This is a genomic window from Rhizobium sp. 25PS6 (genome assembly GCF_032464655.1).
GTDB classification, from domain to species: domain Bacteria; phylum Pseudomonadota; class Alphaproteobacteria; order Rhizobiales; family Rhizobiaceae; genus Rhizobium; species Rhizobium laguerreae.
Genome location: NZ_JAWDIV010000019.1, coordinates 55575 through 111505 on the forward strand (window position 1 = coordinate 55575; position 55931 = coordinate 111505).

The following is a 55931-nucleotide window of genomic DNA, read 5'->3' on the forward strand; positions in this document are numbered from 1 at the left end:
GGTCCGTTCGGGATCGTCGTCGAATTCATAGGCGTGCTCGACTTCGCTTGCTTCCTCGGCGGTCGCCTTGCGCAAGCTCAGGGCCGCTTTGCGGTCCCAAAGAGGCTTGCCTTCGGATTCCAGGACGGTCAGATCGTCGCGAAAGTCTTCCGCCTCGAAGAAATGCGTCGCTTCCTCGTGATTTTCCGAGCGAAAACTGGCAACGGCGCGGCCGGCGATTTCAACGGTAAAGTAATCCATCCATCTCTCTCATTTTCATGCGGGCGACAGTGCTGCCGCACGGTATTGGCGTTCCGCACCTGGCCGGTGGCCGATGCGGCGTGAGGAAACTGGGCATTTTGGAATGTCCAGGGTGACGTATTCTAACAGATCTCTCATCCGGGCAATGGGCGAAAAGATGCCAATGCGGGAGGGCGGTTTCGTTCGGAGACACGGCAACAAAAAGCGGCCCGGTTTCCCGGGCCGCTTGCATGTCGATGCCTCAAGAGCGCTCAGATGAGCTTGGCGAAAGCGACTGCCGTGTCGGACATGCGGCTGGAGAAGCCCCACTCGTTGTCGTACCAGGACAGGACGCGCACGAAGTTGCCTTCCATGACCTTGGTCTGATCGGTTGCGAGGATCGAGGAGTGGCTGTCATGGTTGAAGTCACGGGAGACGAGCGGCTCGTCGGTGTAGCCGAGGATGCCCTTCAGCTTGCCGTTTGCAGCAGCCATGATGGCTTCGTTGATTTCGCCAACGCTGGTCGCCTTCTTGGAGACGAACTTGAAGTCGACGACCGAAACGTTCGGGGTCGGAACGCGGATCGAGGTGCCGTCGAGCTTGCCTTTCAGATGCGGCAGAACGAGGCCGACTGCCTTGGCTGCACCCGTCGAGGTCGGGATCATGGAAAGGGCGGCCGCGCGGGCGCGATACAGGTCCTTGTGCATCGTGTCGAGCGTCGGCTGATCGCCGGTGTAGGAGTGGATGGTCGTCATGAAGCCGTGGTCGATGCCGACGGCGTCGTCGAGAACCTTCACGACCGGCACCAGGCAGTTGGTGGTGCAGGACGCGTTGGAGATGACCAAGTGCTCCTTGGTGAGCTGATCATGGTTGACGCCGAAGACGACCGTCAGATCGGCACCATCGGCAGGCGCCGAGACGATGACGCGCTTGGCGCCGGCGGTCAGGTGAGCGGCAGCCTTGTCGCGGGCGGTGAAGATGCCGGTGCATTCCATCGCGATGTCGACGCCGAGTTCACGGTGCGGGAGCGTTGCCGGATCCTTGATCGCCGTGACCTTGATCGGCTTGCCGTTGCCGACGATGATCGTGTCGCCCTCGACCTTCACCGTTGCCGGGAAGCGGCCGTGGATCGAGTCGTAGCGCAGCAGGTGGGCGTTGGTTTCAACCGGGCCGAGATCGTTGATGGCGACGACTTCGATGTCGGTGCGGCCGGATTCGACGATGGCGCGAAGGACGTTGCGGCCGATGCGGCCGAAACCGTTGATGGCAACCTTGACTGTCATGTTCATTCACTCCCGATAGAGTAGGGCCCGATAGCGAGGGCCTGGAATTGAGGAGATGGAGAGCGCCTCAAGGCGCCCTCATTAAAGCTTTGCTTCGGCGGCCGCAACGACGGCGTCGGCGGTGATGCCGAAATGCTTGTAAACTTCCTTGACCGGGCCGGAAGCGCCGAAGCTCTTCATGCCGATGAAGGTACCTTCCGGTCCAATGAACGCATCCCAGCCTTCGCGAACGGCGGCTTCGACGGCGATCTTGACCGGCGAGTTGCCGAGAATTTCCTTGCGATAGGCTTCCGGCTGCTCGAAGAACAGTTCCGTGCAGGGAACCGATACGACGCGGACGGTGACGCCCTTGGCTTCGAGTGCCGTACGCGCCGCAACGGCGATTTCGACTTCCGAGCCAGAGGCGAAGATCGTCACCTTGGCGTCGGCATTGCCGGCCAGCGTGTAGGCGCCCTGTTCGCAGAGGTTCTTTTCGCTGTATTCGGTGCGGGACGGCGTGAGGTTCTGGCGCGTCAGAGCAAGGCCCGAGGGACGGTTGTGCGTCTTGATGGCGATCTGCCAGCATTCCGCCGTTTCCGTGGCGTCGGCCGGACGGAAGACCATCAGGTTCGGGATGGCGCGCAGACCGGCGAGCTGCTCGACCGGCTGGTGCGTCGGGCCGTCTTCGCCGACGCCGATCGAGTCATGCGTCAGGACGTGAATGACGCGGATGCCCATCAGCGAAGCAAGGCGGATGGGCGGGCGGCAATAATCCGAGAAGATCAGGAAGCCGCCGCTATAGGGGATGAGGCCGCCATGCAGCGCAATGCCGTTCATAGCAGACGCCATGCCATGCTCGCGGATGCCCCAATGCATGTAACGACCGGCGAAATCCGTCGGGGTGATCGAATGCATCTGGCTGGTCTTGGTGTTGTTCGACGGCGTCAAGTCGGCGGAGCCGCCGAGCGTTTCCGGCAGGAAGCCGTTGATGACCTCGAGCGCGTCTTCCGAAGCCTTGCGGGTCGCAACCGTCGGTTTGGTCTCGGCGAGCTTCTTCTTGTATGCGCTGATCGCGGCGTCGAAGCCTTCCGGCAGATCGCCTGCCATGCGGCGGGTGAACTCGGCCCTGGCCGGAGCCTTGGCAAGACCGTCTTCCCAGGACTTGACGAGGTCGGCCGAGCGAGCGCCGGCTGCACGCCAGCTGTCGAGCACATCAGACGGGATGACGAAGGCTTCGGATTCCCAGTTCAGCGCCTTGCGGGTGGCGGCGATTTCCTCGGCGCCGAGCGGGTTGCCATGAACCTTGTGGGTGCCCTGCTTGTTCGGGGCGCCAAAGCCGATGATCGTCTTGCAGGCGATGAAGGTCGGGCGGTCGGACTTGTGGGCCGCTTCGATCGCGTCGGCGATGGCGGCCTGATCGTGACCGTCGATCTCGATCGTGTTCCAGTGTACCGCCTTGAAGCGGGCGACCTGGTCGGTGGAATCCGACAGCGAGACGGCGCCGTCGATTGTGATCGAGTTGTTATCCCAGAACAGGACGAGCTTGTTGAGCTTCAGGTGGCCGGCGAGCGCGATGGCTTCGTGGCTGATGCCTTCCATCAGGCAGCCGTCGCCGCAGATCGCATAGGTATAGTGATCCTGGAGATCGGAGCCGAACTCCTCGCGCAGCTTGCGTTCGGCAATCGCCATGCCGACGGAATTGGCGATACCCTGGCCGAGCGGACCGGTCGTCGTTTCGATGCCTGTGGCATGACCGTATTCCGGATGGCCGGCGGTTTTCGAGCCGAGCTGACGGAACTGCTTCAGATCCTCGATCGTCATATCGGGATAGCCGGTCAGATACAGCAGCGAATAGAGCAGCATCGAGCCATGGCCGGCCGACAGCACGAAGCGATCGCGGTTCGGCCAGTGCGGCTTCTTCGGATCGAACCTCAGATATTTGGTGAACAGGACCGTCGCCACGTCAGCCATGCCCATCGGCATGCCCGGGTGGCCGGAGTTCGCCTTTTCAACGGCGTCCATGGCGAGAAAACGGATCGCATTCGCCATCCGGTCGTGTTGTTCGGGAGAGGTCATGGCTTTTCCGCAAGTTCCGGGTGTCGGGGGATGGCCTCGAGCCTCCAAGACCATCGAGTGAAAGCGGCAGAGACATAGCAGTTGGGACGGGCAAGTCAATAAATGGCAGGCCAAATCCGGGCGTGCAGCGGCGATTTTTGACATTTGATCGCGCGATTGTACAAATGACGAATCTGATGTGGCGGACATGTGTAAAACGCTCATCCACAGGATAGGCCGGTGGGCAAGTGACAGGATTTATTGACGGGCCGTTTACGAGCGGCATATCCTTTTGAAAACGCAGGATCGGCGCGGCGTGCCGATTCGCGGATCCTGCGCGGGAATCGGAAAGACATGATGCCCACAGGCAAAACCATGGAAGCAGCGCTCAACGAATTGAGACAGGCGATATCGAGCCTCGAAAACGCCGTCGACATGCGCGTCGAGCGCCAGCGCGAGCAGGGCGAGATCGAGGGCGAGGTGCGGCGCGTGCATGCCGATCGCTCCCGGCTGGCGCAGGAGCTCGACCAGGCCGAATTCCGCGCCAACCGGCTGGAAGAGGTCAATCGCGAGGTCTCGCGGCGGCTGGTGACGGCCATGGAAACGATCCGCGCGGTTCTGGATCGCTGATGAGAGAGAGTTTCGCATGGCGCAGGTGACGGTTACTATCGACGGCAAGGCCTATCGCATGGCCTGCGAAGAAGGGCAGGAGGATCACCTGACCGATCTCGCCAACCGCTTCGACGGGTATGTCGGCCATCTCAAGGATCAGTTCGGGGAAATCGGCGATCTCAGGATCACCGTCATGGCCGGCATCATGGTTGTGGATGAAATTTCCGAACTGACGCGCCGCGTCGCCGGATTGGAATCCGAGCTCGAGACGCTGCGCGGCAACCGCGATACGGTGCTTGCAGCGACCGCCCGCACCGAGGAAAACCTAGCCGCGGCGCTCAGTGAGGTTTCGAGCCGCATCCGCGGCATCACCGACAAGCTGAACGGCCGGTCCGCCCCCGAACTCAATTGATCTCAATTAAATAAGGACGGCTTGCTGCTGCCACTGGCGCGTCGGCGCAAACGACCTTATATATCGGCATGCGGTCTGCGCCTCTCGACAGGAACCACAATCCCTGGGGCCATACTCGATCCAAAGGGAGCTGTCCCTGGCCAGGCCCGTGGGCCTGGACACACGGCGCCCACCTACGTTTGTAGGCACCCAGGATCGTAAACATCCATCGGTGGTCGTGGATCGCACCCTTTTCTTCTATTTTCAGCGAAGACGCCGGATCGACAGCGAGCATCAGGAAGGTTCTTGTCGGAAAGAGCAACGATTTCGCTCTCAGCGGCGATCGACGTCTTGTCCTTGGCATACCGGGTACGGCCCTTCGGCGAAGACCTCGTCGTGATAGCCCTTGGAGCCGACATTCAGCGCCAAAGGGCTTCGCCATTCCTTGTTGTCGCGCAGGCAATCGAGCACGAAACGGAAATCATATCGCGGCTGCCAGCCGAGCTCCCGCCTTGCGCGTTCGTTGACGTAGACGCGGTCGAGTGTCGGGAACATTTTCCAGCCGCGTGATGCGTAAAGGGCGCCTGCACCTGGGAACAGTCGTTCGACGACGTGAGGCGCATCGCGCCGGATCGCGGCGAGATCACTTGCCGAAAACGGCGTCGTGGCGGAGGCGATGTAGCGGCCGAAGCCGATCGACGGCGCCTTTTCGAGCGCCAGCAGATGAGCGCCGACCACGTCGCTGATATCGACGCGGCGGTGAAGAAGCTCGTTGGCCTGGGCATTCTCTGCCGAATAGCGGTTGCGAATGTCAGGATCGTCGTCGTTTTCGGGGAAGAAGCGCGACGTTCTGAGAATGACCACCGGCAGGCCGGATTTGCGGGCGAAGAGTTCGCACAGACCTTCGGCGGCAAGTTTCGTCACGCCGTAGATGTTTTTCGCGACGGGAAGCACGTCCTCGGTCACCCATGCCGCCGGTTTGCCGGCAGCCGGGGTCAGTGCTGCACCGAAGGTACTGGTGGTGCTGGTGAAGACGAAGCTGACAACGTCTGCGGCGACGGCTTCTTCGAGCAGGTTCAGTGTGCCGGCGATATTGGTCTCGAGGAAATCGTAATTGTCGTGGGTTGCCACATGCGGCTTGTGCAGCGTCGCGGCATGGATGACGTGGCTGATGCCTAACATCGTCTGCTGGACGAAGGCGCGATCATTGATCGAGCCGACCATGTCGGTAAAAGCCGAGGGCTTGATATCGATACCGCGCACCCAGCAGCTTTCCGCCCTCAAAGTTCGCATCAGCGCCTCGCCGAGATGGCCGGCACTTCCCGTTACCAATATCGTCATCACTTCGTCCCCTGACCGTTCGGCGGCGGACGCTATAAAGACTGACGTCTCCGGACAACGCATAAATTATGCATGGGCGTGGAGGAAAGCTTGAGGCTTAGCCGATGGTCGTAACAAGGCGGCCGGCGCTGCCATCGGAAAGCATGATCCGTTCCCAGGTCACGCGGCCGGCTGCGATCGGCAGCAGCGCATTGCCGTTGGCGCCGGTATCGAGGGTCAGCGACGAGAGCCTGCCCTCATGCCAGCCGCGCTCCTTCAGCGACTGCTCGGCGGCGGCGATTTCGGCGGAGGCATAAGAGAACAGAGAACGGCCGAGAAAGGCGCCGAGCGGCGCCCGCCACTCCGCCTGTCGTGGGCGAGAGGCGGAGAGCAGCCGGTGGGTGCGGTCGCAGATCAGATGCGCCGGCCGGACGGAATCCTCGACCAGCCGCTTCAGCGCCGCGTCGACTGCTGCATGTTGCGGGGAGGCGAAAATCCGTTCCAGCTTGATGGCCTGTTCGGGCGAGAGAGCGAGCTGATTACGCTCCCAGCGTGAGACCGTCGCCTGGTTGACGCCGAGGAGTTCGGCGAGGTGCCCCTGCTTCATGCTGCGCAGCAGCCGCATGCGGCGTATGCCGGCTCCCGATATCGTCATCTGCCTGATCCCGTGCCGTTTTCGCCAGCATAAGTCTTCGGCTGACCGACCGGCAAGCTGTGGGGCGGCTGGATCATCATTCGGACTGCCCCTCGAGGTCGCCCTTCAGCCGGTCGAGAATCGACAGGGAATGGCCGGCATAGGCGCTGATCCAACGGTCATAGATGTGTTTGATCGGCAGGCTGTTCAGATGGTTCCAGCGCTCGCGGCCTTCCTTCCTGGCAATGAGCAGGTCAGCCTCTTCCAGTACCTTCAGATGCTGCATCACCGTACAGCGATCCATCTCCGGAAACATCTCGCAAAGGGCCCCTGTGGTTCGAGGGCCGTCCTTGAGCAGATCGAGGATTTCGCGGCGGCGATGATGCGCCAGCGCCTTGAAAACGGGGTCGTCAGTTGATTCGCTTGACATGTTATGTTTTTATAACATAATGGCGCCAAACACAATGGAACAGACCCACTGGAGAAGAGGAGAAGTGTCATGTCTCTTGGAATCCGCGTTTCCGGCCGTATCGGCCGCCCCGTCGCCGAGGTTTTCGACGCCGTCGTCAACCCGAAGAAACTCAGCAGCTATTTCACCACGATCGGCGGAGCGAGCGCGCCGCTTGTGAAGGGCACGACGGTGACCTGGTGGAAGGATGCGCCGGTCGAGGTCGTCGATCTGGTGCCGGAAAGCCGCATCGTGCTGCGCTGGGATGGCGGCACTGGCGAAGACAAGGCGACGTACAAGACGCTGGTGGAGATGGACTTCAAGGCGCTGGAGGATGGTGGCACGCTGGTGACGATTGCGGAGAGCGGCTGGCGCGAGGACGAGGCCGGCCGGCGCGGCACCTATCTCAACTGCGAAGGCTGGACGCAGATGCTCTGCAGCATGAAGGCCTTCGTCGAATATGGCATCAATCTGCGCGAGGGCATGTTCCTCAGCGAAATGAAGGGCGAGCCGGCCAGCGCGCCGGACGTTTGAGGAGAAAGCTCATGACGGAACTTCTTTATGGCGGCGTCGATATTGCGATGAAGGTGCCGCCGCACCAGTATCAGGCGACGGTCGACTTCTATCGCGATGTCATCGGCCTCAAGCAGATCGGCGAAGGGGATGCGGCGCTGTTCGCTCTCGGGCCGATCCGGCTCTGGATCGACGAGGTGCCGGCGATGAGCCAGGCCGAGCTCTGGCTGGAGTTGATGACACCGGATCTCGAGAGGGCTGCCGCGCATCTCGAAAGGGCCGGTGTCATTCGCTGCGATCCGATCGAGGCGTTGCCGGAGGATCTGCGCGGCGCCTGGATCGTCAATCCGGCTGGTATCGTGCATCTGGTGCGCGAGGCGCAATAGTCGCATTCGTCAATATGACCGAGACTTCGCTTGCCTGTCACACCGCGGGTGCTAATTTCCGGATTCGATACTTCATTTCGGTTTCCAGGAGATTCATTATGCAGCTTGGCATGGTTGGTTTGGGCCGCATGGGCAATTATATGGTCCAGCGCTTGATGCGAGGCGGTCACGAATGCGTTGTCTACGACGCAAGGCCGGAAAGCGTTGCCGAGCTCGCAGGCCTCGGCGCGACCGGCAGTGCTTCGCTCGCGGAATTCGTCTCGAAGCTCGCCCATCCGCGCGCGATCTGGCTGATGCTGCCGGCGGCGATCGTCGACAAGGTACTGGCGAGCCTGGTGCCGTTGCTTGAGAATGGCGATATCGTCATCGACGGCGGCAACTCCTATTATCATGACGATATCCGCCGCGGCGCCGACCTCATCACCAAGGGCATCCACTATGTCGATGTCGGCACCAGCGGTGGCGTCTTCGGCCTTGAGCGCGGTTATTGCCTGATGATCGGCGGCGAGAAGGGCGTCGTCGAACATCTTTCCCCAATCTTCGCGACGCTGGCGCCCGGCGTCGGCAAGACCGAAGCCTCGCCGAACCGGAGCCCCGAAGCGGCCGCGGTCAGCACCGCGGAACAGGGTTACCTGCATTGTGGCCCGCATGGTGCCGGTCATTTCGTCAAGATGGTGCATAACGGCATCGAATACGGCCTGATGGCTGCCTATGCCGAAGGTATCAATATTCTGAAACATGCCAATATCGGCGCTGCCTCGCACGAGGCGGATGCGGAAACCGCGCCGCTCGCCCATCCGGAACATTTCCAATACGACTTCAACCTGCAGGATGTCGCCGAAGTCTGGCGCCGCGGCAGCGTCATCACCTCCTGGCTGCTCGATCTCACAGCCGATGCGCTGCATGCCGATCCGGCACTGGCCAAATATGCAGGCCGGGTTTCGGACAGCGGCGAAGGCCGCTGGACCATCATGGCGGCAATTGACGAAAGCGTGCCGACGCCGGTGCTGAGTGCTGCGCTCTACGGCCGTTTCTCCTCGCGCGACAATGACGAATTCGCCAATAAGGTGCTGTCGGCGATGCGCGCGGGCTTCGGCGGCCATGTGGAAAAGCCGGCCGCGAAATCCTGAAACAATGAAGTGCTGCAGCGCCCTGCGGCTCTCGAAAAGACGCGTGGCGCTGTAGAGCGCCCGCCATCATAGCCGAGCCGACGGTGCAGGTGGCGGGCGATCGCGACGCGGAGGTGGATGCTGCCGTCGCGCGCTACGCCGCGCATGTGCGGGCGGGCGCGCCGAGCCGGCGGCATGAACCGCCTTACATCGCGCCGGCGGCTGCGATCAGCAGGCCGCCGATGATCGCCAGGTTGGTTTTCCAGCTATTGATCGCGCTGTCGCGCGCCGTTCCCTGCATGTCCCAGAAATTCAGCAGCATGACGGTGGCCGCCAGCGTGAAGATGATGAGACCGAATGCCGCTGCCGTCACGAAGAGGCCGAGCATCAGCAGGATGCCGGCGACGATCTGGAACATGCTGCCGAAGACCAGCACTCCTTTCGCAAAAGGGACGCCGCGGGCTTCGATCGCGTCGGTCAGCGGCACGATGACGAAAAAATGATGAACGCCGCCAGCGACATAGAGGCCGCCGAGCAGCAGGCGGCCGAGGGCAAGCATCACGAAGGCCGAACCATCCTGCATATCGAATTTTTCTCCCGCCTCTCAACTCTCGATCGAGCGCAAGGCTCTGCCGAAGCTTACGAAAATGCAATGTGCCGCGACGCCCGCCTGCGCAAATTCGCCCCAATTGAGGATGATTGAGGCGCAGGCGGCGGGGCTGGGGTAGCGGCGGCATGGCTTCATAGAGCTTATATGCCTCTCATGTTACGTCATCTGAAATGGTTCCCGCCAAGCTGGCAGTTACAGCAGGTACGAGAATGTCGGGGCACGGCAATTTGGAAGAGACTGAAGAAACGGACGGGTTTTCTTTCGGCGGGCTATTCAGACGGTACAGAACGCCGCTGTTGGCAGCCGCGTCACTCGTGGTCTTCTGCCTCGTCGGTTACGCGATCATGCAGCTCACCAACGAGGTGCGCTATGACGACGTCGTCGGTGCGCTGGCCGCCACCAGGCCGAGCGCGATCCTGCTTGCGTTGTTCTTCACGGCGCTCAGTTTCCTCGCGCTGATCTTCTACGATCTCAACGCCATCGAGTACATCGGCAAGAAGCTGCCCTTTCCGCATGTGGCGCTGACGGCGTTCAGTGCCTATGCCGTCGGCAATACCGCCGGTTTCGGCGCGCTTTCGGGTGGTGCGATCCGCTACCGCGCCTATACCCGCCTCGGGCTCTCGCCGGAGGATATCGGCCGCATCATCGCCTTCGTCACGCTGTCCTTCGGTCTCGGGCTCGCGGGCGTTGCGGCGATCGCCCTCATCGTCATCGCCGACGAGATCGGTCCGCTGATCGGGGTCAGCGCCTTCCTCCTGCGGTTGATCGCCGGTTCGATCGTCGCCATTCTGGGCGCGGTGATGATTATCGGCCGTGACGGGCGCGTGCTCGATCTTGGGCCTGTGGCAATCCGCCTGCCGGATTCGCGTACCTGGTCGCGGCAGTTCCTCGTCACCGCTTTCGATATCGCCGCCTCGGCGTCGGTACTGTATGTGCTGCTGCCGCAGACGGCCATCGGCTGGCCGGTCTTTCTCGCCGTCTATGCGATCGCCGTCGGTCTCGGCGTGCTCAGTCACGTTCCGGCCGGGCTCGGCGTGTTCGAGACCGTGATCATCGCCTCGCTCGGCAGCGCGGTGAACATCGATGCCGTGCTCGGATCGCTGGTGCTCTACCGGCTGGTCTACCATGTGCTGCCGCTGCTGATCGCCGTGCTCGCGGTCTCGGCGGCGGAGCTGCGGCGCTTCGTCGACCATCCGGCCGCCTCCAGCATGCGGCGCATCGGCGGGCGGCTGATGCCGCAGCTGCTGTCGGCTCTCGCACTGCTGCTCGGCGTCATGCTGGTGTTTTCAAGCGTCACGCCGACGCCGGACCAGAACCTCGAATTCCTCTCCAACTATCTGCCACTGCCGATGGTCGAAGGAGCGCATTTTCTCTCCAGCCTGCTGGGGCTGGCCCTCGTTGTCGCCGCGCGCGGCCTCGGCCAACGGCTCGATGGCGCCTGGTGGGTGGCCGTGTTCTCGGCGCTTGCCGCGCTGACTTTGTCGCTGCTGAAGGCGGTCGCGCTCGTCGAAGCCGCTTTTCTCGCCTTCCTCATCTTCGGGCTCTTCGTCAGCCGCCGGCTCTTTACCCGCCAGGCCTCGCTGCTCAACCAGGCGCTGACGGCGTCCTGGCTGATGGCGATCGCCGTGATCGTCGTCGGCGCCGTCGTCATCCTGCTCTTCGTCTATCGCGACGTCGAATACAGCAACCAGCTCTGGTGGCAGTTCGAATTCACCGCCGAGGCGCCGCGCGGGCTGCGCGCCGTGCTCGGCATCACCATCATCTCGTCGGCGATCGCCGTCTTCAGCCTGCTCCGGCCGGCCGCCTTCCGACCGGAGCAGGCGACGGACGAGGCGCTGGCGCGTGCCGTCGAGATCGTCATGAAGCAGGGCAATGCCGACGCCAATCTGGTGCGCATGGGCGACAAGAGCATCATGTTCTCCGAAAACGGCGATGCCTTCATCATGTATGGCCGACAGGGCCGCTCCTGGATCGCGCTGTTCGATCCGGTCGGCGACCATCGCGCCGTGCAGGAACTCGTCTGGCGTTTCGTCGAAGCGGCGCGTGCCGCCGGCTGCCGGGCCGTGTTCTACCAGATATCGCCGGCGCTGCTGTCCCATTGCGCCGATGCCGGCCTTCGCGCCTTCAAGCTCGGCGAACTGGCGGTGGCCGATCTCAGGACCTTCGAGATGAAGGGCGGCAAATGGGCGAACCTTCGCCAGACCGCAAGCCGCGCCCAGCGCGACGGGCTGGAATTCGCTGTCGTCGAACCGCAGGACGTGCCGTCGGTCATCGATGATCTGGCCGCCGTTTCGACGGCCTGGCTCGAGCATCACAACGCCAAGGAAAAGGGTTTCTCGCTCGGCGCCTTCGATTCCGATTACGTCTCCTCGCAGCCGGTCGGCATCCTGAAAAAGGACGGCAGGATTGTCGCCTTCGCCAATATCCTCGTGACCGAATCCAGACAGGAGGGCACGATCGATCTCATGCGCTTCTCGCCGGACGCGCCGAAGGGCTCGATGGACTTTCTCTTCGTGCAGATCATGGAATATCTGCGCGGGCAGGGTTTCACCCACTTCAATCTCGGCATGGCACCGCTCTCCGGCATGTCGAAACGCGAGGCGGCGCCCGTCTGGGACCGCATCGGCAGCACCGTCTTCGAACACGGCGAGCGCTTTTATAACTTCAAAGGCCTTCGGGCATTCAAATCCAAGTTTCATCCGCACTGGCAACCGCGCTATCTTGCGGTCTCCGGAGGAGGCAATCCGATGATCGCGTTGATGGACGCGACATTTCTGATTGGGGGCGGATTGAAAGGGGTAGTGAGAAAATGATCAGGACAATCCTTCTTGCCACGGCATGCGCCTGCATGCTCGCGGCCGCACCGGCTGATGCCGCCGAGGAGACCACGCAGAGCTTCGAAACCGGGCTCATCCCGTCGCCGCACATCTTCCTGCCGGAAGGGGAGGTGAAGGGCACGGTAATGCTGATCTCGGATGCCGCTGGCTGGGGCGACTATGAGAAGGGCGAAGCCGACAGGTTGGTCGCCGAAGGCGCCGTCGTCATCGGCGTCGACTTTCCATCCTATATCCAGGCGCTCAGCCGCTACGACGTCAGCCTCAACGACGGCTGCGTCTATATGGTGTCGGACATCGAATCGCTGAGCCAGCAGGTGCAGCGCGCGACCGGCAACAGCGCCTATCACCTGCCGATCGTCGCCGGCATCGGCGAGGGTGGGGCCTTGGCGCTGGCGATCGCCGCGCAAACACCGGATGCGACCATCGGCCAGACACTTGCCGTTAATCCGGTCGCCGGCATTCCGCTTGCCAAGGAGCTTTGCACGCCGGCGTCCAAGCAGGTGGTCGGCGAACGCACGGTCTATGGTCTTAGCGACGGCATCCTGCCGGACCCGATCATTACCGTCTTTACGCCTGATGCAAACAAGGATGGCCGGGCGCACGCCGAGGCGCTGAAGAACGCCCATGACGAGATCGAGATCCGCGATTCCACCGACGATGCGCAGACGGCGTTTGCCGACACGCTCGACGATCTCGTCACCGCCTCCGGCGCTTTCGGCAATCCGCTTGGCCTGCCGCTGGCGGTGCTCGAGGCAACGCCGGCCTTCGATACGATGGCGGTGATCTATTCCGGCGACGGCGGCTGGCGCGACATCGACAAGGAGGTCGGCGGCACGCTGCAGAAGGAAGGTATTCCGGTCGTCGGCGTCGATTCGCTCCACTATTTCTGGTCCGAGCGCAAGCCGGAGGAGACCGCTGCCGATCTTTCGAAGATCATCGATTTCTATCGCAAGCAGTGGAAGGTGAAGCACGTGCTGCTCGTCGGTTATTCCTTCGGTGCCGATGTCGTGCCCGCCACCTATCAGCTCCTCAAACCAGCGGAAAAGTCGGCGGTGGCGCAATTGTCGCTGCTGTCGCTTTCGCACCAAGTGGACTACGTCATCTCCGTTCTCGGCTGGCTCGGCCAGAAGACGGAAGGGGCGGGAGGCGATCCCGTCGGCGATCTGAAGAACATCGATCCGAAGCTCGTGCAATGCATCTACGGCAAGGACGACGATGACGATGTCGCCTGTCCGGCGGTTAGGGATAGCGGCGCCGAGGTCATCGAGCTGCCCGGCGATCATCATTTCGACGAAAATTACGACTTGCTCACCAAGACCATCATCGACGGGCTGAAGAGACGGCTGCAGAATTAATGCGTGTGACGCAAAAGCGTACAGCGCTTTTGGGGCCAAGACATGCAGCAAATTGAGACCTAGAGCGCCCTGCGCGTCCGATAGGGCGCGCTAACGCATCAGCTTCTCTTCGCTCCAGCCGAGATCTGTAAGCTCGCTGCCGCGGAACCGGGCATCGTCGGCAACGATGAATTCGTCGAGTTGCGGCGGAGCGACGCTGGTGCCGGAGAGCATCGCGTGCACCTGTCCTCGATGATGGGTCTGATGCTGGAAGAGGTGGGCCAGCACGTCCTCCATCCGCTCCTCTTGGATGCGGTCGCCGCGATGGAGGCTGATGGTCGAGGTGAGCCTCTCCGGCGTCAGGGCCTCGCAAAGCGCCGTCAGGCGCTGATCGACCTTCGCCTGCGCTTCTGCCAGCGAGGAAACGTCACGGAACGGTTCGTCTACCTCGAACGCCTTGAGCCCGAGCGTGCCGCCTTCAAGGCCGTCGACATAGAACCAGTCGACCGTGATGATATGGTTCAAGGTTTTCTTGATCGAGGGGAAGAAGCTGGTGCGCGGCCCTTCGAATTCGCCGGGCTTCAATGTCGCGCAGGCCTGAAGCAGCCGGCGGTTGGCAAGGGCGTTGTTATAGGCAAGTTTGCGGAATGGCCTGACAGGATCGAAGGTCGGCATCGGCGCATCTCCTCTTTAAGCGCTTTTGGCTACAGCACCGGGCGCCGTAACATCAGTCTTTGCCGTCGAGATCGCCGTCCCGCCAGACGAGATGACGTGGCACAACGGGAAGGTTTTCGATTTCATCGGCGATGAAATAGGGCGGGATGTCGAGTGCGCACAGGGCATTACGCGTTGCCGGCACCCATTTGAACTCGAGATGGTTATCGCCGTCCTCGACCCGATGGATGATCTCGCCGGACAAAAAGGGGAATTCCGGCGGGAGGTCCATCAAGTAATAGAGACCGAGTTCATGCCAGTCGCGCTGTTCGTAGCGGAAGAAGTTCTCGACGATCCACAGCAGCCGATGGACGGTCACCTCAACGCCCAGTTCCTCCATCATCTCCCGTTTGAGCGTTTCCTCCGACGTCTCACCGATTTCCGCCCTGCCGCCTGGAAAGGTCCAGAAGGGCTCATGCACGGCGCGATGGACGAGCACGTGGCCGTCGCGAAAGCCGAGGCCGGCGATGCGATAGTTGAAACGCTCACCGCCCGCATTCAGGCGGATGAGAGTGCGCTTGGCCATGCCATTCTTATCCAAGATCGATGACGACAATTTCCGGCGGCACGCCGAAGCGCACCGGTGCGATGGAGCAGCCGAGGCCGCCGGAAACGATGATATTACGCCCCTCCTCGATCATATGGCCATAGGCATAGCGGTTGCCGTAACGCGAGGGGACGATCGGCGAACGGCCGAGGAGGCGGATCTGTCCGCCATGGGTGTGGCCCGATAGCGTCAGCGAGACACGCTCGGGCACGCGTGGAAAGATATCGGGCTCATGAGCGAGCAGAATGACGGGCGCATCGTCTGTAACCTGAGCCATCGTTCCCTCGAGATCGTCGAGGCCGCGCATCTGCGTGCGACGCCATTTCCTGCCGGGCAGCAGCGCCAGCTGATCTTCGAGGCCTGCCAGCCAGAAGCCGCGGCCATCCTTTTCGAGCCGAACGGCGCGGTTGCCATAGACCGGGATGCCGACGTCGGCGAGAGCCCGATGTCCGAATGTTTCCATCCCGCCGTTCTTCTGGGCGGTCCTATCTTCCCACCAATCATGGTTGCCCATGACCGCATGGACGCCGAGAGGGGCCCGCAAGGTGGCGAGCGCCTTCGACCATTGGCTCGAATGCACGTACTGCGTCACCATGTTCATGCCGGCGGCGTAATCGCCGAGCAGGACGGTGACGTCGCCTTCGAGTTCATTCGCCCTGTGGCAGATCGCGGCAATGCGGCTTGCCGACATCCAGGGTTCACAGGCATGGAGATCGGCGAGCGCAACGACGCGCAGCTTGAGCCCTGGCGTCCATCCGGGCGGCGTCAGCCGATAGCGGGTGATGGCGAGCCGCGCGAGCGGTTCATAGGCGAAGGCGTAACCACCGAGCGACATGACGCCTGCGACACCGCCGCCCAGAACCTTGAAAAATCCGCGGCGGGTGATCACTCAGTTGTCCTCCTGGAACAGCCGGAACTGCGCAGCCTCCATATCCTTGGGCGGTTGCATTCCCAGATGTTTCCACGCGATTGCGGTCAGAACACGGCCGCGTGGCGTGCGCTGGATGAAACCCTGTTGGATCATGTAGGGCTCGATGATGTCTTCAATCGCGTCGCGCGGCTCCGAAAGGCCAGCGGCGATGGTTTCGATGCCGACCGGGCCGCCGCCGAAATTGACGGCAATCATGTTGAGGTAACGTTTGTCGAGCTGGTCGAAGCCGACATTGTCGACCAGCAGGCGGGTCAGCGCCTCGTCGGCGATCTCGCGGGTGACGGCTTCCGCTCTTGCCACCTCGGCGAAGTCGCGCACGCGCCGCAGCAGCCGGCCGGCGATGCGCGGGGTGCCGCGGGCGCGTCTTGCGATTTCGCGGGCGCCCTCCTCGGTGATCGGCAGGTTCATCAGCCGCGCGCCACGGCGCACGATCAGTTCCAGCTCCTCGACGGTGTAGAAGCTCAGGCGCACCGGAATGCCGAAACGGTCGCGTAGCGGCGTCGTCAACAGGCCGAGGCGGGTGGTGGCCGCCACCAGCGTAAATTTTGACAGGTCGATCTTCACCGAGCGAGCGGCAGGGCCTTCCCCGATGATCAGGTCGAGCTGGAAATCTTCCATGGCCGGATAGAGGATTTCCTCGACGGCCGGATTGAGGCGATGGATTTCGTCGATGAAGAGCACATCACGCTCCTCGAGATTGGTGAGCAGGGCAGCGAGATCGCCGGCCTTGGCGATAACCGGGCCCGACGTCGAGCGAAAGTTGACGCCGAGCTCTTTGGCCATGATCTGCGCCAGCGTCGTCTTGCCGAGGCCGGGCGGCCCGACGAAGAGCACATGGTCCAGCGCTTCGCCGCGGTTTTTCGCCGCCTCGATGAAGACTTTGAGATTGGCGCGCGCCTCCGCCTGGCCGGTGAACTCGTCCAGCGATTGCGGGCGCAACGTGATATCAAGGTCTTCGCCCCGCTTTTCCGGCGATATCAGGCGGGCGGATTCGCTCATGTCAAAAGTTCCATTCCAGGTATGGTTTTTGCGGCTTGGGCATCAAATGTCCTGGTTGTCACGCAGCCCGCATCACGATTACGAAGGGCGATGAAGACATCTGCGAATTCTGCATTCGTCCGCACCATGATTGCGAGCGTCTCCTCGACTACTCTTTCATCTTCAAGGATCAGGTCGGCCGAGTCCAACAAGTCCGAAATCGCCTCCATGATCTGTTCTCTCTTCAGCTTGATCCGTTGTCTCAAGAACCACGCGCATTCCATCAGCGTGATGCAACTGATATAGCCGGGTGCCGTATCGGACAGGCTCGCGAAGAGCGTTGTGACCTTCTCCGTCTGGACGACATCGTCCTTCAGGAGGAAGCGCAGCATAATATTGGTGTCGAGGCCAATCATCTTGCACTAGTCACGTGATCGGCGATGGCTTCCCCAATCGCCTCGTCCATTTGCGTCAAAGTGATCGTCGGTCGGTTCGGATCGTGAAACTTGCCTGCAAGGTCGATGGCGCGTTTGTTCTTGGCTTTCATGATGATTTCGCCATCGCGGTTGATGTAGCGGATCCTGTCTCCGGACTTCAGATTCAGCAATTCACGAACTTCAGCCGGGATTGTTGTCTGGCCCTTCGATGTCATCGTACCGTAGTAGATATTCATGCGGATCTCCTTACCATTCGAGTTTAGTAAGGAATTGCGATATATTCAAGGAGATCAACGCGCCAGTTCCTTTAATCCCAGCCTGATCAGCTTGGCGCTATCGGCGCCGTCGCCTGCCGTCTTCATTGCCGCGGCAATCGCGTTCGCCGCCTGGTCGCGGGAATAGCCGAGGTTGGTCAGCGCGGAAACCGCATCGGCGACAGGCGCGGCCGCGACCCCTTCGCCGAGTTCCTGCTTGAGGGCGATATTGATCGCTTCCCCGGCAAAGGCCGGCGCCCGGTTCTTGAGCTCGGTGACGAGGCGCATCGCCACTTTGGGACCGACGCCTGGCGCACGCGAGACGGCGGCGCGGTCCTGCAGGGCGATCGCATTGGCAAGTTCGCCTGGCGTCAGCGTCGAGAGCACGGCGAGCGCCACCTTGGCGCCGACGCCCTGGACGCTCTGGAGCAGGTTGAACCATTCCCGCTCCAGCGCCGTCATGAAGCCGAAGAGCTTCAACTGGTCCTCGCGCACATAGGTCTCGATGTAGAGCACGCAGGCCTCGCCGGCCGAGCCGAGCTTGGACAGGGTGCGGGCCGAGCAATGGGCGACGTAGCAAACGCCGTGCACGTCGACGAGCACATAGTCTTCGCCGATCTCGTCTATGGTGCCTTTCAGCTTGCCGATCATGGGTCGCGGTCTCTCAGGGATGCGTTTCGGGGGTTATAAGGTCAACGGAGGGGAAATAGGAGCGGTATCCGCTGGGATCGCGGGTCAAAATTCTGTAGCCCCTTATCGCCGCATGCGCGCCGATGAAGAAATCGGGCAGTATCCGTTCGCGCCCACCACCAGCGCGACGGTAAAGCCGGAAGGCCGCAGCAGCGGCGAATGCAGCCGGCCAAGGCAGATTCTCGCGGCGGAATTCAACCTGCGGCAGCAGTCGATCGACTTCGTCCACGTCGTCGTACCGAACGGAAAATTCGGAATAGATGACTGGGTTTATGAGGACAGGACCGTCTTTGAAGACGTCAAGCATCCTTCGCCGCGACCAACCGTGCCAGTCCGAACCGACCACGGCCAGATCGACAAGTATGTTCGTATCGACAAGTGTGGCCATCAGCGATCACGGGTCATCGACATAAGGTCTTCGGCATCGATCTCCTGATCGCCAGTGCCCTCGAGACGACGGATCGTCTGTATAAAACGATCCAGGCGACCCCGATCCTCGATCTCCTGCTTGCCGTTCTTCGGCGAGAGAACGAGCTTGCCGCCCTCTATCGAGAAAATGACCTCGCTATTGGCCTCGATGCCGACAAGTTCCCTGAGATCACGAGGAATAGTGACCTGGCCTTTGGACGTAACTCGCATCTTGTTGCTCCTTCAAAGTAAGAATTATCCTTACCAATGGAACAAGTCAAGAACAAGCTATCCGGCCAATGCCTGCCGCATTCGGTTGCTGCCGCGATTATGCGCATGGCAGATGGCGATCGCCAAGGCGTCGGCGGCGTCGTTGCCCTTGAATTCGACCTTCGGCATCAGGATCTTCAGCATCATGTGGATCTGTTGCTTTTCGCCATGGCCGACGCCGATGACGGCCTTCTTCACGGCGTTAGGGGCATATTCGGAGACCGGCAGCCCGGCGCGCGCCGGTACCAGCATGGCAATGCCGCGGGCCTGACCAAGCTTCAGGGTCGCCACCGCATCCTTGTTGACGAAGGTCTGTTCGACGGCCGCCTCATCCGGCTTATAGCTGTGGACGATCTCCGCCAGGCCGTCGTGCAATTGGCAAAGGCGGGAGGCAAGGTCCATGTCGCCATCGGAGGTCACGGTTCCGGATGCCACAAACCGCAGGGAATTGCCTGATGTCTCGATGATTCCCCAGCCGGTGCGGCGAAGCCCGGGATCGATACCGACGATGCGAATCGTATTTTGCATGGTTCAACCTATAGCGATTGCGAAATAACTGCCATTGATATGTGAACAAAACAAAAACGTTCCCGGATTTCGGCCCTGCCATTTACCGCGAATTAAAACAGATGCCCGAATTCTAGTCATCGAATACGAGAGGGCTTCTTTTCGCGAAGATTTAAGCCCCCGATGTTCTGTTTATAGGTCAGTTGATCAGGCATGCGCTGCGTGCCCGCGCTTGGCAGGCGTGTTCAGAAGGGGTTCGTCGTACATGGCTCGGAGATTTCAATCCCTGTCCTTTAAGGTCATCGCCACATTCATTCTGCTGACCGTGCTGTCGATCGCGGTCATCGATGTTCTTGCCTATTTCGCCAGCAGCCGCATTTCCGACGAGCAGGCGCTGAAGGCCAAGGAAAGCGTGCTGATCTTTCGCGGCGACATGCTGCAGGACCAGCTGACGCAGCTTGAAAACCAGGCCAATTCCATCGCGCGCATCGAGGCGCTGCAGATGTCGATCACCAATCTGAAGAGCGGCTGGAAGACGATCGAGAAGACCGCGGGCGATGCCCGTGCCGAGCTGAAGAAGGTTTTCATAGCGCGCAATCCCAACCCCGCCGACCAGCGCGAGAAGCTCATCAAGCCGGAAGGGCCGAGTGGCTTTTATTATTCGAGCCACGAAAAGACGCAGGGCGAAGTCGCCCGCGACCTTGAGGATACGGCCTTCAGCGATCTGCTGATCGTCGATCTCGAGGGTACCGTGCTCTATTCCTATAAGAAGGAAGATGATTTCGCCGAAAATCTGAAGTCGGACGCCTGGAAGGCGACCGGTGCCGGTATCGCTTTCGCCAAGGCGATCGAGAATACCGCCAAGGCGACCGATGACGCCGCGCCGACAGGCTTTTCCGGCCTTCGCGTCGATGCCGGCAGCGGCAAGTCGGCGATCTTTTATGCCGTGCCGATCGTCAAGCTTGGGGCGGCCAAGGGCATCATCCTCTTCAAGGTGCGCGACGACATCGTCACCGGCATCCTCGCCAAGGGCATCGTCCAGGGCAGCACAGCGCGGGCGGCGATCGTCTCCGGCGATGGTTCCGCCATCGGCCTCGACGGAAGCGGCAAGCTTGCGACGCTCGATGCGACGCCCTTCACCTTCATCAAGAGCGCGCTTGCCAGTTCGGCGATGACGGTTGCCGATTTCGACCGGACGGATGGAGCGGCTCGTGCCTATGTCCGCGGCATCGACTATCGCGGCGACCGTTTCCTCGTGGTCGAGAGTGTGTTGTTGAGCGAGCTCAATGCCGGCTCGATCGAGATCGCCACCCTGCTGACGATGATCGGCATCGGCGTGCTCGTCGTCATGGCGATCGCGACCGGGCTCGTCACCAATTTGCTGTTTTCGCCGCTTGCGCGGCTTGCCGGCGTCACCCGCGATGTCGCCGACGGCAAACTCGACAGCGAAATCGGCAGCCTGAACCGCAAGGACGAGATCGGCACGATGGCCAATGCGCTTGACCGCTTCCGCCACTCGCTGATCGAAAGCCGCGAACTCGAAGCCGCCAGCGAAGAGACGCGCCTGCAGGCCGAGCAGGACCGCCAGCAGAATCTGACCGAGCGCGAGGCCGAGGCCAGGACGCTGCAGCAGGTGGTCGAGGCGATTGACGAGGGCCTGCATCATCTGGCGAACGGCGATCTCGCCTATCAGATCGATAGCCGCTTCCCGAACGAACTCGAAAGCCTGCGCGTCAATTTCAACGAGGCGTTGGCGACACTCAGCGAAACCATGACGGCGATCGGCGGCAACTCGATGGCGGTGCGCGCCGGCTCCGAGGAGATGCGCACCGGCGCCGACGAACTTGCCGGGCGCACCGAGCGCCAGGCTGGCTCGATCACCGAGACGGCGAATGCGATCAGTGCCATCACACAGTCGGTCCGCCGGCAGATCGAGCGGGCCGAGCAGGCCGAGCGCATCGCTCGCGACGCCAAGAAGGAGACGACCGGCTCAGGCCAGATCATGCGCGAGACGATCGCGGCGATGGAGGCAATCCAGGCCTCCTCGCGCCAGATCAACACGATCATCTCCGTGATCGACGACATCGCCTTCCAGACCAACCTCCTGGCGCTCAATGCCGGCGTCGAGGCGGCGCGCGCCGGTGAATCCGGCAAGGGCTTTGCCGTCGTCGCCATGGAAGTGCGCGAGCTGGCCCAGCGTTCGTCGAGTGCGGCCAAGGAGATTTCCAGCCTGTTGCAGAAATCGACGCATGAGGTCGAAAGCGGCGTTACGCTGGTGGAAAAAGCGGGCGTCGCGCTGACGGGCATCGGCGCCCATGTCGAGGCGATCAATGGCCAGATCAACGAGATCATGAGTGCGACCCGCGAGGAGGCCAATACGCTGCGCGAGATCAATAGCGCCGTTGCCGAACTCGACGCGATGACGCAGCAGAACGCCTCGATGGTCGAGGAGACGACAGCGGCGATCCACCGGCTGGCGACCGAAGCCCTGGAAATGGATCGCCAGCTCGGCAATTTCACGCTGCCGGCCGGCCACCACCAGCCGAGCGCTGAGGTGCATGTGCTGCGCCGCCATCGGTAAATGATTGCTTCTGATCTTGCACAAGGGGTCGCGCTCGCGCGGCCTTTTTTGTTTGCGCGGATGGTTTGGAATGGTGCGGGCGCGAACCTACATAGACTGCATCGTTCAACTGCCCGGCAGGTTTTCCATGGTTCCCTTCTCCATACTCGACCTTTCCCCCGTTGCCGATGGCAGCAGCGTGCGCCAATCCCTCGATGGCTCGGCGCGGATGGCTGTGAAGGCCGAGGAATTCGGTTACAAGCGCTTCTGGCTTGCCGAACATCACGGCATGCCGGGGATCGCCAGCGCCGCCACCGCCGTCGTCATCGGCCATGTCGGGGCTGCGACGAAGCGCATTCGCATCGGCTCCGGCGGCATCATGCTGCCCAATCATTCGCCGCTTGTTATCGCCGAGCAGTTCGGCACGCTGGAGGCGCTCTTCCCCGGCCGCATCGATCTCGGCCTCGGGCGCGCGCCGGGAACGGACATGCGCACGGCACAGGCGCTGCGGCGCAATCTCGAAGCCGGTGCAAACAGTTTCCCGAACGATGTGGTGGAACTGCAGCAACTCCTCGGTACGCCGGTCGAGAACCAGGCCATCCTCGCAGTTCCCGGCAATGGCTCGCATATCCCGATCTGGCTGCTCGGCTCCAGCCTCTACAGCGCCCAGCTTGCGGCCATGCTGGGGCTGCCCTATGCCTTCGCCTCGCATTTCGCGCCCGATATGCTGCTCGATGCGATCGCGATCTACCGCGATCGCTTCCAGCCTTCGGAGACGCTGGACAAGCCCTACGTGATGGTCGGCGTCATGGGCGCGGTGGCGGCGACGGACGAGGAGGCACGGTACCATTTCACCTCCGCTGAGCAGCAGTTCGTCAATCTGCGCCGCAATGTCCGCGGCCCGTTCCCGCGTCCGGTGGCCGATATGGCGGACTTCTGGTCGCCGATGGAAAAGATGAATGTCGAACACACGCTGCGTTATGCCGTGGTCGGCTCGCCGAAGACGGCGGAGGCGAAACTGACGGAGTTTCTACAGGAAACGGAGGCCGACGAGGTGATCATCTCGATGCCGATCCACGACATCGAGGCGCGGCTGAAATCCGTGGAACTATTCGCGGGGTTGGGAAATTTCATGCGAGCCGCCGCATAGGGTTTTCCGGAGGCGCCTCGATCATCTTATGCGCGCGGACATTGACTGGTAGTAAAAACCCGGCGTCACGGCCGGGTTTTCCATCGAAGATCATCTGAGAAATTCAGGCCGAGAGCTTCGCCAGCACTTCTTCCGAGACCTCGAAGTTGGAATAGACGTTCTGCACGTCGTCATCGTCTTCCAGGCTGTCGATGAGTTTCAGCAGCGACTGGGCTTTTTCCTCGTCTACCGGCACGTTGTTCTGGGCGCGCCAGACGGCCTTGACGGTTTCGGCTTCGCCGAGGCTCGATTCCAGCGCTTTTGCCACTTCGCCGAGGGCTTCGAAGGCGCAGGTGATGTAGTGGCCGTCTTCGTCGGTCTCGACGTCGTCGGCGCCGGCTTCGATCGCGGCTTCCATCACCTTGTCGCCATCGCCGACGGAAAGCTTGTAGGTGATTTCGCCGACATGGTCGAAGGAGAAGGACACGGAACCGGTTTCACCGAGAGCGCCGCCGGCCTTGGTGAAGCTCGAGCGGACGTTGGAGGCGGTGCGGTTGCGGTTGTCGGTCAGGGCCTCGACGATGATCGCCGTGCCGCCGGGGCCGTAGCCCTCATAGCGGACTTCATCATAATTTTCGCCGTCGGCACCGGCTGCCTTCTTGATGGCGCGGTCGATATTGTCCTTCGGCATGGACTGGGCCTTGGCGTTCTGGATCGCCAGGCGAAGGCGGGCGTTCATCGTCGGGTCGGGCAGGCCGGCCTTTGCGGCAACGGTGATTTCGCGCGCAAGCTTGGAGAACATTTTCGACCGCACGGCATCCTGACGGCCTTTGCGGTGCATGATGTTTTTAAACTGTGAATGGCCAGCCATGGCACCCCTGTTCACGTCTCATTGTTCGGAATGGGCCGCCTTATAAGAGCGAAACGGCACCCGTTCAAGGAAAAAGCAGTTCGGAACAAAGGTGAGGGGATGACGTTTCAACCGAACTCCATCCAACGGAAAGGAACGGTCATGGCAAGTCTCAGTGAGGCGCAGGAACATCCAGCACGTCAGCTCTGGGATCAGGTCAACGATGTTCATGCCGGCATGCTCGGAATTTCCGGACTGGACATGCACATGCAGCCGATGGCGCCGCATGCCGATCCCACCACCAACACCATCTGGTTCTACACCAAGACCGATGCCGACATCGTGCGTGCCATCAAGCCCGGCAGCCGCGCGCATTTCTGCGTTATCGGCAAGGATCACGACTATCACGCCTGCCTCGCCGGTGTGATCGAGGTGCATCCTGACCCCTCCAAGATCGAGGAATATTGGAGCTCGATCGTTGCGGCCTGGTATGACGGCGGCAAGAAGGACCCCAAGCTCACTATGCTGTCCCTCCATGTCGACGATGCCGAGATCTGGGTTTCCACGGGCAACAAGCTGAAATTCGGCTGGGAGATCGCCAAGGCCAATCTCGACGACGACAAGATGCCGGATGTCGGCATCAAGCGCCATCTGCAGTTCGCCTGACGCGCAGTGCTCCTGCATAATTCAAAGTGCTACAGCGTCCTTTTTGCGCGTCTAAAAAGACGCGCTGCGCTGTAAAGTAGGAAAACCGCGGGGCCTTTTTACTGCACGCCCTTCAACACATAGATCAGCGGCTTTTTCGGCAGCGTACGCATCGAGACGATGATGCTGTCATCGGGCGCATTGGCGACGTCGAAATCCTTGCCGAACATCGAGACGAAGGCTTCGACCGGCGGGCCGCGCCGGTGCATCGGTAGGATCAGCGACGAGCGTAGCCGCTTGATGACGCGGCTCATGCTGTCGGCGCCCATGGTTAGGCCGCCATCGACGGGGACCATGACGACGTCGAGGCGGCCGATCTCGGTATAATGGGTATCCGTCAGTTCGTAATGCAGGTGGCCGAGATGGCCGATGCACAGGCCGGCGATCTCGAAGATGAAGATGGAATTGCCGTTCTCGTGCGAGCCGCCGAGGCCATAGCTGAAGCGGATATCCGTCGTGACGTTGCGGATATAGGCATCGCCGACGACCAGATTCACGTTGGCCTTCTCCTCCGGAACATCGCTCCACCCGTGCAGCACATGTTTGATGCCGGGATCGGGGGTCAGGGTATAGTGGGTCGTGTGCGCCTTGTTCATGGTCACGACATCGGGCGGCGTTGCCGGCCTGTACCAGCCATTATAGTCGGTTGCGATAACGATGCCGCCGGGCGTATCGATCTCGAAGGTCGAATGGCCGAGGAAGGTCAGTTTGACGTCCTCGCCCTCGGAGACGGCAGGCACCAGCGGCGGGGCGCCGGAAAAGCTTGCGAAGGTCACTTTGGGGATGGTTTGCGCGATCGCCTGGCACTGGCTGACCGGTGGCCGCTGCTCTTGTGCCCCGACGAGATTCGGCGCGGCGAAGGCCGCAAGGCATGCGATAGCGAGGACAAGATATCGCGGCTTCATGCCACCCCTCCGGCGCTTTCACTTTGTGGCGGGAGGATGCGGCATGAGGTCACGGTGGTCCAGACGGAGGATGCTCACAATTGCGTGTTAGCGGCGTGGCTATTCTAAATTAAAGAGTTAGAGCATTATGTCGCCCGAAAACCGCTCACACTTTTCGGCGTCATGCTCTATCGCCAGAACTCCGGCACCGTCTCGGCCAGCCGCGGTCCGAGCCGGAGCGGCGCGATCTTTTCGGCAAGTCCCGTCGTATCCGAGATTTCCACGCCGACGCCGCAGATCGTCGCGGGGCCGTTTGCGGCTTCCATGCGGCCCTTCGGCATCTTGGAGATGAAGCGGTTAAGCGGCTCCTCCTTGTCCATGCCGAGGGAGGAGTCATAGTCGCCGCACATGCCGGCATCCGACATATAGGCGGTGCCGCCGTTCAGGATCTGTGCGTCGGCGGTCGGCACATGTGTGTGGGTGCCGACGACGAAGCTGGCGCGGCCGTCGACGAAATGTCCGAAACACTGTTTTTCGCTGGTCGCCTCGGCATGGAAATCGAAGATGATCGCATCGGCCTGTTCCTTCAGCGGGCAGGCATCGAGGATGACCTCCGCCGATTTGAAGGGGTCGTCGAGTTCGGGATGCATGAAGACCCGGCCCATGACGTTGGCAACCAGCACACGCGCGCCGTTCCTGGCATAGAAAAGGCCGGAGCCGCGGCCGGGCGTGCCTTGCGGATAGTTGGCCGGCCGCAGGAATTGATCGTGGCGGCCGGCAAAAGCGACGGCTTCCTTCTGGTCCCAGACGTGATTGCCCGTCGTCACCACGTCGGCGCCGGCATTGATCGTTTCCAGAAAGATGTCCTCGGTGATGCCGAAGCCGCCGGCGGCGTTCTCGCCGTTGACGATGACAAAATCGAGCTTGAGGTCGGAAACCAGGCCGGGGAGGCGATCCCACACCGCCGTGCGTCCCGTCTTGCCGACCATGTCACCCAGAAAAAGCAGCCGCATTCCCTATCCAATCCAAGAGGCAAAAAAGCGAAGGCCGCTTTCTGTCAGGATGGCATCCAGGCTTATGTCGTGCGGCTCGTCGGGCACATGTGCCACTTCCTGGCAGTCGAATGCAATGCCGATCAGCTTCGGATGCAGGCCTTTTTGCCTTAGCCGGCTGATGGCGCGGTCGTAGTGGCCGGCGCCGTAGCCGATGCGGTAGCCGCGGGCATCGAAGGCCGAAAGCGGCACCAGCATGATCTCGGGATCAAGAATGGCGGCATCCGAGCCGGGGCCGACCGTGCCGAAGCCGGTATCGACGAGGGGCGCACCGTCCGCCAGCTCGCGAAAAACGATGGTCTGCCGATCGAGGATCGCCGGCACGCAGAGCCGCGCCCCGCGCACGGCAAAGCGCGCCATCAGCGGCCTGAGATCGGCTTCCGAACGGATCGGCAGGAAGCCGGAGACGATCGTATCCAGCGCAAAACCGACGGCCTCGCCGGCATGGTCGGCCATTGCTAGGCTTTTGGAGGCGCGTTTCTCGGCGGGGATAGCGTCGCGGGCGGACAGCCGTTCGTCGCGCAGCTGCGCTTTCAATTCTTTCGCGGTCATTGGATCTGCCGGTTCTGAGAGATTTACCCGAGCATAGACGGCAGGATGTCCGATGCAAATGCCGGATGCGACGGTTTCACGCCTCGGCCGCCGGCGGCAGCGGTGGTCAGACAACGATGCTTGTCGGTATTGTCGCCGTGGCGATGGAGAAGCCTGCCATATTGGCCCCGGCCTGCCGGTCCTGCTGCCGCAACTCGCGCATCGCCTTTTCGAGCACTTGCTTGAGTTCGCGCACCACCGCCTTGAACTCTTCCATCGTTTCGCGATCATCGGCCGAGATGCCTGAAAATTTCGGGGCATCCTCGGCGACGCTCGCATAGGCCTTGCGGGCGTTGGCGGCAGCGTCCGGTTCCTGCGAGCCGGTCTCGCCGGCCGCAGTTTCCCCTGCGGTATCCGTCAGCGCAGCAGCGGCCCCGCTCGTTGCGACGGCCTCAGCGCCCGTGGTTGCATCCACCGGAACAGCCGTTGCCGGCCTGCCGGGCGCGACTGATGATGCGAATTCGGAGGCAGCGGTGCCGACCTTGCGCGCCAGTTCACCGGCCAGCCGCGCGACCACCTCAGGTGCCATGTTGGAGCTGCGCAGCATCTCCAACTGCTGTTTTGCCTCTTCGAGCTTGCGTTGCGCCTTCGCCTTGGCCTCGTCTCCCGAGTTCGCCAAGGTCTGACGCATCTGCTGCAGCGCCTGGGTGGCGCGCTGCAGCTTCAGCACGCCTTGATCGGTCTCGCTTCCGGCGGCTGTAATGGCTGCCGTCGAAGACGCGCCGCGCAAGATGATGGAAGCAGACGTGGTTGCGACCTGCATGAACAATTCCCTGATTTTTAATTCAGGCCCCGATTGCGATTCGGGCGCATTCTGCAACGTCAGACTTGCGTGGACCTGTGTCTTGGAGATTTAGGAAGCGCAACGGCCAGCCGCTGCATCGTCTCGTCGAATAGAGGCGCTCCGCCGGGCGCCCAGCCGAGCGCGCGGATTTTCGCAGTGCTCATGGGATTGAGCGCGGCGCTATCGGCAGGGGCCGGCAGCGCGTGCCGACAGCCCGTCTCGCGGCGGATGGGTGAAAGGATATCGCGCGTGTCGACTGACATGTCCGAGACGTTGAAGACCTCGCCGGAGATGCGAGTGCTTTCCGTCTCCAGCATCAGTCTCACCGCCCGACCGAGGTCGCGGCCATGAACTTCCGTTCCCAAACGGGCAGCAACCGGCCGGCCGGCGAGGTAATCGGCGATGAGGCCGTCCCATTTGTTCGGCGAGAGATCGCCATAGACGCCGGTCGCCCTCAGGCTTACGCCGGCAAAACCCGGCGTGGAGAGATGGGCAAGCGCGCGTTCGGCATCGAGCTTGACCTGGCCGTAGAGTGTTTCGGGCTTGGCCAGCATCGTCTCCGCCAGTTCGATTGCCTCGGGATGTTCGCCGTAGGCGGCGCGGCTGGACAGGAAGACGCAGCGGCGCGTGCCGGCGCGTTTGGCGGCTTCGAAAAGCCGGACGGTGCCGTCGAGGTTCAACCTGTGGAATGTCTTCGGATCGTCGCCCTCGCCGCCGCGATATTTGCCCGGAACATGACTGAAAGCGGCGTGGACGAAGAAATAGGCGTCATCGAAGACATCGATCTGATCCTTGTCGGGATCGAGCGAAAGCGCTGCGAACTCGACCGGGCGGGAGAAGAGGCGGGGCAACGGCGCGCGACGCCCGCCGACGATCACCTGATATCCGGCGGCCAGCAGTTCCTCGACGACATACCGGCCGACGAGACCCGTTCCACCCGATACCAGTACCTTCATGCTGCCCCTTCCGGATTGTCCAGCGCCGTGATCTCAGGCACGTCGCCGCCATCGTGGAAACGATGCCACAGATCGATCAAAGGTTGTAGTCGCGCTGCCTTGGGATGATCCTTTTCCCACGGTTTTTCATACTGGTAGTGCAGGATCGAAATGCTCTTCCAGTCCCAAAGCTCCGGCATGGTGAACCATACATATTGCAGCATGTTGAAATAAACCGGCAGGCCGTGCCAATCCGGGAAGAATGTCTCGAGAAAGGTCTGATCGGTGCGCCGCCAGAAAGCGTTCGGCCTGTCGAGCCTTTCGAGCATGTGCCGGAACGTGTCATGCGAGGGCGTGGCGACGAAGACGCCGGAATTCATCCGGCGGAAGTCGGCGAGGTTTTCGTAGACATTTGGGGCGGCGGAAAATTCCGGATAGAGGAAGAGCCTGTCGACATTCTTCAGCACGAGGGCATCGGCGTCGATGAAGACGCAGCGCTGGTATTCGACGAGCTGCCAGAGCCTGAGCTTGCAGAAATTGTCGAGCGGCGAATGGAAATCCGGCTTGCGGCCCTTGGTGAAAGGAGCTGTCGAATGGAGCTGACCGCGGGCGTGGCGCTCGTTGAAGGCCGCAGAGAGCGGCAGGTGCTCGACCTCGATCAGGCGGCAGCCGAGCGCTTTCAGGGGCAAAAGGGCAGCAGCATCGACGCCGCCGGTATGCAGGATGACGATGTCGGCGCTGGTGCCGGTGCGGCGGAGAGAGTTCGCCAGGGCAGTGGCGCCCATGGCGTAATCGGCATTGGTGACGAGGGTGACATAGGCGAAAACGCGCGAGCGGTTCATCGGATTCGACTGCCCCGATATATCTTGCTCCGGCGAAGGAGGGATGGCAAAGCGTTGCTACACGTCTCTTCTCCCCAGCGGGGAGAAGGTGCCGGCAGGCGGTTGAGGGGGTGAGCGACGACAGGAGCGACTGCGCTGAGCGCAAGCGAAGGGCAATGAATGGCGTGCCGTGCGGCCCCCTCATCCGACCTTTCGGGCCACCTTCTCCCCGCTGGGGAGAAGAGGGAGCAAGCCGCGACCTTCCCGCTTTGGCGAGTCCAAATGAGATGCCGAGCCATGGTTGAGCTGACGTGACGAGGGTGAGTTTTTGGGTTGGCCGCGACCTTCCTAGCCTTCGTCATCTCTCAGCACTCATGAAACCGACTTCAGCCGCTTGCCTTCCGGATCGTGATTGATCGTCGCGGCGATGTCCTTGGTCCAGGCGGAGACGGCCGGCACGCGCGAGCGGTCGACGCGATAGGCGAATTTCTTCGCGACGTCGACGATCTCGCCGAGCAGGCCGGCTTCCAGCGTGATCGGCTCGAGGCCGAGATCGCGGAATTTTTCGTTGCGGACGATCAGCTCGTTCTCTGCGGCTTCCTTGCGCGGGTTGGGCAGCCAGGCAATCTTGGCGCCGCTCATCCGGGCGATCATCTCGGCGAGGTCGCGCACCCGGTGGGTTTCCGTCATCTGGTTGAAGATCTCGACGCGGGCGCCGCGGGCCGGCGGGTTTTTCAATGCCAGCTCGATGCAGCGCACCGAATCCTGGATGTGGATGAAGGCGCGGGTCTGGCCGCCGGTGCCGTGCACCGTCAGCGGATAGCCGATCGCCGCCTGGATGAGGAAGCGGTTCAGCACCGTGCCATAATCGCCGTCGTAGTCGAAACGGTTGATCAGCTGCGCGTGGCGTCGCGTCTGCTCGGTATGTGTGCCCCAGACGATGCCCTGGTGCAGATCGGTGATCCTCAGGCCGTCATTCCGCGCGTAGAACTGGAAGAGAAGCTGATCCAGGCACTTGGTCATGTGATAGATCGAGCCGGGATTGGAGGGATAGAGGATCTCCTGGCTGACCGTCTCGCCGCCTGCAGTCTCGATGCCGACCGGCAGGTAGCCCTCGGGGATCGCCGCCCCGACCGTCGAATAGCCGTAGACGCCCATGGTGCCGAGATGGATGAGATGGGCATCGAGATTGAGTTCCGTCAGCGCGTTCAGCAGGTTGTGCGTGGCGCTGACGTTGTTGTTGACCGTGTAGTTCTTGTGGCGGTCGCTCTTCATCGAATAGGGCGCGGCCCGCTGCTCGGCGAAATGGATGACGGCATCCGGGCGATGTTCGGAAAGCCAGTTCTTCAGGAGTTCGTAATCCTTGGCGAGATCGATCAGATTGAAGTGAATGCGGCGCCCGGTTTCAGCATGCCAGATGCGGGTGCGCTCCTGGATCGAATCCATCGGCGTCAGCGACTGCACGCCGAGTTCCGTGTCGATCCAGCGGCGCGAGAGATTGTCGAGGATATGGATGTCGTGACCGGCATCGGAGAGATGCAGCGACGTTGGCCAACCAATGAAACCGTCTCCGCCCATAACCGCAATCTTCATCGCATCGTCTCCTGATTGGTCGCTCATTATCGGGAATAGTTAGGAATTGTGACAATCATTCAATGCTTGCCTGTCTGGAAGCGTTGCGCCAAACAGGGCACCTCAGTTTGGAGAAAATTATGACGGAACGCCCTTTTTCCATTTCGGGAGAGCTGACGGAGGCCGGACACCGCCTTGTCCAGCGGGTCTATTATGAAGATACGGACTTCTCCGGCCTGGTCTATCACGCCCGCTACCTGCATTTCCTGGAGCGCGGCCGCACCGATTATCTGCGCTGCCTCGGCGTCGAGCAGCGCGAACTCGTCAGCGCCGACGAGGAAGGGCTGGTTTTCGTCGTTCACCGCATGGAGATCGACTTCAAGAGCCCGGCGCGCATGGACGATGTGCTGACGATCCTGACGCATACGGAAAAAGCCGGCGGCGCCAAGATGGTGCTCAATCAGCAGATCCGCTCAGGCGAGACGCTGCTGATCGCCGCCAAGGTGATCATCGCCGTCATCAACGCCCGGGGGCGGCCGAGGCGGCTGCCGGAAACACTGGCGGTGAAATTCCTGGAGGGCAGCACGCCGTTGTAGTCAGAATCGCTTGAAATTCAGGTCTTGTCAGAACTTGAGTTTTATGTGAAGGAATTCCCGCGCCGCAGGATGAGCGCTCTTTCGGCAGCCGGACCTTGCTCCGGTCAAGTAATCCATGGAACGAAATCTTCCAAACACAGGCTTACTGTCACAGTCCGGCACTAACGATCTATTAACCATAATAGTGTCTTACTGGGAAAGTCGGAGTTTGTGCGGTGCACGCCTTCCTTTGACCAAATTTGACGGCAAGAAGGCGGAAGATGAGCTTGGAAGTTTGACCAGGGCTTTGGGCGGCGGTCGCCGGACACTTCTTGCGAGATCAGTTTGTGCCGCCCGGTCCAGCACCGGGCGTTTGGATTCGGGGATTTTGGACCAATGGAACAAGTAGGATTGGCAGCAGCAACGACGGACGTCAGCCTCTGGTCGCTTTTCATGCAGGCCGGCATCGTCGTCAAGCTCGTCATGCTCGGGCTCATCGCGGCCTCGGTGTGGACGTGGGCGATCGTCATCGACAAATACCTGGCCTATGGCCGCGCGCGGCGCCAGTTCGACAAGTTCGAGCAGGTGTTCTGGTCGGGCCAGTCGCTGGAAGAACTCTACCGCTCGCTGTCGGAACGCAACAATACAGGGCTCGCGGCCATCTTCGTCGCCGCCATGCGCGAGTGGAAGAAATCCTTCGAACGCGGCGCCCGCTCGCCGATCGGCCTGCAGATGCGTATCGACCGTGCGATGGACGTGACGCTCGCTCGTGAGACCGAATTTCTCGGCGCCCGTCTTGGATCGCTCGCGACCATCGGCTCGGCCGGTCCGTTCATCGGTCTCTTCGGCACGGTCGTCGGCATCATGACCTCGTTCCAGGCGATTGCCGGTTCGAAGTCGACCAACCTTGCGGTCGTCGCGCCCGGTATCGCCGAAGCGCTACTTGCCACCGCGATCGGCCTCGTCGCCGCTATACCGGCAGTTATCGCCTACAACAAGTTCTCTGCCGATGCCGGCAAGCTCTCGGGCCGCATGGAAGGTTTCGCGGATGAATTCTCCGCCATACTTTCGCGCCAGATCGACGAGAAACTGCAGCCACGCGCTGCCGCTCAGTAAGCAACGGAGTATTCTGACATGGGTATGGCTGTTGGAGGCAATGGCGGCGGAGGCGGCGGACGCCGTCGTCGCGGCGGTCGGAATAGGGCCGTGATTTCCGAAATCAACGTGACGCCGCTCGTCGACGTCATGCTGGTGCTTTTGATCATCTTCATGGTCGCGGCACCGATGATGACCGTCGGCGTGCCGATCGACCTGCCGGAAACGCAGGCCAAGGCGCTGAATTCCGAGACGCAGCCGATCACCATCTCCGTCAAGAACGACGGCGAGGTGTTCCTGCAGGAAACGCCGATCCCGGCCGCGGAGATCGCCGCCAAGCTCGAGGCGATCGCCACTACCGGCTATAACGAACGTATCTTCGTGCGCGGCGACGCGACCGCGCCTTATGGCGTCATCGCCGACGTCATGGCCCGTATTCAGGGCGCAGGCTTCAAGAATATCGGCCTCGTGACGCAGCAGAAGAAGGACCAATAGCGCTCAAAATGAAGGCCAGTGTCATCACATCTGCTGTTTTGCACGGCCTGGTGCTCACCTGGGCGATGGTATCGCTCGGCGCCCCTGAATCCTTCAAGGTAGAGGATTTCGAGGCGATGCCGGTCGATCTGGTGCCGGTGGAATCCATTACCCAGATGCAGCAAGGCGACAAGAAAGCTCCGAAGAAGGAGACTTCCGCGCCCGTACCAACGACGCGGCCGCCGATCGCACAGCCCGCCGAAAATGCCGGCGACAACAATGTCGACCTGAAAACGCCTCCGGTCCCGAACGCCAAGCCCAGCAATACCGAAGCGGCGGCGGCGAATTCGAGCGACAAGCCGATGCCGAAGATCGATCCTAAGCCGAATGACGTGAAGGAGATCGTCAAGGAGGAAACGGAAGTAGAGCAGCCGAAGGAGGTCGCTTCCATTCCGCCACCGAAGCCTGTCGAAGTGACGCCGCCGAAGCCGGAGGAAAAACCGCCGGAAGAACAGGCCAAGCCGGAGGAGCCGCCGAAGCCGGATGCGGAAGCATTGCCGGACAACGTGCCGACCCCCGTCGCCAAGCCGCAGGTGAAGCCGCTGGAACCGCAGAAGCCCGTCGAAAAGCCGCCGGAAAAGACTGCGGATCAGCCGAAGACCGCCGACACACCGGCGGACAAGAAGAAGGCGGACAAGAAGCAGGAAGTGGCGAAATCGGCTTCATCGATGAAGAGCGACTTCAACGCGGATGAAATCTCCGCGCTGCTCAACAAGGCCGATCCTTCCGCCGGTGGGGCCAAGCGCTCGACGCAAGAAGCATCGCTGGGGAACAAGAAGAGCAATGGCGGAGCCAAACTTAGCCAGAGCGAGGTTGACGCAGTACGTGGTCAGATCTCCGGTAATTGGTCGTCTGTTCAGGGGCTGGCGGGCGCGGGCGATGTTCATCTTCAGGTTCGTTTCCAGCTTGATCAGGCCGGAAATGTCGTTGGTGATCCAGAGGTCATTGCGACAGGTGGGCCGGAGTCGACTCGTCAGGCTCTTAAGAGCAGCGTTTATCGCGCTGTTATGAAATCATCTCCCCTCAAGAACTTACCAGCAGATAAGTATGAGGGCGAGAACGGCTGGAACGAGATGCTTCTCACCTTCGACGCAAGCGATTTTGGAATCTAGATGCTGAGCAGCTTATCCCATTTCGCGAAGTCTATCGGGGCACTGGCGATGTTAATGGCTGCTTTCTCACTGCCGCCTGATGGACATGCGGAGACGATGAGTCGGGAAAAAACTGACTCAAAAGCAAAAATTTTAAGTGTGCCCGTTATCGATGGGATGCGAAATGCCATCACAAATCGTTTTGCCCTCCCTGCGGACCTGAAGGACGCCGCCAGCGTTCATCTAAGGTTCCGTGTGCGCCTCGATAGGAACGGTCGCATTATCGGAACTCCCGATGCGGAGGTCAGCGGTGGCAGCGAAAGGACACGTAAAATCATTACCGACGCAGCTCTTCGCGCAATTGTCCGTGCAGCTCCTTACACGATGCTTCCAAAAGACAAATACGATGTCTGGAAGGAAGTTGTTTTGAACTTCGATGTCAGCCAACTGAACCTATAAAGTGCTGAAAGGCTTGTTTTGATATGGTCAAGTGTTCCCTCATCCGCGCCCTGATGGTCGTTGCCGGTTTAGTCGGGGCCGCAGTCTTTACGACTCCGGCGAACGCGCTTGTCGAGATCAATATCAACAAGGGTAATATCCAGCCGCTTCCGATCGCGGTGACTGATTTCCAGGGCGACATGGGCGCGCAGGTCTCGCAAGTCATCGCCGCCGACTTGCAGCGGTCCGGTCTCTTCGCACCCATCAACAAAACCGCCTTCATCGAGAAGATCTCTAATCCCGACGCTTCGCCGCGCTTCGAGGACTGGAAGGTCATCAATGCCCAGGCGTTGGTCACCGGCCGGGTTACCAAGGAAGCGGATGGCCGCCTTCGTGCCGAATTCCGCCTATGGGATACATTTGCCGGACAGCAGATGACCGGTCAGCAATTCTATACGCAGCCGGAGAACTGGCGCCGTGTGGCTCACATCATCGCCGATGCGATCTACAAGCAGATCACCGGTGAGGAAGGTTATTTCGACACGCGCGTCGTCTTCGTCTCCGAATCCGGCACCAAGCAGCAGCGCAAGCGCCAGCTGGCGATCATGGATCAGGACGGCTTCAACGTGCGAATGCTGACGGATGGCAGCGATCTCGTGCTGACGCCGCGCTTCTCGCCGAGCCGGCAGGAAGTCACCTACATGTCCTTTGCCAACCAGCAGCCGCGAGTCTATCTGCTGCAGCTGGAAACCGGGCAACGCGAGGTCGTCGGCAATTTCCCCGGCATGACCTTCTCGCCGCGCTTTTCGCCGGATGGTCAGAAGGTGATCATGAGCCTGCAGCAGGATGCCAATTCCAACATCTATACGATGGACCTGCGCTCGCGCACGACGACGCGGTTGACCTCGACGGCGGCGATCGACACGTCGCCCTCCTATTCGCCTGACGGCGCACGCGTCAGTTTCGAAAGCGACCGCGGCGGAAAGCCGCAGATCTACGTGATGAACGCCGATGGCTCGGGCCAGACCCGCATTTCCTTCGGCGACGGCTCCTATTCGACGCCGGTCTGGTCGCCGCGCGGCGATCTCATCGCCTTCACCAAACAGGCCGGCGGCAAGTTCTCGATCGGCGTGATGAAGCCGGATGGTTCGGGCGAGCGCATCCTGACGACCGGCTTCCACAATGAGGGCCCGACCTGGGCGCCGAACGGCCGCGTGCTGATGTTCTTCCGCCAGGCTGCGGGGTCGGGCGGTCCGCAGCTCTATTCGATCGATCTGACCGGTTACAACGAGCAGCTCGTGAAGACGCCGACCTACGGCTCCGACCCGGCCTGGTCGCCGCTTATGGAGTAGGCGATGCGCTGCTGCCTTCTTGTCGCCCCAAAGTCATGGAACCGAGCGGCCAAGGGACAAAGTGGCAAATTGTTAACCATAATCTTTGAGGGGCGGTTAACCGAGTGCGGTTACTGTCCGGAAACCCTGATGAAATCGCAAGGAGACCGGCCATGAGCCGAATTCATACCCCGGCAATGAGCCGCATGCAGAATTTCGCCCGCAACCCCGTCATGATCGCGCTTATCGCCGGCCTCGCGCTCGCAAGCTGCGCCAAGAAGCCGCCGAACAGCGCCGGCGACCTCGGCCTCGGCAGCGGTGCTGGCGCCGCAACGCCGGGCTCTGCCCAGGACTTCACGGTCAATGTCGGCGACCGCATCTTCTTCGACACCGACTCCTCGTCGATCCGCGCCGATGCCTCGCAGACGCTCGACCGTCAGGCCCAGTGGCTTGGCCGCTACCCGAACTACCAGATCACCGTCGAAGGCCATGCCGACGAACGCGGCACGCGCGAATACAACCTCGCGCTCGGCGCCCGCCGTGCGGCTGCCGCCAAGGACTATCTCGCTTCGCGTGGTGTCCCGGCGCAGCGCCTGAAGACGATCTCCTACGGCAAGGAACGTCCGGTCGCCGTCTGCGACGATATTTCCTGCTGGTCGCAGAACCGCCGCGCGGTTACCGTGCTTGGCGGCGCCGGCATGTAATTGCCGAGCAACAATTGGCTTTTTCGAAAGGCGGTCCCCCAGGGGCCGCCTTTTCTTTTTGACCACACTTTGGCCAGACTCCGTTGCTTTTTGAAAGCAATTGGAAAAATCTCCTGTTCGTGCCATCGAGGTGCGAAGAATCACTGGGACAGGACGATACATATGAAGAAATTTGTCGTGGCAGGCATGCTGTGCCTGGCGGCTGTGACCGGAAGCGAACGGGCGGCCTATTCGGCCTCGTTCTTCGGGCTACATCTCGGCGGCCGATCCGCGGAAAACCAGGCGGCGCCGCCCGTCGTCAAAGTGCAGAGCGGCGATGCGGAGGTTCGCGTGCAGCAGCTCGAAGAGCAGTTGCGGCAGTTGAACGGCCGGATCGAGGAGATGAGCTTTCAGCTTCTGCAGATGCAGGAGACGATCCGCAAGCAGCAGGAAGACAATGAGTTCCGCTTCCAGCAGCTCGAAAAGACGGGTGCCGGCGGTGCCGTCAAGGCCCCTGTCAAGAAGAGCGAGACCGATGCCGCTCCGGCAGCCTCCGGCGGCGACGACATTGCCAAGGTGATCCAAGCACCGCAGGGAGCCGAAACGGCTCCCTCCACGAGCGTGCCGGAGAATAGCGGCCTCGGCCAACCGCCGAAGGAGCTCGGCTCGATCGATTTCGATCAGAACGGCAATCCGATCGGCGGAAGCGTCGACGAAAATGCCACGATCGGTTCCGGGCCACTTCCCGATGCCAATAGCAAAACGCCGCAGCAGACCGCCTCGCTCGGCAGCGAGGCCGACCAGTACAAGGCCGCCTACGGCCACGTGCTATCCGGTGATTACAGCACGGCCGAACAGGAATTCACGCAGTACATCACCCAATACCCGAGCAGCGCGCGGGCGGCGGACGCCAATTTCTGGCTCGGCGAAGCGCTCTATTCGCAGGGCAAGTACAATGAGGCGGCCAAGACCTTCCTCAACGCGCATCAGAAATACGGCACATCGGAAAAGGCGCCGGAAATGCTGCTGAAGCTCGGCATGTCGCTTGCAGCCCTCGACAATACCGAGACGGCCTGTGCAACGCTGCGCGAAGTGTCGAAGCGTTATCCGAAGGCCTCGCGTGCCGTCATAAGCAAGGTTGCGAGCGAACAGAAGCGCCTCTCCTGCTAAGGCCTTCCGGAATGTCTCCGGATGCCGCATCGCCTCAACGGGCGATCCTCCAGTTTCTCACGTCGCTTCAAAGCCCCGCGCGCATTCTCGTCGCGATATCAGGCGGCAGCGATTCCACCGGCCTGCTTCTTCTGCTCGATGAAGCCGTGAAGGCCGCGCCCCATCTCAAGATTTCTCTTTGCGCTGCGACCGTCGATCATGCGTTGCGCGCCGGCTCCGCAGACGAGGCGCGTGAAGTCGCAGCCCTTTGCGCATCGCTCGGCATTCCCCACATCATCATGATCTGGCAGGGCGACAAGCCGAAAACCGGTATCATGGCTGCGGCCCGAGAGGCACGTTATGGCTTGCTTGCGGCGGCGGCCGAAAGTTTCGAAGCCGATCTCATCGTCACTGGCCATACGTTCGACGACCAGCGCGAAACACTGCAGATGCGTGGGATGCGAACGGAGCAGATTTCGACCGGCATTGCGGATGCGGTGCTCTTCAACCGGCGCTTCTGGATTTTACGGCCGCTTCTCTTTTCCAGCCGGGCAGATATCCGCGCTTTCCTCAAAGAGCGGGGCGTGCCGTGGATCGATGATCCGAGCAACGAAGATGTGACTTACGAGCGCGTGCGGACACGCCGGAAGCTTTCGGCCGATGCAGGTGCCGAGAGGAATATCCGCGCGGCTTGGGAAGCACGGCTGGCTCTTTCGGCTAGGGGAGCAGATTGGCTGGATCGTCATTTCACGCTTCACGGAGGTCTGCTCGGACAGGTGACGCCTGACGGGTTGCGGCAGGATCGGGCAGTCCTTGATTATGCACTCGGCCGTCTGACAGCCATCTTCGGTGGGCAACCTTTCGTGCCGGGCAGGGCACAGATGGACCGGGTTCTTACATTTGTCACCGGCAGCAGGCTTGGACGAATGACCGCCGGCAGGGTAGTGTTCGATCTCAGACGTGACGGGCTTCATCTGGCGCGCGAGAGCCGAGGGATATTGCCCCTGGTTCTGCGGCCGGGAGAGGCTGGGGTTTGGGATGGCAGGTTCGGGGCTGTAAATAGGTCTGGAACGATTATAGGGGTGGAAGCCCAGGCCGGACACTCCCTCATTCCTGTGCTCGTCACAGGAATCCAGCCACCGCGCGTCGGCGCGGTGAATGACTCAATAATGCTTGAAGAGTCTCCCGCGCCCAAGGACTTGGGCGCGCTGGATTCCTGCGACATCCCTCGGATCAAGTCCGAGGACAGGAATGAGGGAGGGTCGGACGGGCGCCTTCCCAAGGGTGCATGGAAGCGCGCCATGGCTGCGGCGCCGGTTTTATCTGCCGAAGGAAACCCTTTATCTGAGGAATCCGCCCGCATGGTCGAACTAACACCCTATTTCGCACCCTTCGACCGCTTTTTGACACGATTTGACTTCATCTTTGCCAATAGGCTTTCGGCGGTTTTCGCGACGGCGCCCTATGCGAGGCTGCCTTTAAGAAGTATTGACGGAAAAACCATCTGACCTGGGGTGTCGCCTTGGCAATCGCACGGCGCAACCCTATGTTAGAGAGGAATAAGACGGTCGCCATGAGGCGGCTGTTCCATGCTGGGGAGTTCAATGAACCCTAACTTACGAAATTTCGCCTTGTGGGCGATCATAGCGCTTCTGCTGATCGCCCTTTTCAGTATGTTTCAGACGGCGCCAGTGCAAACGGGCTCCCGCGAAGTCCCTTATTCGCAGTTCCTGCGTGAGGTGGATGCGGGCCGCGTGAAGGATGTCGTGGTCACCGGTAACCGGTTGACCGGGACATATCTGGAGAACAACAATACCTTCCAGACCTATTCGCCTGTGATCGACGACAGTCTGCTCGACCGCCTGCAGGCCAAGAACGTGGCCGTCACCGCGCGTCCGGAGACTGATGGTTCTTCCGGCTTTCTGAGCTATCTCGGAACACTGCTGCCGATGCTTCTGATTCTCGGCGTCTGGCTGTTCTTCATGCGGCAGATGCAGGGCGGTTCACGCGGGGCGATGGGCTTCGGCAAATCCAAAGCCAAGCTGCTCACCGAAGCGCATGGCCGCGTGACGTTCGAAGACGTCGCCGGTGTCGACGAGGCCAAGCAGGATCTCGAAGAAATCGTCGAATTCCTGCGTGATCCGCAGAAGTTTCAGCGTCTCGGCGGCAAGATCCCGCGCGGCGTATTGCTCGTCGGCCCTCCGGGCACCGGCAAGACGCTGCTCGCCCGCTCGGTTGCCGGCGAAGCCAACGTGCCCTTCTTCACCATTTCGGGCTCCGACTTCGTCGAAATGTTCGTCGGCGTCGGTGCAAGCCGCGTGCGCGATATGTTCGAGCAGGCCAAGAAGAATGCGCCCTGCATCATCTTCATCGACGAAATCGATGCCGTCGGCCGTCATCGCGGCGCCGGTCTCGGCGGCGGCAATGACGAACGCGAGCAGACGCTGAACCAGCTGCTGGTCGAAATGGACGGCTTCGAGGCGAATGAAGGCGTGATCCTGATCGCTGCGACCAACCGTCCCGACGTTCTTGATCCGGCGTTGCTGCGTCCCGGCCGTTTCGACCGTCAGGTCGTGGTGCCGAACCCCGACATCGTCGGCCGCGAGCGCATTCTCAAGGTGCATGCCCGCAACGTTCCGCTGGCGCCGAATGTCGATCTCAAGATCCTCGCCCGCGGTACGCCCGGTTTTTCCGGCGCCGACCTGATGAACCTTGTCAACGAAGCCGCTCTCATGGCCGCCCGCCGCAACAAGCGCGTCGTCACCATGCAGGAATTCGAGGACGCCAAAGACAAGATCATGATGGGCGCCGAGCGCCGTTCCTCGGCGATGACCGAGGCGGAAAAGAAGCTCACCGCTTACCATGAGGCCGGACACGCCATCACCGCGCTCAATGTCGCCGTCGCCGATCCGCTGCACAAGGCGACGATCATTCCGCGCGGCCGTGCGCTCGGCATGGTCATGCAGCTTCCCGAGGGCGACCGCTACTCGATGAGCTACAAGTGGATGGTCTCGCGCCTCTGCATCATGATGGGCGGCCGCGTCGCCGAAGAGCTCACCTTCGGCAAGGAGAACATCACTTCGGGTGCCTCCTCCGACATCGAGCAGGCGACCAAACTTGCCCGCGCCATGGTCACGCAGTGGGGCTTTTCCGATCAACTCGGTCAGGTCGCCTATGGCGAGAACCAGCAGGAAGTCTTCCTCGGCCACTCGGTTTCGCAGTCGAAGAATGTTTCGGAAGCAACCGCGCAGAAGATCGACAATGAAGTGCGCCGGCTGATCGACGAGGCCTATACGCAGGCCCGCACGATCCTGACGGAAAAGCACGATGAATTCGTCGCCCTTGCCGAAGGTCTGCTCGAATACGAGACCCTGACCGGCGAAGAGATCAAGGCGCTGATCCGCGGCGAAAAGCCTTCCCGCGATCTCGGTGATGATTCGCCGCCAAGCCGCGGCTCAGCCGTTCCGAAGGCCGGCGCACGGCCTGCCACCAAGGGTGACGAGCCCGAAGCTGGCCTCGAACCGCAGCCGCATTGAACAGCGGCACTCCCTTGAACAAGGCCGGATTTCCGAAGTGGGAGATCCGGCCTTTTCCATTGGTAACGGGATATAATCATTTTTCTTGCTAATTTACGTGCTGATCGCCGCATTTTGTGGCATTCCGCTGAATTGAGGCAAGCATGAATCACGCTCCTGGATTGACGACATTCCACTGAAGCCGGATTCGCTTGGAACGATGCGCTGCCTTGAATGGCGCGCGGAAAGCGCAGGAGTGCAGATGAAAAGACGCTATTTCGGTACGGACGGCATTCGCGGCCAGGCCAACGTCTTCCCGATGACGCCGGACCTTGCGATGCGGGTTGGCATCGCCGCAGGAACGATTTTCCGTAACGGCGCCCACCGTCATCGTGTGGTGATCGGCAAGGACACGCGCCTGTCAGGATACATGCTGGAGAATGCCCTCGTGGCCGGTTTTACCGCGGCTGGACTGGACGTGTTCCTTCTCGGCCCTATTCCGACACCTGCGGTTGCCATGCTGACGCGTTCCCTGCGATGCGACATTGGGGTGATGATTTCGGCCTCGCACAATCCGTTCCAAGACAATGGTATCAAACTTTTCGGTCCGGACGGCTACAAGCTCTCCGATGACATCGAAGCGCAGATCGAGGATCTGCTCGAGAAGGATCTATCGGGGCAGCTTGCCAAGGCTGAGGAAATCGGCCGAGCCAAGCGCGTCGATGGCGATATCTATCGCTATCTCGAGCATGTCAAACGCACGCTGCCGCGCGACGTCACGCTGCAGGGTCTCCGGATCGCCATCGATTGCGCCAACGGTGCCGCCTACAAGGTGGCGCCCGCCGTGCTCTGGGAACTCGGTGCTGAGGTCGTCACTATCGGCAACGAGCCGAGCGGCATCAACATCAACCTCAATTGTGGTTCCACCAGCCCCGTCGCGTTGCAGAAGAAGGTCGACGAGGTGCGCGCCGATATCGGCATCGCGCTCGATGGCGATGCGGATCGCGTCATCATCGTCGACGAGAACGGCTCGATCGTCGACGGCGACCAGCTGATGGCCGTCATCGCCGAGAGCTGGGCCGAGAGCCAGCAGCTGCGCGGCAATGGTATCGTTGCGACCGTCATGTCCAATCTCGGCCTCGAGCGTTTCCTCGATGACAAGGGCCTCGGCCTTGCCCGGACGAAGGTCGGTGACCGTTACGTCGTCGAGCATATGCGCCAGCATAATTACAATGTCGGCGGCGAGCAGTCCGGCCACATCGTGCTTTCGGATTACGGCACGACCGGCGACGGTCTCGTGGCGGCGCTGCAGATCCTGGCCGCGGTCAAACGCACCGGCCGGACCGTCAGCGAGGTCTGCCGTCGCTTCGAGCCAGTGCCGCAGCTGCTACGCAATGTCCGCATCAGCGGTGGCAAGCCGCTGGAGGATATCCAGGTGCGGAAGGCGATCGCCGATGCCGAAGCCGAGCTTGCGAGGAACGGCCGCCTCGTCATCCGCCCCTCGGGCACCGAGCCGCTGATCCGCGTCATGGCCGAGGGCGACGACCGCGCCCAGATCGAACGCATCGTCAACGAGCTGATCGGTACGATCTCGAACGTCCGGACAGCCGCCTGATTTTTTCGGGATGAAATGTCAAAAGCCGGTACGGAAGTACCGGCTTTTCGTTATTGGTGCCTTCGGTTCGAAGATTTACTCCGGATCGACTTCCCGCCGGGACCGTCTCCGCCCTTCCGAAGACAAGATGTCAGTGACTTGCCAGCTTGGCTTCCGGTAGGGAGCAAGCCTCGGCAATCGCAGCATGTCGGAGCGCAGTGAGCACTGAGACGGCATCCACGGAAATTTGCCGATGCCTTGGTGACAACGCTGTCAACCTCCACACGTGGATGCTACACGGCGGCATTTGCATTCAAGGGAAATATCATGAAAAAATTGGTGCGCCTGCTGCTGACGATCGCTCTGGCATTCGTCGTCTTTACCGGTTTCCGCTGGTATCGCTACATCACCAACACCGACAGCCCTTACGATGAAATCGGCATCACGCTCAACAATGCCATGCCGGGCCCGATCAATGCCTGGGGTTGTGCCAAGCTCAAAACGACCTTTGGCACCTCCTTGCCACCATACGGCTGCGCTGCCGAAAACGCGACGCAATGGAAGTAACAGCAAGATTTGTCGATTGGAGCAGCCGATGGATCTGACGGCGAAGGAAACCGACCTGGCGATTTGACGGGGCGGGGTTCTTGGGCTTTGCAGTTGGCGGTCTTCGGTGAGTCCGGCGGCTGCCAGCCTGAACCTAACTCCACGATAGCGAGGAACTCGCCGCCAATCTCTCTCTTAACGTTTCTTCCCATTTATAGTTAAGCAGCTTTTAACGTTTCCAATTCATTATCCATACGAAGCGTACCAGATTGGCGGCGATTGAGCCTGCCGACGCAACGAGATTTTGGAGTGGGATCCATGAAAAGAAGCTTGTCCGGCATCTTCGCCGCATTGTTGATCGCGACAAATGCCTATTCCGCGGACTTCGCCCCTGCCGAACCTATCCCGGAGCAGCCGCCTGAGGTAACGGTCACCGAAGCGACCGGCTGGTATCTGCGCGGTGACGTCGGTTATGCCTTTACCGATCTGCGCGGCGCCCGCTATTTTCAGGGCAGCAACGCCACGGAAGTCGATTTCGACGACGCTGATCTCGATGACGCATGGACGATCGGCGGCGGTGTCGGTTATCAGATCAACAGCTATCTGCGCACCGATCTGACCTTCGACTATCTCACCCAGGCGGATTTCAAGGGTTCGACGGTTGGGCAGTGCGGCTTTCCTCTGGTGGATTGCACCTCGAGCGACCGCTCTTCGCTGACGGCCTATACACTGCTCGCCAATGCCTATGTCGATCTCGGCACCTATGGCTACGTCACGCCTTATGTCGGTGCTGGTATCGGTGGTTCCTACGTGAAGTGGAAGAACCTGCGCAACGTTGCCTGCGCCGATGACGGCAGCTTCTGCGACGACCAGGTCACGCATGGCGGCAAGGGCAACTGGCGTTTCACTTACGCCCTGATGGCCGGCGCCTCGATCGACGTGACCTGCAACGTCAAGGCCGATGTCGGCTATCGCTACCTGCATATCGACGGCGGCAACATGTTCGGCTATGCCGACAATGGCGGCCCGGGTCGCGACAAGGGTCTCAGCGTTCACGAAGCCCGCGTCGGTGCCCGCTATCTCTTCGGGGGCTGCGCCCAGGCGAGCTACGAACCGCCGCCGGAAATCCCGCTGCAGCAGCCTGTCTACAAGTAAGTCCGATCTCCCTGACACCAGAAGCCGCCCCCAACCGGGCGGCTTTTCGTATTGCGGCCCTACTGCTCTGCGGCAAAATATGTTCCCGCCGCGACACTTCGATCTTGACTATGACGCGCCGGATCCATACACACCGCGGCGGGACACCCTTCCCCAACGAAGGGCTTTCTATCTGAGAGGATAGCATCATGGCGAAGACCGCAAAGCCGGACATCCGTCCGCTCAATACCCATTTTTCTTCTGGCCCCTGCTCGAAGCGCCCCGGTTGGTCGCTCGAAGCCCTTTCCGACGCGGCCCTTGGCCGTTCGCACCGCGCGAAGGTCGGCAAGGCCAAGCTCAAGCAGGCCATCGACCTTACCCGTGAAATTCTCGAAGTGCCGGCGGATTACCGCATCGGCATCGTTCCGGCGTCCGACACAGGCGCCGTCGAAATGGCGCTCTGGTCGCTGCTCGGCGAACGCGGCGTCGATATGCTCGCCTGGGAAAGCTTCGGCGCCGGCTGGGTCACTGATGTCGTCAAGCAGCTGAAGCTCAAGGATGTGCGCAAGCTCGAAGCCGGTTACGGCGAGCTTCCCGATCTCTCCGCCGTCGATTTCGACCGCGACGTCGTCTTCACCTGGAACGGCACCACCTCCGGCGTGCGCGTGCCGAACGCCGATTTCATCCCAGCCGACCGCAAGGGCCTGACGATCTGCGACGCCACCTCGGCCGCTTTCGCGCAGGCACTCGATTTCGCCAAGCTCGACGTCGTCACCTTCTCCTGGCAGAAGGTTCTGGGCGGCGAGGGCGCCCATGGCGTCATCATTCTTTCGCCGCGTGCCGTCGAGCGTCTGGTGACCTACACGCCGGCCTGGCCGCTGCCGAAGATCTTCCGCATGACCTCGGGCGGCAAGCTGACGGAGGGCATCTTCCAGGGCGAGACGATCAACACCCCGTCGATGCTCTGCGTCGAGGACTATATCGATGCGCTTGTCTGGGCGAAGGGCCTCGGCGGCCTCAAGGGGCTGATCGCGCGTGCCGATGCCAATGCCAAGGTCATCCACGATTTCGTCGCGGCAAACGATTGGATCGCCAATCTCGCGGTCAAGGCGGAAACGGCCTCCAACACTTCCGTCTGCCTGAAGATCGTCGACAAGGACATCGCAGCGCTTGATGACGACAGCCAGGCGAATTTCGCCAAGGGCTTGGTCGGCCTCCTGGAAAAGGAAGGTGTCGCCTATGACGTCGGCCACTACCGCGACGCGCCGTCGGGCCTGCGCATCTGGGCTGGCGCCACGATCGAGGCATCCGACATGCAGAAGCTGATGCCGTGGCTTTCCTGGGCCTTCGAAACACAGAAGGCGCAGCTCGCTCAGGCCGCCGCCTGAGGTGATCGCATCCGGCTCCGCCATAGGGCGGAGCCTATTCCTGATTCATTCATCGCTGAACACTTTTGAAGGAGGCCCTCATGGCACCTCGCGTTCTCGTATCCGACGAGTTGTCGGAAACCGCCGTCCAGATTTTTCGCGACCGCGGCGTCGAAGTCGATTTCGAACCGCAGCTCGGCAAGGACAAAGACCGTCTGCTCGAAGTCATCGGCAAGTATGATGGCCTGGCCATCCGCTCCGCTACCAAGGTGACTGAAAAGATCATCGAGGGGGCGACGAACCTCAAGGTCGTCGGCCGTGCCGGCATCGGCGTCGACAATGTCGATATCCCGGCCGCCTCGCGCCGCGGCATCATCGTCATGAACACGCCCTTCGGCAACTCGATCACGACGGCCGAACATGCGATCGCGCTGATGTTCGCCGTCGCCCGCCAGCTTCCGGCAGCCGATACCTCGACGCAGGCCGGCAAGTGGGAGAAGTCGAAGTTCATGGGCGTCGAGATCACCGGCAAGACGCTCGGCGTCATCGGCGCCGGCAATATCGGCTCGATCGTCTGCGCCCGGGCCATTGGCCTCAAGATGCACGTCGTCGCCTACGACCCGTTCCTCTCCAAGGAGCGCGCCGAAGAGATGGGCGTCACCAAGGTCGAGCTGGAAGAGCTTTTCGCCCGCGCCGACTTCATCACGCTGCATGTGCCGATGACCGACAAGACGCGCGGCATCCTCAACAAGGAAGCGCTGGCGAAGACCAAGCCCGGCGTGCGCATCATCAACTGCGCCCGCGGCGGCCTGGTCGATGAGGCCGCGCTTGCCGAGGCCATCAAGTCGGGTCATGTCGCCGGTGCCGCCTTCGACGTCTTCGAGGTCGAGCCCGCCAAGGAAAGCCCGCTCTTCGGCCTGCCGAACGTCGTCTGCACGCCGCATCTTGGTGCCTCGACGACCGAGGCGCAGGAAAACGTCGCTTTGCAGGTGGCCGAACAGATGGCGGATTACCTTGTCAACGGTGCCGTCTCCAACGCCATCAACATGCCGTCGATCACGGCTGAAGAAGCGCCAATCCTTAGGCCCTTCATCCGCCTTGCCGACGTTCTCGGCGCCTTCGTCGGCCAGGTCACCGAAGAGCCGATCAAGGAAATCGAAATCCTCTATGACGGCATCACTGCCAACATGAACACGCGGGCACTGACGAGTGCTGTGCTCGCCGGCCTCATCCGCCCGCAGGTCGCCGACGTCAACATGGTTTCGGCGCCAATCATGATCAAGGAAAAGGGCATCGTGCTCTCCGAGGTCAAGCGCGACAAAACCGGCGTCTTCGACGGCTATATCAAGCTGACGGTGACGACCGAAAGCATGACGCGCTCGGTCGCCGGCACGGTGTTTTCGGACGGCAAGCCGCGCTTCATCCAGATCAAGGGCATCAACCTCGATGCCGATGTCGGCTCGCACATGATCTATATCACCAATACCGACGTTCCCGGCATGATCGGCTTCATCGGCACGACGCTTGGTGCTGCCGGCGTCAACATTGCCAACTTCCAGCTCGGCCGTGACAAGCAGGGCGGCGACGCCATCGCACTGCTCTATGTCGACGGCAAGGTTGATGACGCCGTGCTTGCTGAGTTGACCGCCCACCAGGCAGTACGCCAGGCAAAACCGCTGACCTTCAATATCGACTGAGTTTTTCCTCCCAAGGAAATGAAAAACCCGGCGCTGGAAACGGCGCCGGGTTTTTGCTGTTTCAGAGAACAGACAAATTAACGGTGCCGGCGTTTCCGGCGGACGAGCCTGCCGAAACGGGCGACATCGTCTTCAGCCTTGGTGCGGTGAAGGAAGGCGAGCCTGCTGCCGTCGAGGCCCTGAAAGAATTCGTCCCAGGAAATTTCTTCCTGTGTTTCCGAGGAAAAATCGACGCGGACAGTTTCGCTATCGCTCGCGTCCTTGATGCGGGCGGGATGGCCACCACGTTCTTCGATCCAGTGTCTGATCCTGCTGTAATCCGTCGTCGTGCCGAACCTGCCCATGAAACCCTCCTCAGCAACTGGCTTGCGACTTCGATGCCCAGGAATGCACGATCGAGAGAATTGTTCCATGGTGCCTCAATTATTTTATCGAGGCCCGAGATCGCGATGGCAGATCGCCGCTTTTGCACATTCTGAAGGCGGAAGCCTAAAGTTTAGCCCTGATTATGATTCTGATTTTATTTAACTTTTCCCGGTATAGAGCTGAGATCGGCATCAACCGCACGCGAATTTCCATGGCCCTCTTGCAGAAGACCGAGCAGACCCAAGCATTAAACGACGACTTCCGGTCATTGTTTGCAACGCATCCGTCGCCGATGTGGGTCTATGATCCGGTAACGCTGCGCTTTCTCATCGTCAACGAGGCGGCGGCAGTACTTTACGGCTACGGCGCGGACGAGTACCAGCGCATGACGGTTCTGGAGATCCGCCCCGAGCATGAACGGGAGCGGATGATCGACGCCGTCAGCGGCCGTACCGACATGGAAAAGGCAGAGCGCTGGGTTCACCTCAAGGCGAACGGCGAGACCTTCGACGTGCTAACCTATGGTCGAGAAGTGCGTTTCGAGGGCCGGGCCGCAATCCTGGCGATCGTGCAGGATCGCACCGAGGTCAATGCGGCCAGACGCCAGATGAGCGATACCCGCTCGCTTCTCGACAGCATCGTCGACAACCTGCCGGTCGGCGTCTTCGTCAAGGACATGGAAGCGGACGGGCTCTACGTTCTCTTCAACGAGGCCTGCGGCGATATCGTCGGCATGAGGGCGGAGCACGTGGTCGGCCGAACCGACCGAGCGCTGTTTCCCGCCGGCCAGACAGGGGCCTTCCGCGAGCAGGATCGCCGCGCCTTCGAAACCAATACGGCAATCAGCTTCGAGGAGACGATGCTGCGCGCCGATGGCGTGCCGCGCATCCTGCGCACCGTCAAGCGCGCCCTGCCGACGCCGGAGGGCCATGCGCCGCGTTATCTGCTCGGCATCTCGCAGGACGTGACGGAGGAGCGGACCGTCGAGGCAAAGCTTGCCCATCTCGCCATGCACGATTCGCTCACCGGCCTGCCGAACCGGGCGGCATTTTCCAGGCGTATCAACCAGCGGGCGGTCGAAGCGACCACCGACAGCCCGATCGCGCTGCTCTATATCGACGTCGATCATTTCAAGCACATCAACGACAGCAAGGGACATGCCGCCGGCGACGCGCTGCTTTGCCAGGTGTCGGAGCGGCTGCTGCAGCTGGCGGAGGAGGGCGATCTCGTCGCCCGTCTCGGCGGCGACGAATTCGCCGTCGTGCTGGAGCTCGACGGATCGGAGCGGGCCGGACGTTTTGCGCAGCGGCTGCTCAAGGCGCTGAGCCGTGCCTTCGATCTCGACGGCGCCCGGGAGCATGTCACCTGCAGTATCGGCATCGCCTTGGCGCCCGATCATGCCGGCGACGCGGATGTGCTGATGCGGCATGCGGATCTGGCGCTCTATGCCGCCAAGGAGAACGGGCGCTCGACCTATCGTTTCTACGAGACGGAGATGCGGCTTGCCGCCGAGCGCCGGCACGTGATGACCGCCGAGCTGTGGGAAGCGCTGGAGAAGCGCCAGTTCGAGCTACATTACCAGCCGATCGTACAGCTCGACAATGACGACATCGGCGGCTTTGAGGCGCTGATCCGCTGGCGCCATCCCAAGCGCGGGCTGGTGGCGCCGATGGAATTCATTCCGCTTGCCGAGGAAACCGGCCTTATCGTGCCGATCGGCGACTGGGTGATCCGGGAAGCCTGCCGCGCGGCCGCCGGCTGGCCCGCCCATCTGAGGATCGCCGTCAATCTCTCCGTCAGCCAGTTCCGGCATGCGAGCCTGCTTTCGACCGTGGTCGCGGCGCTCGACGAGACCGGCCTCAATGCCGACCGGCTTGAACTCGAGATCACCGAGTCCGTATTCCTGACCGATGCCGACCAAAGCCTGCCGCGGCTACGCGCATTGAAGGAACTCGGCCTCCGTATCGCCATCGACGATTTCGGCACCGGTTATTCGTCGCTGAGTTATCTCCGGTCCTTCCCCTTCGACAAGATCAAGCTCGACCGCAGCTTTGTTTCGGGCATCGAGACGGATGCGGGCAATCTCGCCATCGTGCGTGCCGTCGTCGGTATCGGCTCCGGCTTCAATGCGACGACGCTGGCCGAAGGGATCGAGACGGAGGAGCAGTTGCAGAAGCTGCGCGCCGAAGGCTTCAGTGAGGTGCAGGGCTATCTGCTCGGCCGGCCGATGCCGCAGCACGAGGCGGAGGCGCTGATCCACGGCCGCGCGCTGAGGGCTGCTAAGTCTCGTAGATAAGCGTGCTTGCGCGGCAGCTGGGATCAGCCGTCCGGCAGAGGCATGCCGCCTGATGCCATCAAGCATTCGTCATTTTGAGAACGGCGGCAGAAGCGGCATAATTGTCGCGGGCTGGAAAGGAGGATGTCTATGAAACGCTATTCATTCTCGATGATCGGACTGGCGCTTGTAACCGCCATTGTCACCAATCTGGGCATCGCATTCGCCTGCAACAAGCTGATCGGCACTTGAGCCGCACCCCCCGCTCCAGGGCGCGGCTTCGGCTGCGCCTTTCTTTGGTGCGGGAATGCAAAACACTCAGGCGCCGATGCCGCCCCTTGCGTCCCGCGACAATCCTTTCTATATCGGTGCCTCATCGAGAGACGGCGGTCGATCCCGCCGGAGATCAGCAATCCGCCGCAATTGCAGCGCAAAGGCGGATCGTGACCGCGCAGAATTGGCACCATCGTTGAACACACTGGATTTTGACAAGAAGCCGGAAGAGACCCGTGTCGTCGTTGCCATGTCGGGCGGCGTCGATTCATCCGTCGTCGCCGGCCTTCTCAAGCAACAGGGTTACGATGTGCTCGGCATTACGCTGCAGCTTTACGATCATGGCGCCGCCGTTCACCGCGCCGGTTCCTGCTGCGCCGGCCAGGATATCGACGATGCGCGCCGCGTCTGCGAAACGCTCGGCATCCCGCATTACGTGCTCGATTACGAAAAGCGCTTCCGCGAGACGGTGATCAATCCCTTCGCCGAGAGCTATGTGGCGGGCGAAACGCCGATCCCTTGCGTTTCCTGCAACCAGACTGTCAAATTCGCCGATCTGCTGGCGACCGCCAAGGAACTTGGCGCCGATGCGCTGGCGACCGGTCACTATATCCGCTCGGGACTGAACCCCTCGCCGGACAATCCCGGCCGCCGCGCGCTTTTCCGCCCGGCCGATGCCGACCGCGACCAAAGCTATTTCCTCTTCGCCACGACGCAGGAACAGATCGATTATCTCCGCTTTCCCCTGGGCGGCCTGCCGAAGGCCGAGACCCGCAGGCTCGCCGAAGAGATGGGCCTCGTCGTTGCCAAGAAGGCCGACAGCCAGGACATCTGCTTCGTGCCGCAGGGTAAATATTCCGACGTCATCACCAAGCTGAAGCCGAATGCGGCGCTTGCCGGCGAGATCGTCCATCTCGATGGCCGCGTGCTCGGAACCCATGAGGGCATCCTGCACTTCACCATCGGCCAACGCCGCGGCATCGGCATCGCTACCGGCGAGCCGCTCTACGTCGTCTTTCTCGACGCTCGTTCGCGCCGCGTCATCGTCGGACCGAAGGAGGCGCTGGAAACGCACCGCGTCTACCTGCGCGACATCAACTGGCTGGGCGACGAAACACTTCAGGAAGCCGCGTCCGGCAAGGGCTTTGCCTGCTACGCCAAGGTCCGCTCGACACGGGCGCCGGCACCCGCCGTCCTGCATGTCGATACAACTGGCACCTATGTCGACCTGACGGTCGGCGAGGCGGGTATCGCGCCCGGCCAGGCCTGCGCGCTTTATTCCGCGCCCGGCGACAACGCCCGCGTCTTCGGCGGCGGCTTCATCGAACGCTCCGAGCGCGAACCTTCGGCGGAAGCCTGCCTGAAGGCCCTTCTGGCCAGCCCCGTCGCCGCCTGAAACCCATAGGTAACGACGGCCGGCAAAGCCCACCGTTTTTCTCGATCATGCGCTTGACACAAAGCCGAAGCGCACCTTATAAGCCGCTCATCCCACGAACCGGCATCGCTTCGCGAGCGGGTATCGTTGACCAGTGGCGGAGTAGCTCAGTAGGTCAGAGCAGAGGAATCATAATCCTTGTGTCGGGGGTTCAAATCCCTCCTCCGCTACCATCTTTTCATTGCAGAATTGGCGATTTTTGCGGCTCGATTTTGAGCCGGTTCCGGCGGCCTTGGCAGCACCTTGGTCGCATCGCCAACGTGGCGGCGAGGGACAAAACCAGTCCGGCCCTGATCTGCAGGATTCGCGCCAACGGCGAGGACAGGCCTATCTGTAGAGCGTCAGAAGCAACAGAGGCATCTTCGTCGCCCAAAGGTGGGATGCGACAGCGATAATGATAGTCCATACGGCGAGCGAGAACACGACCGCCGCTAACCTGATCCCGACTGGCTGCATCATTTCCTCCATCCCAGCATAATCGTGCCCCCTCGAACGATCCAATGCTAGCAAGATGCAGGCCCGTCAGCTATCGCAAGAAATTGGTACCTAGATAGGCGCCGCAGAACGCAGTCGGTGAAGGTGCACAGACTTTGGTGATGCGGCGCCCTTTCCCCATCAATCAAACGATGAAATGAAAGTTGTCGTATTGCGCGCCGTAATAATCCGGGCCGCTCGTTTCGTTGATGACGGGTTCGGTGTCGAGCACGAGTTGGTCGATTTCGCCGTAGGCGCTGAGATCGATCACTTGCGGGTCATGAATGCTGTCGGCGGTGACGTTGACCGTGACCAAGAATACGGTATCGCCGTCCAGCTTACCTTCGATCGTCAGAACGTTGTCATAGTCCGATGTGCCGTTTGCGACACTGAATTGCTCGATCTGAAAGTTGCCGCCATCGGCGGCTTGGATGGGTGTCCAGAACACGCCTCCTCCCAGATAGTGGTTGCCATCCGCCTCCTCCCGCACAGTCGCGTCGTCACCATCGTACCAAGCGCCCCAATCGAAGCCTTTGTAGCCCGTCGGGAAGTCGTGGTTGCCGACATCCTCGAAATTCACGAAGACGTCGCCGCGTTCCGGCAGGTCGACCGCGATGTTGAGCAAGCCGAAGTCGGTCGCGCCTTTGCCATCCGAGATCTTGAAATTGAACTGGTCGACGAGTTGGTCTCCCGGGCCGAGCGCTGATACCACCGGGTTGGTGTGATCGAGCTCATAGCTGTAGTTACCATTGGAATAGACGGTTAGAGTGCCGTATTTTCCCTCGACTGTGGTGGTCGTGGCAGGCCCGTTCGGATCGGCCGGTTGCGGAATTCGCTGCCCATTGACGAAGTTGAGACGCACCTGATCTCCGTCGGCATCCACCGAACTGGTATTGTCCAGGATGTTGCCGTCGATCGGGTTGTCGATGTTGAAAATAGGCTGGTATACATCACCTGCGACCGGCTTGTGGTTTGCCATTTCTATCCCCCCGTTTGATAGGCGGTTTCAGTGTGCAACTTTATCGAGTGTCTTGACAACAGAAATCGATGGAGCATCGGATAATTCCAACCCATCAAGGCCAGCAAATTCCGATTGGCTATAACTCCAACATCCAAGTAAAAAGGCCGGAATCGACGCCGATCCTGCCTATCATCCAAGATTTTACGCCTGTCTTACGCCGCCGTCGCCTCGTCGGTCATGGCATTTCCGGCCTCTTCAGACGATTATCACTTTCGCCGGCAGAAAACGTTCCCGACAGCATAATAATGACAGGTCAACGATGACGTCATAATGACGATATACTGCATGAATTGCTCGGCGTGCCAAGCGTAACTTTCAGGAGGAAGCGAGGGATCCGGAAACGCCGATGATTCCGCCGGCCATGCGTCAATGCAGGCCGCCGACCCCGAGCAGGCTCTCGACAGCCTCGTGATCCCTGGTGAGATTTTCCGGCGTTCCGGTCCAGGCCAGTCTGCCGCGTTCGAGAATGACGATCCGATCGGCGAAATCGAGCGCGCTCTGGATGCGCTGCTCGACCAGCAGGATGGTCATGTCTCCCGTCTTGGCGAGGTCGGCGAAGGCCGCCATCAGTTCCTCGCAGATAACGGGCGCAAGGCCCTCCAGCGGTTCGTCAAGCAGCAGGACGGAGGGGCGGCCGAGAATGGTGCGGGCGGTGGAGAGCATCTGCTGCTCGCCGCCGGAAAGCTGGCTGCCGAGGTTGCGGCGGCGCTCCTTGAGGCGCGGGAACATCGCATAGGCTTCCTCCAGCGCCGTCTTCGGTCGCGCCTTCAAGCCGACGAAAAGGTTTTCTTCAACCGTCAGCGTTGGGAAGACGCAGCGTGCCTGCGGCACATATCCGAGGCCTTTATGCGCGCGTGCAGCACTCGGTGCCGTCGTGACATCCGAACCGCCGAGATGGATGCTGCCCTCGTATCGCCTGGTCTGCCCGGCAAGCGTCGCGAGCAGTGTGGTCTTGCCCATGCCGTTGCGGCCGAGCACGGCAAGCCGGGCACCTGCCGGTACGGAGAAGGAAATGCCTTCGAGCACTCTCGTCGGCCCATATCCGGCCGACAGGTTCTCGACCTCAAGCGATATGGCTGGCATTGGCATAGCTCCCGAGATAGGCCTCGCGCACGCGCGCATCCTTGGTGACGTCTTCCGGCAGGCCGTCGAAGATGATCGTGCCTGATGCAAGCACGATGACGCGTCTGGCAAAACGGAAGACGAGATCCATGTCGTGTTCGATCATCAGCACCGCGAGATCGGCGGGCAGATCGGCGAGCGCCTGCTCGATGCGGCCGGTATCGCTTTGCGGCACGCCGGCTGCGGGCTCGTCGAGCAGCAGCACTTTCGGCTTCAATGCCAGCGCCACGGCGATCTCAAGAAGCCGCTGCTGGCCATAGGCGATTTCGCTGACCTTGCGATGCATCAGGAAAGCCAGCCCGAGTTTTCCAAGGAGATCGTCGACCTCCGCCATGACATCGGGCATACGCAGGAAATTGCCGAACATATGCCCGGTCTTTCCATCGCGCTGAAGGACGGCAAGTCCCACATGTTCGGCCGGCGTCATGTCCTGGAAGAGCCGCGTCACCTGAAAGGAGCGGACAAGGCCGCGTCTGACCCTGCCGATCGCATCGACCTTCGTCACCACCTCGCCGCCGAGGCGAACCTCGCCGGAGTCGGGCAATAGATTGCCGGTTACGAGGTTGACGAAGGTGGTCTTGCCGGCGCCGTTCGGGCCGATCAGCGCGATGCGATCGCCAGGCGACATCGTGAGCGAGACATTATTGGTGACGGCCAGGCCGCCGAAGGCTTTCTTGAGATTGGCGACTTCGAAGACCGGGCTCATGAGCGCTGCTCCCCGCGGCGGCCAACGAAGGCTGCGGCCGTGCCATAGAGACCTTTCGGCGCAAAGAGCACGACGGCGATCAGCAGCGCGCCGACCATGGTCAGCCAGTGGAAGGGATTGGCGGCTGAGACATAGTCCTCGAAGAGCATGAAGATAACAGT

The 55931-nt window shown here is 61.3% G+C and carries 57 protein-coding genes, 1 tRNA gene and 1 other RNA gene (2 of these 59 cut by a window edge); 29 read left to right on the forward strand and 30 right to left on the reverse strand.

The window, feature by feature from the left end:
* The 3 genes from RWK44_RS25280 to tkt form a co-directional block, all read right to left on the reverse strand.
* A protein-coding gene (locus tag RWK44_RS25280; protein WP_168284256.1) for a hypothetical protein crosses the window boundary here: on the reverse strand, positions 1 to 240 show its 5' portion. The gene continues 78 nt to the left of window position 1, outside the view; the window shows 240 of its 318 coding nt (coding positions 1-240); it begins with the start codon at positions 238 to 240; its stop codon lies beyond the left edge, outside the window.
* Positions 241 to 491: 251 nt separating this feature from the next.
* Positions 492 to 1502: a type I glyceraldehyde-3-phosphate dehydrogenase gene (gene gap, locus RWK44_RS25285; protein ID WP_024323244.1), complete on the reverse strand. Its 1011-nt coding sequence runs from the start codon at positions 1500 to 1502 to the stop codon at positions 492 to 494.
* Between the two features lie 81 nt (positions 1503 to 1583).
* Positions 1584 to 3557 (reverse strand): transketolase, encoded by a 1974-nt coding sequence (tkt, locus tag RWK44_RS25290; RefSeq protein WP_221996594.1) that lies wholly within the window; start codon positions 3555 to 3557, stop codon positions 1584 to 1586.
* A gap of 333 nt (positions 3558 to 3890) precedes the next feature.
* Here tkt and RWK44_RS25295 point away from each other — a divergent pair, with 333 nt between their 5' ends.
* The 3 genes from RWK44_RS25295 to ssrS all read left to right on the forward strand — a co-directional run bounded on the left by RWK44_RS25295 (position 3891) and on the right by ssrS (position 4788).
* Entirely contained in the window at positions 3891 to 4166 is a 276-nt protein-coding gene (locus RWK44_RS25295) for a DUF4164 domain-containing protein (RefSeq protein WP_012758879.1), read from the forward strand.
* A gap of 16 nt (positions 4167 to 4182) precedes the next feature.
* The gene (locus RWK44_RS25300; protein ID WP_017962012.1) at positions 4183 to 4560 is read left to right on the forward strand and encodes a cell division protein ZapA; all 378 of its coding nucleotides are present in this window, start codon (positions 4183 to 4185) and stop codon (positions 4558 to 4560) included.
* A gap of 69 nt (positions 4561 to 4629) precedes the next feature.
* A non-coding RNA gene (gene ssrS, locus RWK44_RS25305) (6S RNA) lies at positions 4630 to 4788 on the forward strand.
* A gap of 84 nt (positions 4789 to 4872) precedes the next feature.
* Here the strand turns inward: ssrS and RWK44_RS25310 are convergent.
* The 3 genes from RWK44_RS25310 to RWK44_RS25320 all read right to left on the reverse strand — a co-directional run bounded on the left by RWK44_RS25310 (position 4873) and on the right by RWK44_RS25320 (position 6923).
* Positions 4873 to 5880 (reverse strand): NAD-dependent epimerase/dehydratase family protein, encoded by a 1008-nt coding sequence (locus RWK44_RS25310; RefSeq protein WP_316029548.1) that lies wholly within the window; start codon positions 5878 to 5880, stop codon positions 4873 to 4875.
* A 97-nt stretch (positions 5881 to 5977) separates the two neighbouring features.
* A complete protein-coding gene (locus tag RWK44_RS25315; protein WP_316029549.1) occupies positions 5978 to 6514 on the reverse strand; it encodes a helix-turn-helix transcriptional regulator in 537 nt (178 codons plus the stop codon).
* A 76-nt stretch (positions 6515 to 6590) separates the two neighbouring features.
* Positions 6591 to 6923: an ArsR/SmtB family transcription factor gene (locus tag RWK44_RS25320; protein WP_168256340.1), complete on the reverse strand. Its 333-nt coding sequence runs from the start codon at positions 6921 to 6923 to the stop codon at positions 6591 to 6593.
* Between the two features lie 69 nt (positions 6924 to 6992).
* On the opposite strand from RWK44_RS25320, the gene RWK44_RS25325 reads away from it, so the two are divergent.
* The 3 genes from RWK44_RS25325 to gnd all read left to right on the forward strand — a co-directional run bounded on the left by RWK44_RS25325 (position 6993) and on the right by gnd (position 8970).
* Complete coding sequence (locus RWK44_RS25325) at positions 6993 to 7475, forward strand: SRPBCC domain-containing protein (protein ID WP_020051542.1); 483 nt, start codon at positions 6993 to 6995, stop codon at positions 7473 to 7475.
* Positions 7476 to 7486: 11 nt separating this feature from the next.
* Positions 7487 to 7840: a hypothetical protein gene (locus RWK44_RS25330; protein ID WP_168256339.1), complete on the forward strand. Its 354-nt coding sequence runs from the start codon at positions 7487 to 7489 to the stop codon at positions 7838 to 7840.
* 98 nt (positions 7841 to 7938) lie between these two features.
* Positions 7939 to 8970 (forward strand): phosphogluconate dehydrogenase (NAD(+)-dependent, decarboxylating), encoded by a 1032-nt coding sequence (gene gnd / locus RWK44_RS25335; RefSeq protein ID WP_316029550.1) that lies wholly within the window; start codon positions 7939 to 7941, stop codon positions 8968 to 8970.
* A 184-nt stretch (positions 8971 to 9154) separates the two neighbouring features.
* Here the strand turns inward: gnd and RWK44_RS25340 are convergent, their stop codons facing one another.
* Positions 9155 to 9532 carry a DoxX family protein gene (locus tag RWK44_RS25340; RefSeq protein WP_168328093.1) on the reverse strand — a complete coding sequence of 126 codons (378 nt, stop codon included), beginning with the start codon at positions 9530 to 9532 and terminating at the stop codon, positions 9155 to 9157.
* Between the two features lie 236 nt (positions 9533 to 9768).
* Here RWK44_RS25340 and mprF point away from each other — a divergent pair, with 236 nt between their 5' ends.
* Entirely contained in the window at positions 9769 to 12372 is a 2604-nt protein-coding gene (gene mprF, locus RWK44_RS25345; protein ID WP_131665516.1) for a bifunctional lysylphosphatidylglycerol flippase/synthetase MprF, read from the forward strand.
* Positions 12369 to 13751: a virulence factor family protein gene (locus tag RWK44_RS25350; protein ID WP_316029551.1), complete on the forward strand. Its 1383-nt coding sequence runs from the start codon at positions 12369 to 12371 to the stop codon at positions 13749 to 13751. Before mprF ends, RWK44_RS25350 begins: the two co-directional genes overlap by 4 nt.
* Before the next feature lie 90 nt (positions 13752 to 13841).
* Here the strand turns inward: RWK44_RS25350 and RWK44_RS25355 are convergent, their stop codons facing one another.
* From RWK44_RS25355 to ruvC, 10 genes are read right to left on the reverse strand one after another with little or no spacing between them, the layout of a single operon-like run.
* Positions 13842 to 14405 (reverse strand): DinB family protein, encoded by a 564-nt coding sequence (locus tag RWK44_RS25355; RefSeq protein ID WP_221994955.1) that lies wholly within the window; start codon positions 14403 to 14405, stop codon positions 13842 to 13844.
* A gap of 52 nt (positions 14406 to 14457) precedes the next feature.
* A complete protein-coding gene (locus tag RWK44_RS25360; protein ID WP_131641670.1) occupies positions 14458 to 14970 on the reverse strand; it encodes an NUDIX hydrolase in 513 nt (170 codons plus the stop codon).
* A gap of 7 nt (positions 14971 to 14977) precedes the next feature.
* Positions 14978 to 15880, reverse strand: a complete 903-nt coding sequence (locus RWK44_RS25365) for a metallophosphoesterase (protein ID WP_316029552.1) — start codon at positions 15878 to 15880, stop codon at positions 14978 to 14980.
* Complete coding sequence (gene ruvB, locus RWK44_RS25370; protein WP_017968121.1) at positions 15881 to 16921, reverse strand: Holliday junction branch migration DNA helicase RuvB; 1041 nt, start codon at positions 16919 to 16921, stop codon at positions 15881 to 15883. It lies immediately after the preceding gene.
* Complete coding sequence (locus tag RWK44_RS25375) at positions 16918 to 17316, reverse strand: PIN domain-containing protein (RefSeq protein WP_017968120.1); 399 nt, start codon at positions 17314 to 17316, stop codon at positions 16918 to 16920. The genes ruvB and RWK44_RS25375 overlap by 4 nt, the downstream gene beginning before the upstream one ends.
* Complete coding sequence (locus tag RWK44_RS25380) at positions 17313 to 17573, reverse strand: AbrB/MazE/SpoVT family DNA-binding domain-containing protein (RefSeq protein ID WP_017968119.1); 261 nt, start codon at positions 17571 to 17573, stop codon at positions 17313 to 17315. Before RWK44_RS25380 ends, RWK44_RS25375 begins: the two co-directional genes overlap by 4 nt.
* Before the next feature lie 54 nt (positions 17574 to 17627).
* Positions 17628 to 18242 (reverse strand): Holliday junction branch migration protein RuvA, encoded by a 615-nt coding sequence (gene ruvA, locus RWK44_RS25385; RefSeq protein WP_168284250.1) that lies wholly within the window; start codon positions 18240 to 18242, stop codon positions 17628 to 17630.
* 13 nt (positions 18243 to 18255) lie between these two features.
* Entirely contained in the window at positions 18256 to 18669 is a 414-nt protein-coding gene (locus RWK44_RS25390) for a type II toxin-antitoxin system VapC family toxin (protein WP_316029553.1), read from the reverse strand.
* Positions 18669 to 18920: an AbrB/MazE/SpoVT family DNA-binding domain-containing protein gene (locus tag RWK44_RS25395; RefSeq protein WP_017961997.1), complete on the reverse strand. Its 252-nt coding sequence runs from the start codon at positions 18918 to 18920 to the stop codon at positions 18669 to 18671. The genes RWK44_RS25390 and RWK44_RS25395 overlap by 1 nt, the downstream gene beginning before the upstream one ends.
* A 57-nt stretch (positions 18921 to 18977) precedes the next feature.
* On the reverse strand, positions 18978 to 19487 hold the full coding sequence (gene ruvC, locus RWK44_RS25400; RefSeq protein ID WP_003542749.1) for a crossover junction endodeoxyribonuclease RuvC: 510 nt from the start codon (positions 19485 to 19487) through the stop codon (positions 18978 to 18980).
* Between the two features lie 244 nt (positions 19488 to 19731).
* Between ruvC and RWK44_RS25405 the strand changes: the two genes are divergently transcribed.
* Positions 19732 to 22047 carry a methyl-accepting chemotaxis protein gene (locus RWK44_RS25405; protein WP_316029554.1) on the forward strand — a complete coding sequence of 772 codons (2316 nt, stop codon included), beginning with the start codon at positions 19732 to 19734 and terminating at the stop codon, positions 22045 to 22047.
* A 127-nt stretch (positions 22048 to 22174) separates the two neighbouring features.
* Entirely contained in the window at positions 22175 to 23176 is a 1002-nt protein-coding gene (locus RWK44_RS25410) for an LLM class flavin-dependent oxidoreductase (protein ID WP_222009843.1), read from the forward strand.
* Positions 23177 to 23279: 103 nt separating this feature from the next.
* Here the strand turns inward: RWK44_RS25410 and RWK44_RS25415 are convergent, their stop codons facing one another.
* Positions 23280 to 24026 (reverse strand): YebC/PmpR family DNA-binding transcriptional regulator, encoded by a 747-nt coding sequence (locus tag RWK44_RS25415; RefSeq protein WP_017968114.1) that lies wholly within the window; start codon positions 24024 to 24026, stop codon positions 23280 to 23282.
* 141 nt (positions 24027 to 24167) lie between these two features.
* On the opposite strand from RWK44_RS25415, the gene RWK44_RS25420 reads away from it, so the two are divergent.
* The gene (locus RWK44_RS25420) at positions 24168 to 24671 is read left to right on the forward strand and encodes a pyridoxamine 5'-phosphate oxidase family protein (protein ID WP_012758860.1); all 504 of its coding nucleotides are present in this window, start codon (positions 24168 to 24170) and stop codon (positions 24669 to 24671) included.
* A gap of 98 nt (positions 24672 to 24769) precedes the next feature.
* Here the strand turns inward: RWK44_RS25420 and RWK44_RS25425 are convergent, their stop codons facing one another.
* The 7 genes from RWK44_RS25425 to RWK44_RS25455 all read right to left on the reverse strand — a co-directional run bounded on the left by RWK44_RS25425 (position 24770) and on the right by RWK44_RS25455 (position 31370).
* Entirely contained in the window at positions 24770 to 25615 is an 846-nt protein-coding gene (locus RWK44_RS25425; protein WP_222009725.1) for an MBL fold metallo-hydrolase, read from the reverse strand.
* A gap of 167 nt (positions 25616 to 25782) precedes the next feature.
* Complete coding sequence (locus RWK44_RS25430) at positions 25783 to 26607, reverse strand: TIGR00282 family metallophosphoesterase (protein ID WP_011653409.1); 825 nt, start codon at positions 26605 to 26607, stop codon at positions 25783 to 25785.
* Positions 26608 to 26610: 3 nt separating this feature from the next.
* The gene (locus tag RWK44_RS25435) at positions 26611 to 27198 is read right to left on the reverse strand and encodes a 5-formyltetrahydrofolate cyclo-ligase (protein WP_316029555.1); all 588 of its coding nucleotides are present in this window, start codon (positions 27196 to 27198) and stop codon (positions 26611 to 26613) included.
* Positions 27199 to 27304: 106 nt separating this feature from the next.
* Positions 27305 to 28000 (reverse strand): hypothetical protein, encoded by a 696-nt coding sequence (locus RWK44_RS25440; RefSeq protein WP_316029556.1) that lies wholly within the window; start codon positions 27998 to 28000, stop codon positions 27305 to 27307.
* 59 nt (positions 28001 to 28059) lie between these two features.
* Positions 28060 to 28977: an NAD-dependent epimerase/dehydratase family protein gene (locus tag RWK44_RS25445; protein WP_316029557.1), complete on the reverse strand. Its 918-nt coding sequence runs from the start codon at positions 28975 to 28977 to the stop codon at positions 28060 to 28062.
* A complete protein-coding gene (locus RWK44_RS25450) occupies positions 28974 to 29798 on the reverse strand; it encodes a glycosyltransferase (protein ID WP_316029558.1) in 825 nt (274 codons plus the stop codon). Before RWK44_RS25450 ends, RWK44_RS25445 begins: the two co-directional genes overlap by 4 nt.
* Positions 29799 to 30149: 351 nt before the next feature.
* The gene (locus RWK44_RS25455) at positions 30150 to 31370 is read right to left on the reverse strand and encodes an NAD-dependent epimerase/dehydratase family protein (RefSeq protein WP_003542736.1); all 1221 of its coding nucleotides are present in this window, start codon (positions 31368 to 31370) and stop codon (positions 30150 to 30152) included.
* 119 nt (positions 31371 to 31489) lie between these two features.
* Between RWK44_RS25455 and ybgC the strand changes: the two genes are divergently transcribed.
* The 15 genes from ybgC to serA all read left to right on the forward strand — a co-directional run bounded on the left by ybgC (position 31490) and on the right by serA (position 48098).
* A complete protein-coding gene (gene ybgC / locus RWK44_RS25460; protein WP_012758853.1) occupies positions 31490 to 31945 on the forward strand; it encodes a tol-pal system-associated acyl-CoA thioesterase in 456 nt (151 codons plus the stop codon).
* 375 nt (positions 31946 to 32320) lie between these two features.
* Positions 32321 to 33040, forward strand: coding sequence for a protein TolQ (gene tolQ, locus RWK44_RS25465; RefSeq protein ID WP_003542733.1), 720 nt, complete (start codon positions 32321 to 32323; stop codon positions 33038 to 33040).
* An 18-nt stretch (positions 33041 to 33058) separates the two neighbouring features.
* Positions 33059 to 33514 (forward strand): protein TolR, encoded by a 456-nt coding sequence (tolR, locus tag RWK44_RS25470; protein WP_003542730.1) that lies wholly within the window; start codon positions 33059 to 33061, stop codon positions 33512 to 33514.
* 8 nt (positions 33515 to 33522) lie between these two features.
* Complete coding sequence (locus tag RWK44_RS25475; RefSeq protein ID WP_168284237.1) at positions 33523 to 34665, forward strand: hypothetical protein; 1143 nt, start codon at positions 33523 to 33525, stop codon at positions 34663 to 34665.
* A complete protein-coding gene (locus RWK44_RS25480; RefSeq protein ID WP_168284236.1) occupies positions 34666 to 35103 on the forward strand; it encodes a cell envelope integrity protein TolA in 438 nt (145 codons plus the stop codon).
* A gap of 23 nt (positions 35104 to 35126) precedes the next feature.
* Complete coding sequence (tolB, locus tag RWK44_RS25485; RefSeq protein ID WP_065281168.1) at positions 35127 to 36434, forward strand: Tol-Pal system beta propeller repeat protein TolB; 1308 nt, start codon at positions 35127 to 35129, stop codon at positions 36432 to 36434.
* Positions 36435 to 36586: 152 nt separating this feature from the next.
* Entirely contained in the window at positions 36587 to 37117 is a 531-nt protein-coding gene (gene pal, locus RWK44_RS25490; RefSeq protein WP_020051519.1) for a peptidoglycan-associated lipoprotein Pal, read from the forward strand.
* A gap of 162 nt (positions 37118 to 37279) precedes the next feature.
* On the forward strand, positions 37280 to 38266 hold the full coding sequence (gene ybgF / locus RWK44_RS25495) for a tol-pal system protein YbgF (RefSeq protein WP_316029559.1): 987 nt from the start codon (positions 37280 to 37282) through the stop codon (positions 38264 to 38266).
* An 11-nt stretch (positions 38267 to 38277) separates the two neighbouring features.
* Complete coding sequence (gene tilS / locus RWK44_RS25500; protein WP_316029560.1) at positions 38278 to 39753, forward strand: tRNA lysidine(34) synthetase TilS; 1476 nt, start codon at positions 38278 to 38280, stop codon at positions 39751 to 39753.
* A 96-nt stretch (positions 39754 to 39849) separates the two neighbouring features.
* Complete coding sequence (ftsH, locus tag RWK44_RS25505) at positions 39850 to 41781, forward strand: ATP-dependent zinc metalloprotease FtsH (RefSeq protein ID WP_020051516.1); 1932 nt, start codon at positions 39850 to 39852, stop codon at positions 41779 to 41781.
* Positions 41782 to 42022: 241 nt separating this feature from the next.
* Positions 42023 to 43375, forward strand: coding sequence for a phosphoglucosamine mutase (glmM, locus tag RWK44_RS25510; RefSeq protein ID WP_168271558.1), 1353 nt, complete (start codon positions 42023 to 42025; stop codon positions 43373 to 43375).
* 306 nt (positions 43376 to 43681) lie between these two features.
* A complete protein-coding gene (locus tag RWK44_RS25515; protein ID WP_062945198.1) occupies positions 43682 to 43921 on the forward strand; it encodes a hypothetical protein in 240 nt (79 codons plus the stop codon).
* 297 nt (positions 43922 to 44218) lie between these two features.
* A complete protein-coding gene (locus RWK44_RS25520; protein WP_003542702.1) occupies positions 44219 to 45055 on the forward strand; it encodes an outer membrane protein in 837 nt (278 codons plus the stop codon).
* A gap of 188 nt (positions 45056 to 45243) precedes the next feature.
* Positions 45244 to 46422, forward strand: coding sequence for a phosphoserine transaminase (locus RWK44_RS25525; RefSeq protein WP_316029561.1), 1179 nt, complete (start codon positions 45244 to 45246; stop codon positions 46420 to 46422).
* Positions 46423 to 46502: 80 nt separating this feature from the next.
* Positions 46503 to 48098, forward strand: a complete 1596-nt coding sequence (gene serA / locus RWK44_RS25530; RefSeq protein ID WP_316029562.1) for a phosphoglycerate dehydrogenase — start codon at positions 46503 to 46505, stop codon at positions 48096 to 48098.
* Between the two features lie 77 nt (positions 48099 to 48175).
* On the opposite strand, the gene RWK44_RS25535 is transcribed toward serA, so the two are convergent.
* Positions 48176 to 48442: a hypothetical protein gene (locus RWK44_RS25535; RefSeq protein WP_077979586.1), complete on the reverse strand. Its 267-nt coding sequence runs from the start codon at positions 48440 to 48442 to the stop codon at positions 48176 to 48178.
* A 164-nt stretch (positions 48443 to 48606) separates the two neighbouring features.
* On the opposite strand from RWK44_RS25535, the gene RWK44_RS25540 reads away from it, so the two are divergent.
* The 3 genes from RWK44_RS25540 to RWK44_RS25550 all read left to right on the forward strand — a co-directional run bounded on the left by RWK44_RS25540 (position 48607) and on the right by RWK44_RS25550 (position 52620).
* Complete coding sequence (locus tag RWK44_RS25540; protein ID WP_316029563.1) at positions 48607 to 50760, forward strand: putative bifunctional diguanylate cyclase/phosphodiesterase; 2154 nt, start codon at positions 48607 to 48609, stop codon at positions 50758 to 50760.
* 448 nt (positions 50761 to 51208) lie between these two features.
* On the forward strand, positions 51209 to 52408 hold the full coding sequence (gene mnmA, locus RWK44_RS25545) for a tRNA 2-thiouridine(34) synthase MnmA (RefSeq protein WP_020051509.1): 1200 nt from the start codon (positions 51209 to 51211) through the stop codon (positions 52406 to 52408).
* A gap of 135 nt (positions 52409 to 52543) precedes the next feature.
* A tRNA-Met gene (locus tag RWK44_RS25550) sits at positions 52544 to 52620 on the forward strand.
* A gap of 446 nt (positions 52621 to 53066) precedes the next feature.
* Here RWK44_RS25550 and RWK44_RS25555 read toward each other — a convergent pair.
* The 4 genes from RWK44_RS25555 to RWK44_RS25570 form a co-directional block, all read right to left on the reverse strand.
* A complete protein-coding gene (locus RWK44_RS25555; RefSeq protein WP_168284695.1) occupies positions 53067 to 53900 on the reverse strand; it encodes a VCBS domain-containing protein in 834 nt (277 codons plus the stop codon).
* Positions 53901 to 54308: 408 nt separating this feature from the next.
* Positions 54309 to 55025, reverse strand: a complete 717-nt coding sequence (locus RWK44_RS25560; RefSeq protein ID WP_316029564.1) for an ABC transporter ATP-binding protein — start codon at positions 55023 to 55025, stop codon at positions 54309 to 54311.
* Positions 55006 to 55770, reverse strand: a complete 765-nt coding sequence (locus tag RWK44_RS25565) for an ABC transporter ATP-binding protein (protein ID WP_168284690.1) — start codon at positions 55768 to 55770, stop codon at positions 55006 to 55008. The genes RWK44_RS25560 and RWK44_RS25565 overlap by 20 nt, the downstream gene beginning before the upstream one ends.
* Positions 55767 to 55931 carry the final stretch of a branched-chain amino acid ABC transporter permease gene (locus RWK44_RS25570; RefSeq protein WP_222062541.1) on the reverse strand. The gene runs 840 nt beyond the window's last position, so only the last 165 of its 1005 coding nucleotides appear in the window; its start codon lies off the right edge, out of view — the gene reads right to left on this strand; the stop codon is at positions 55767 to 55769. The genes RWK44_RS25565 and RWK44_RS25570 overlap by 4 nt, the downstream gene beginning before the upstream one ends.

Coding starts and splice junctions, on each gene's coding strand:
- gap (WP_024323244.1), bottom strand. CDS start 1,502: ATGACAGTCAAGGTTGCCATCAACGGTTTCGGCCGCATCGGCCGCAAC.
- tkt (WP_221996594.1), bottom strand. CDS start 3,557: ATGACCTCTCCCGAACAACACGACCGGATGGCGAATGCGATCCGTTTT.
- RWK44_RS25295 (WP_012758879.1), top strand. CDS start 3,891: ATGATGCCCACAGGCAAAACCATGGAAGCAGCGCTCAACGAATTGAGA.
- RWK44_RS25300 (WP_017962012.1), top strand. CDS start 4,183: ATGGCGCAGGTGACGGTTACTATCGACGGCAAGGCCTATCGCATGGCC.
- RWK44_RS25310 (WP_316029548.1), bottom strand. CDS start 5,880: ATGACGATATTGGTAACGGGAAGTGCCGGCCATCTCGGCGAGGCGCTG.
- RWK44_RS25315 (WP_316029549.1), bottom strand. CDS start 6,514: ATGACGATATCGGGAGCCGGCATACGCCGCATGCGGCTGCTGCGCAGC.
- RWK44_RS25320 (WP_168256340.1), bottom strand. CDS start 6,923: ATGTCAAGCGAATCAACTGACGACCCCGTTTTCAAGGCGCTGGCGCAT.
- RWK44_RS25325 (WP_020051542.1), top strand. CDS start 6,993: ATGTCTCTTGGAATCCGCGTTTCCGGCCGTATCGGCCGCCCCGTCGCC.
- RWK44_RS25330 (WP_168256339.1), top strand. CDS start 7,487: ATGACGGAACTTCTTTATGGCGGCGTCGATATTGCGATGAAGGTGCCG.
- gnd (WP_316029550.1), top strand. CDS start 7,939: ATGCAGCTTGGCATGGTTGGTTTGGGCCGCATGGGCAATTATATGGTC.
- RWK44_RS25340 (WP_168328093.1), bottom strand. CDS start 9,532: ATGCAGGATGGTTCGGCCTTCGTGATGCTTGCCCTCGGCCGCCTGCTG.
- mprF (WP_131665516.1), top strand. CDS start 9,769: ATGTCGGGGCACGGCAATTTGGAAGAGACTGAAGAAACGGACGGGTTT.
- RWK44_RS25350 (WP_316029551.1), top strand. CDS start 12,369: ATGATCAGGACAATCCTTCTTGCCACGGCATGCGCCTGCATGCTCGCG.
- RWK44_RS25355 (WP_221994955.1), bottom strand. CDS start 14,405: ATGCCGACCTTCGATCCTGTCAGGCCATTCCGCAAACTTGCCTATAAC.
- RWK44_RS25360 (WP_131641670.1), bottom strand. CDS start 14,970: ATGGCCAAGCGCACTCTCATCCGCCTGAATGCGGGCGGTGAGCGTTTC.
- ruvB (WP_017968121.1), bottom strand. CDS start 16,921: ATGAGCGAATCCGCCCGCCTGATATCGCCGGAAAAGCGGGGCGAAGAC.
- RWK44_RS25375 (WP_017968120.1), bottom strand. CDS start 17,316: ATGATTGGCCTCGACACCAATATTATGCTGCGCTTCCTCCTGAAGGAC.
- RWK44_RS25380 (WP_017968119.1), bottom strand. CDS start 17,573: ATGAATATCTACTACGGTACGATGACATCGAAGGGCCAGACAACAATC.
- ruvA (WP_168284250.1), bottom strand. CDS start 18,242: ATGATCGGCAAGCTGAAAGGCACCATAGACGAGATCGGCGAAGACTAT.
- RWK44_RS25390 (WP_316029553.1), bottom strand. CDS start 18,669: ATGGCCACACTTGTCGATACGAACATACTTGTCGATCTGGCCGTGGTC.
- RWK44_RS25395 (WP_017961997.1), bottom strand. CDS start 18,920: ATGCGAGTTACGTCCAAAGGCCAGGTCACTATTCCTCGTGATCTCAGG.
- ruvC (WP_003542749.1), bottom strand. CDS start 19,487: ATGCAAAATACGATTCGCATCGTCGGTATCGATCCCGGGCTTCGCCGC.
- RWK44_RS25405 (WP_316029554.1), top strand. CDS start 19,732: ATGGCTCGGAGATTTCAATCCCTGTCCTTTAAGGTCATCGCCACATTC.
- RWK44_RS25410 (WP_222009843.1), top strand. CDS start 22,175: ATGGTTCCCTTCTCCATACTCGACCTTTCCCCCGTTGCCGATGGCAGC.
- RWK44_RS25415 (WP_017968114.1), bottom strand. CDS start 24,026: ATGGCTGGCCATTCACAGTTTAAAAACATCATGCACCGCAAAGGCCGT.
- RWK44_RS25420 (WP_012758860.1), top strand. CDS start 24,168: ATGGCAAGTCTCAGTGAGGCGCAGGAACATCCAGCACGTCAGCTCTGG.
- RWK44_RS25425 (WP_222009725.1), bottom strand. CDS start 25,615: ATGAAGCCGCGATATCTTGTCCTCGCTATCGCATGCCTTGCGGCCTTC.
- RWK44_RS25430 (WP_011653409.1), bottom strand. CDS start 26,607: ATGCGGCTGCTTTTTCTGGGTGACATGGTCGGCAAGACGGGACGCACG.
- RWK44_RS25435 (WP_316029555.1), bottom strand. CDS start 27,198: ATGACCGCGAAAGAATTGAAAGCGCAGCTGCGCGACGAACGGCTGTCC.
- RWK44_RS25440 (WP_316029556.1), bottom strand. CDS start 28,000: ATGCAGGTCGCAACCACGTCTGCTTCCATCATCTTGCGCGGCGCGTCT.
- RWK44_RS25445 (WP_316029557.1), bottom strand. CDS start 28,977: ATGAAGGTACTGGTATCGGGTGGAACGGGTCTCGTCGGCCGGTATGTC.
- RWK44_RS25450 (WP_316029558.1), bottom strand. CDS start 29,798: ATGAACCGCTCGCGCGTTTTCGCCTATGTCACCCTCGTCACCAATGCC.
- RWK44_RS25455 (WP_003542736.1), bottom strand. CDS start 31,370: ATGAAGATTGCGGTTATGGGCGGAGACGGTTTCATTGGTTGGCCAACG.
- ybgC (WP_012758853.1), top strand. CDS start 31,490: ATGACGGAACGCCCTTTTTCCATTTCGGGAGAGCTGACGGAGGCCGGA.
- tolQ (WP_003542733.1), top strand. CDS start 32,321: ATGGAACAAGTAGGATTGGCAGCAGCAACGACGGACGTCAGCCTCTGG.
- tolR (WP_003542730.1), top strand. CDS start 33,059: ATGGGTATGGCTGTTGGAGGCAATGGCGGCGGAGGCGGCGGACGCCGT.
- RWK44_RS25475 (WP_168284237.1), top strand. CDS start 33,523: ATGAAGGCCAGTGTCATCACATCTGCTGTTTTGCACGGCCTGGTGCTC.
- RWK44_RS25480 (WP_168284236.1), top strand. CDS start 34,666: ATGCTGAGCAGCTTATCCCATTTCGCGAAGTCTATCGGGGCACTGGCG.
- tolB (WP_065281168.1), top strand. CDS start 35,127: ATGGTCAAGTGTTCCCTCATCCGCGCCCTGATGGTCGTTGCCGGTTTA.
- pal (WP_020051519.1), top strand. CDS start 36,587: ATGAGCCGAATTCATACCCCGGCAATGAGCCGCATGCAGAATTTCGCC.
- ybgF (WP_316029559.1), top strand. CDS start 37,280: ATGAAGAAATTTGTCGTGGCAGGCATGCTGTGCCTGGCGGCTGTGACC.
- tilS (WP_316029560.1), top strand. CDS start 38,278: ATGTCTCCGGATGCCGCATCGCCTCAACGGGCGATCCTCCAGTTTCTC.
- ftsH (WP_020051516.1), top strand. CDS start 39,850: ATGAACCCTAACTTACGAAATTTCGCCTTGTGGGCGATCATAGCGCTT.
- glmM (WP_168271558.1), top strand. CDS start 42,023: ATGAAAAGACGCTATTTCGGTACGGACGGCATTCGCGGCCAGGCCAAC.
- RWK44_RS25515 (WP_062945198.1), top strand. CDS start 43,682: ATGAAAAAATTGGTGCGCCTGCTGCTGACGATCGCTCTGGCATTCGTC.
- RWK44_RS25520 (WP_003542702.1), top strand. CDS start 44,219: ATGAAAAGAAGCTTGTCCGGCATCTTCGCCGCATTGTTGATCGCGACA.
- RWK44_RS25525 (WP_316029561.1), top strand. CDS start 45,244: ATGGCGAAGACCGCAAAGCCGGACATCCGTCCGCTCAATACCCATTTT.
- serA (WP_316029562.1), top strand. CDS start 46,503: ATGGCACCTCGCGTTCTCGTATCCGACGAGTTGTCGGAAACCGCCGTC.
- RWK44_RS25535 (WP_077979586.1), bottom strand. CDS start 48,442: ATGGGCAGGTTCGGCACGACGACGGATTACAGCAGGATCAGACACTGG.
- RWK44_RS25540 (WP_316029563.1), top strand. CDS start 48,607: ATGATTCTGATTTTATTTAACTTTTCCCGGTATAGAGCTGAGATCGGC.
- RWK44_RS25555 (WP_168284695.1), bottom strand. CDS start 53,900: ATGGCAAACCACAAGCCGGTCGCAGGTGATGTATACCAGCCTATTTTC.
- RWK44_RS25560 (WP_316029564.1), bottom strand. CDS start 55,025: ATGCCAGCCATATCGCTTGAGGTCGAGAACCTGTCGGCCGGATATGGG.
- RWK44_RS25565 (WP_168284690.1), bottom strand. CDS start 55,770: ATGAGCCCGGTCTTCGAAGTCGCCAATCTCAAGAAAGCCTTCGGCGGC.